This is a genomic window from Delftia sp. JD2, from assembly GCF_001682645.1.
Taxonomy (GTDB): Bacteria; Pseudomonadota; Gammaproteobacteria; order Burkholderiales; family Burkholderiaceae_C; genus Comamonas; species Comamonas acidovorans.
Genome location: NZ_LFJT01000015.1, coordinates 1 through 57,015, shown reverse-complemented (window position 1 = coordinate 57,015; position 57,015 = coordinate 1). Strand labels below are relative to the sequence as shown.

Here is a 57,015-nt window from a genome sequence, read left to right as displayed (position 1 = left end):
ACCTCCGCCCAGGTGGAGCTGGACTCGGGCAAACGGGTCAAGGTCAAGTCGGCCAACATCCTGCTCAAGTTCGACAAGCCGGCGCCTGCCGAACTGATCGCCCAGGCGCAGGCGCAGGCCGCCCAGATCGATCTGGACCTGGCCTGGGAATTCGCTCCCGAGGAGGAATTCGGCTTCGCCGACCTTGCACGCGACTATTTCTCGGACAAGGCCACGCTGGCCGAGCAGGCCGGCGCGCTGTTCCGTCTCTACGACGCACCGCACTACTTCCGCCGCTCCGGCAAAGGCCGCTTCAAGAAGGCGCCGGCCGAGATCCTGCAGCAGGCGCTGGCCGGCATAGAGAAGAAAAAGCAGATCCAGGCCCAGATCACGGCCTGGGCCGAACAGCTGGGCGCCGGCGAATGCCCCGGCCCCATCCGCGAGCAGCTCTACAAGATCCTGTTCCGCCCCGACAAGAACGCCGCCGAATACAAGGCCGTGGTCGAGGCCAGCCGCGCCACGCGCCTGGCACCGCTGGACCTGCTGCACAGGGCCGGCGCCATTGAATCGGCCTACGAGTTCCACTGGAAGCGCTTCCTGTTCGACCACTTCCCCAAGGGCACGCAGTTCCCGGCCCTGCAGGCACCCCAGCCACCGGCCGACCTGCCGCTGGCCGAGGTCCAGGCGTTTTCCATCGATGACTCGGCCACCACCGAAATCGACGATGCGCTGTCGGTGCGCGGCCTGGGCACGGGCACGGTCACCGTGGGTATCCACATTGCCGCGCCCGGTCTGGCCATCGTGCCGGGCACGCCGCTGGACCAGCTCGGCCGCTCGCGCCTGTCCACCGTCTACATGCCCGGCTACAAGATCACCATGCTGCCCGACGAGGTGGTGCAGATCTACACGCTCGACGAAGGCCGCGCCAACCCCGCCGTGTCGCTGTACGTCACCGTGGACGAGGCCACGCTGGAGACCACGGCCAGCGAGACGCGCCTGGAGCGCGTGCCCGTGCAGGTCAACTTCCGCCATGACAAGCTGGACCACATCGTCACCGAGCAGTGGCTGGCCGACCCCTCCTTCGAGGTCGAGGGCACGCCCGAAGTGCTGCAAGGCAAGCGCGCCGAACTGACGTTCCTGCAGCGCTGGGCCAAGCACCTGAAGGCAGGTCGTGAACTGGTGCGCGGCAAGCCCGAGAACTTCAACCGCCCCGACTACAACTTCCGCCTCGTGGGCAACGGCGGCGCCGAGCCCCGCGGCAACGAGCAGGTGGAGATCAGCGTGCGCAAGCGCGGCGCGCCGCTGGACCTGATCGTGGCCGAGGCCGCCATCGTGGCCAACAGCACCTGGGGCGGCTGGATGGCCGAGCTCGGCGTGCCCGGCATCTACCGCAGCCAGGCCAGCCTGGCGCCCGGCATCAAGGTGCGCATGTCCACCAAGGCGCAGCCCCATGCAGGCATCGGCGTCAAGAGCTATGCCTGGGCCACCTCGCCGCTGCGCCGCTACGTGGACCTGGTCAACCAGTGGCAGATCATTGCCTGCGCGCGCCACGGCAAGACCGCCGCCCTGGCCGCACCGTTCAAGCCCAAGGATGCCGAGCTGTTCGGCATCATCAGCAGCTTCGACGGTGCCTACAGCGCCTACAACGGCTACCAGGCCGGCATGGAACGGTTCTGGACGCTCAAGTACCTGCAGCAGCACGCCATCACCGAGCTGACGGCCACCGTCATCAAGGAAGGCATGGGCGGCGGCCTGCTGGTGCGCGCCGATGACCTGCCCCTGGTCTTCCCCGTGCTGGGCGTCACCGGCCTGCCGCGCGGTGCCCATGTGCGCGTGCGCCTGGGCGAGATCGACGAGATCGCGCTCGATGTCTCGGGCACGCTGATCGAGCGCCTGGATGGCGATGCGGCGGCAGCTGCCGATGGCGCTGAAGACAGCGCCGAGGATGACGAGGAAGCCGTGGCCGGCCCCATCGCCATCGCCGTGGACATGAACGAGACCGATGGCACACCGGCGGCCGATCCCGCCCAGCCCTGACCTGCCTCACATCCGAGCAACTGCCCCAGATCTGACGTGAAACTGCCTACCGCCCTCCGTTCCCTGAGCACGCTGCAGTTGGCACTGGGCGTTTCCATCGCCCTGCATGCCGGGTTGTTCTCGTTCCGGTTCATCGACCCGGAGCGCTTCGACCGCGTGTTCCAGGACACGCCGCTGGAAGTCATCCTGGTCAATGCCCGCGCCAACGAGCAGCCCGACAAGGCGCAGGCCATCGCGCAGACCTCGCTGGCCGGCGGCGGCGAGGCCGACAAGGGCCGGGCCTCCAGCCCCATGCCCTACTCGGCACTCACGGCCGTGGGCGACGACTTCGAGGAACGCCAGCGTCAGATCGACTCCATGCAGGAGCAGCAGACCGTCTTGCTGACGCAGTTGCGCAAGCAGGTCGCGGCCCTGCCGCCGCTGGACCCGCGCGAGGCGGCCAAGCAGACCAAGGAGCAGCAGGCCCAGCAGGAAAAGCGCCAGCAGCTGGTCAAGCTGCTGGCCGAGATCGAAAAGCGCATCAACGAGGAAAACGCCCGCCCCAAGAAGCGCTATATCAGCCCGTCCACGCGCGAGGCCGTCTACGCCATCTACTACGACGGCCTGCGCCGCAAGGTCGAGGACAAGGGCACGGAGAACTTCCCCGAGCAGGCCGGCAAGAAGCTCTACGGCGAGCTGGTCATGATCCTCACCGTCAACCACGACGGGCGGGTGCTGTCCACCGAGATCGTGCAGGGCTCGGGCAACCGCCTGCTGGACACCCGGGCCGAGGCCATTGCACGTGCGGCCGGCCCCTTCGGCCATTTCGGCCCCGCCATGCGCGCCAAGGCCGACCAGATCGCCGTGGTCTCGCGCTTCAAGTTCACCCGCGAGCAGACGCTGCAGACGACGGTGCAGTAGCGCCCTCCTCTTGTCTTCGCGCACTCTCCTTTTCCGACATGACTTCCGCCGCCGCCACCTCCTCCTCCGACCGCTACTGCGTCATGGGCAACCCCGTCGCGCACAGCCGCTCGCCCTGGATCCATGCCCGCTTTGCCGAACTGTGCGGGCAGGACCTGCACTACGAGCGCCAGCATGTGGAGCTGCAAGGCTTTGCCGAGGCCGTGCGCGGCTTCGTCGCGGCAGGCGGACGCGGCTGCAATGTCACTGTGCCCTTCAAGCTGGAAGCCGCACAGCTGGCCACCACCTCCAGCGAGCGCGTGCAACTGGCCGGCGCCGCCAACACCCTGGTGCTGGCGGCGGACGGCATCCATGCCGACAACACCGACGGCCTGGGCCTGGTGGCCGACATCGTGCGCAATGCGGGCGTGCCGCTGGCCGGGCGCGACCTGCTGCTGCTGGGCGCGGGTGGCGCCGCAGCCGGCGCACTGGGCTCGCTGCTTGCCGAGCGCCCGCGCCGCATCGCCGTGGTCAACCGCACCTTCGAGCGCGCCCAGGCCCTGGTGCAGCGCCATGCCGCCATCGCCGCGCACCATGGCGTGGAACTGGTGGCGCTGGAGCAGCAGGCCGTGGATGAGGATTTCGACGTGGTCATCAACGCCACCGCCAGCAGCCTGGCCGGTGCCGAGGTGCCCGTGCCGGCCCGCGTGCTGCGGCCTGGCAGCCTGGCCTACGACATGATGTACGGCGCCGCAGCCCAGGGCTTCCTGCAATGGGCCGAGCAGCATGGCGCCCAGGCCCGCGACGGGCTGGGCATGCTGGTGGAGCAGGCCGCCGAATCGTTCGCGCTGTGGCGCGGCGTGCGCCCCCCGTCGGCCCAGGTGCTGAACGAGCTGCGCACCCATATTGCTCAAGGCGGCTGAGCGCTTTATGAAATCCCTGGCACGCGCCCTGCTGCTGGTGCTGTGCGCCGGCCTGCTGCTGCAGCTGTTCTTTGTGCTGCGCATTGCGCTGATGGTGGTGGTCGATCCTGAATCCACGGCCTTTCAGCGCTCCGAGGCCTGGCAGATGCTGCGCAGCTCCGAAGGCCTGCACTGGAGCCAGCAATGGCTGCCCTACGACCGCATCGCGCCCACGCTCAAGCGCGCCGTCATCGCCTCCGAAGATGACAGTTTCACCGAACACCACGGGGTGCAATGGGAGGCCATCGAGAAGGCCTGGCAGCGCAACCAGCGCGCCGAAGCCCGTGCCCAGAAGGCAGACAACGGCAAGGCGCCCAAGATCTACGGCGGCTCCACCATCACCCAGCAGCTGGCCAAGAACCTGCTGCTGTCGGGCGAACGCAGCCTGCTGCGCAAGGGCCAGGAACTGGTGCTGACCCAGCTGCTGGAACTGATGCTGAGCAAGCAGCGCATCCTGGAGATCTACCTCAACAGCGTGGAATGGGGCCAGGGCGTGTTTGGCGCGGAGGCTGCAGCCCGCCACTACTTCCGCAAGAGCGCCTCACAGCTCAGCGCGGCCGAGGCCGCACGCCTGGCCGTGATGCTGCCCCAGCCCAAGCGCTTCGAGAAGCTGCCCAACTCCGGCTATCTGCTGCAGCGCACGCGCACGGTCATGCAAAGAATGCCCAGCGCCGTCATCCCCTGAACGGCTACAGTCACGCCATGCGCATTCTTGGAATAGACCCCGGGCTGCAGACCACGGGATTCGGCGTGATCGACGTCGACGGCCACCGCCTGGCCTATGTGGCCAGCGGCACCATCCGCACCACCGGCATCGCGCTCGGCGACCTGCCGGGCCGGCTCAAGCTGCTGTTCGACGGCATCTCGGAAGTCGCCAGCCGCTACCAGCCCGACACCTCGGCCGTGGAAATCGTCTTCGTCAACGTCAACCCCCAGTCCACCCTGCTGCTGGGCCAGGCGCGCGGCGCCGCGCTCACGGCCCTGGTCAATGCGGGCCTGCCGGTCGCCGAATACACGGCACTGCAGATGAAAAAGGCCATGACCGGCCACGGCCGCGCGGCCAAGAGCCAGATCCAGGAAATGGTGCGCCGCCTGCTGCAACTGCCCGGCCTGCCCGGCACCGACGCAGCCGACGCCCTGGGCCTGGCCATCACCCACGCCCATGCGGGCGCCGCCATGTCGAAGATGGCCGAGGTCACGCAGCTGCAGCGCCGCCAGCACGCCGTCTACAAGGGCGGGCGCGTCTACTAGGACACCAGTGCTTGGCCACCCTGCTCGGCCCTGAGCCTGATCCATTGCGCGATCCGGGGGAACACATCGGATTGCGCATTGCCGGCCATCAGCAACCTGCTGTGGCTGTAGTCTTCGACAAAACCGGTGGCCTTGCCACACAGCACGAACTCCACATCCGTCCCGCCGAAGGCGCTTGCCAGCGCTTCGCACCCCTGCCAGGGTGCAATCAGACGGTCTCCAGCACCCGCCAGCGCCAGAACGGGGATACGCACCTGGGAGAGTGCCTGCAGGTAGTTCATGCCGTCATGTCCCACAAATTGGCGCTGGAGATTCCACTGACACCACTGGCGCATCAGTTGGCCGCTTTCCGCCTCGGGCCCCACCATGCGGTTGGCTGCCAGCCAGTTCCGGCGGCCTATCCACGCCAGGTAACCCCGGATCCTGGCCCAGGCCAGCGGTGTGGCGGCAGCATGGGTGGCCTGGGCGGCCAACAGCACGACACCCGCCAGATGGCCCCGGGCCACATCGGGATTGCGAGCGGCCCAGATGGCTGCCGCAATGCCGCCCCCGCTGTGGCCTATCAGGGTCAAAGGCCGGCCCCGCTCCTCGCTGCGGATGGCCTCGACGGCACTGGCGATGTCATGCCTGGCCACGGCTTCCAGATCATGGCCATGGCCGCAGGCCGGGTTCCGTCCATGGCTGCGCCAGCCGAAGAGCCAAGTGCCGAATCCCTGCGCCGCCAGATACGCACCGAGCCGGTCGCAGGATGCGGGGCCGGAGAAGGTGCCGTGCGTGATGGCCACGACAGGCCCCTGGGCGCAGCCGCTGCGCACCAGCACAAGGGTGTGGCCGTCGCCGGCCCGGATCCGAATTTCCTTCATGGCGGCCCGGCAGTCTCCGCAATGGCGGCAGCGCAGCCCATTCAGGACCTCAGACGATGCGCCCAAAAAACAGCACGGCGAAAAACGTCACGCCGGCAATCACGGTCCACTTGAGGATGATGAAGCCCCAGCGCTTGTAGTGCGGCCGGCCCGTGCCCAGGTAGAACGCGAAGGAGACGGCCGAGGCCAGCAGCAGCAGGGTGGCCAGCCAGCGGAAGATCAGCATGGCGGCGCTCGCCTCACCAGGCCCGCGCGGGCTGGGCGAAGCCCTTGGGTGCCTGGCGCTCGCTGTCGAAGCTGACCAGTTCCCAGGCGTCGGGCTGGGCCAGCAGGGCACGCAGCAACTGGTTGTTCATGCCGTGGCCCGAGCGGAAGGCGCTGTAGGCGGCCAGCAGCGGCCTGCCGATCAGGTACAGGTCACCGATGGCGTCGAGGATCTTGTGCTTGGCGAACTCGTCGTCGTAGCGCAGGCCGTCGCTGTTGAGCACCTTGTAGTCGTCCATGACGATGGCGTTGTCCATGCCGCCGCCCAGCGCCAGGCCATGGCTGCGCAGCATTTCCACGTCCTTGGTGAAGCCGAAGGTGCGCGCGCGTGCGATGTCGCGCGTGTAGTTGTCCTCGCCCATGTCGAACTCCACGCACTGGCCCGTGGAGTCCACGGCCGGATGGGCGAAGTCGATCTCGAAGCGCAGCTTGAAGCCGTGGTAGGGGTCGAAGCGCGCCCACTTGAGGTTCTGGCCCTCGCCCTCGCGCACCTCGACGGGGCGGATGACGCGGATGAAGCGCTTGGGAGCCTTTTGCAGCTCGATGCCCGCGCTTTGCAGCAGGAACACGAAGGAGGCGGAGGAGCCGTCGAGGATGGGCACTTCCTCGGCGGTGATGTCTATATAGATGTTGTCGAGCCCGAGGCCGGCAATGGCCGACATCAGGTGCTCCACGGTATGCACCTTGGCGCCGCCGGTGCCGATGGTGGAGGCCATGCGCGTGTCGGTGACGGCTTCGGCCGAGATCGGGATGTCCACAGGCTCCGGCAGGTCCACGCGACGGAACACGATGCCGGTGTCGGGCTGCGCGGGTCGCAGCGTCAACTCGACGCGCTGGCCGCTGTGCAGGCCCACGCCAACGGCACGGGTGATCGTCTTGATGGTGCGTTGTTGGAGCATCCGGCTATTTTAGAACGCGGCAGCCGTGCGCAGGGCATGGCCCTGGCACGGCTTTCGCTATCACGGCTATGCAGCGACCGTATGGGCCGCTGCTCAGTCAGCCTGCTTGCGCAGGAAGGCCGGGATTTCCAGATCGTCCATGCCGCCGGAGGCCAGGGCATCGACGCGGGCAGCGGCCTGCGTGCGGTTGGTACGCCAGACGCTGGGGACCGACATGTTGTTGGCATAGTCGGCACCGCCAGCGGCACCGCCCACCAGGCCGCCGGCTGCCGTGGCGGCACCCATGGAGGCCGAGGGCAGCTGGTAGCTCATGTTGTCGGTACCGGTGCGCAGACCGCCCTGCACCACCTGCATGTTCTGGCGGCGTGCGCTGGGGCGCGACAGGCCGGTGGCGACCACGGTGACGCGGATCTCGTCGCCCAGGGTGTCGTCGTAGGCGGCGCCGTAGATCACGTGCGCATCGGGCGAGGCATAGGCATTGATGGTGCTCATGGCCAGGCGCGACTCGGACAGCTTGAGGCTGCCCTTGGCGGCCGTGACCAGCACCAGCACGCCCTTGGCGCCCGACAGGTCGATGCCTTCCAGCAGCGGGCAGGCCACGGCCTGCTCGGCGGCGATGCGCGCGCGGTCGGGGCCGGCGGCCTTGGCCGTGCCCATCATGGCCTTGCCGGGCTCGCCCATGACGGTGCGCACGTCTTCGAAGTCGACGTTCACATGGCCGTACTCGTTGATGATCTCGGCAATGCCGCCCACGGCGTTCTTGAGAACGTCGTTGGCATGGGCGAAGGCCTCGTCCTGCGAGATGTCGTCACCCAGCACGTCCAGCAGCTTCTCGTTGAGCACGACGATCAGCGAATCGACATTGGCTTCGAGCTCGTTGAGGCCGCTGTCGGCATTGGCCATGCGTCGGCCGCCTTCCCACTCGAAGGGCTTGGTGACCACGCCCACGGTGAGAATGCCCATTTCCTTGGCCACGCGCGCGATCACGGGCGCAGCGCCCGTGCCCGTGCCGCCGCCCATGCCGGCCGTGATGAACAGCATGTGCGCGCCTTCGATGGCGGTGCGGATGTCGTCCTCGGCCATTTCGGCAGCCTCGCGGCCCTTGTCGGGCTTGCTGCCCGCACCCAGGCCGCTGCCACCGAGCTGGATGGTGCGGTGGGCGCTGCTGCGCAGCAGCGCCTGCGCGTCGGTGTTGGCGCAGACGAATTCCACACCCTGCACGTTGCGCGCAATCATGTGCTCGACGGCATTGCCGCCGCCGCCGCCAACGCCGATCACCTTGATCTGCGTACCCTGGTTGAATTCTTCAACTTCAATCATGTCGATGGGCATGTTGGTTCTCCTGTAGCTCTCTGTAAGTGGTCACCACCGTCTGGGGAAAATTCTGTCTTCTGTCCGGTATTCGGAAGCCGGTGGGCGGGCCGGTAATGCGCAGTCGATGAAAGCACATATCAAAAGTTCCCCACGATGAAGTCTTTGAAACGGCCAAAAGCGGTCTTCATCGACCCACTCTTTTGTGCCACCTTGAAACCGCGCAGGCGAGCCAGGCGGGCCTCTTCGAGCAATCCCATCACGGTGGCGGCGCGGGGTTGGGCCACCATGTCTGCCAGAGCGCTCGAATACTTGGGGATGCCGCGGCGCACGGGCTTGAGGAAGATGTCCTCGCCCAGTTCCACCATGCCCGGCATGACGGCGCTGCCGCCGGTCAGCACGATGCCCGAGGACAGAACTTCCTCGTAGCCGGAATCGCGCACCACCTGCTGCACCAATGAAAAGATCTCTTCCACGCGCGGCTCGATCACGCCGGCCAGCGCCTGCTTGCTGATCATGCGCGGGCTGCGGTCGCCCAGGCCCGGCACTTCGACCTGGGCATCGGGGTCGGCCAGCAGCTGCTTGGCATAGCCGCTTTCGACCTTGATGTCCTCGGCGTCCTTGGTCGGCGTGCGCAGCGCCATGGCGATGTCGCTGGTGATCAGGTCGCCCGCGATCGGGATGACGGCCGTGTGCCGGATGGCGCCGCCCGTGAAGATGGCCACGTCGGTGGCGCCCGCGCCGATATCGACCACGGCCACGCCCAGCTCGCGCTCGTCGTCGGTGAGCACGGCCTGGCTCGATGCCAGCGGGTTGAGCAGCAGCTGCTCGACCTCCAGGCCGCAGCGGCGCACGCACTTGATGATGTTCTCGGCCGCGCTCTGCGCGCCCGTGACGATGTGGATCTTGGCTTCCAGGCGGATGCCGCTCATGCCGATGGGCTCGCGCACTTCCTGGCCGTCGATCACGAATTCCTGCGGCTCGACCAGCAGCAGCCGCTGGTCCGAGGAGATGTTGATGGCCTTGGCCGTCTCCATCACCCGCGCCACGTCGGTGGCCGTGACTTCCTTGTCCTTGATGGCCACCATGCCGCTGGAGTTCAGGCCGCGGATGTGGCTGCCGGTGATGCCGGTGCACACGCGCTGGATCTTGCAGTCGGCCATCAGCTCGGCCTCTTTCAAGGCCTGCTGGATGCTCTGCACGGTGGCGTCGATGTTCACCACCACGCCACGCTTGAGTCCGTTGCTCGGGGCCACGCCGAGGCCGGCGAGCTTGAGTTCGCCGTTGTACAGGACCTCGGCGACCACGACCATGACCTTGGCCGTGCCGATGTCCAGTCCGACGATCACATCTTTGTATTCTCTTGCCATATCAGCATCCGCCCCCGGTTGGTTCTGTCCTGTCGCTGTGTCGCTGCATGGTGTGCGTGTACATAGGTCTTTCCTCCCTCGTCTTCAGCGTCGGGGACGCACTGCAGCCGGCGCCTTGGCCGTGCCGGTGGTCACACCGCGCAGCCTCAGCGCATATCCGTCTTCGTAGCGCAGGTCGGCCGACTCGATGGCGTCGGCCTTGCGCTTGTATTGGGTCGTGATCTGGGGCAGCGTGCGCACGAAGCGCTGCACGCGCTGCAGCACGGCTTCCACGCTGCCGCCACCCAGTTCGATCTGTGCATCATTGGCCAGCCTGAGCTGCCAGCTTCCGCGCGCATTGAGCGTGAGCCCGTCGATCTCCACATCCAGCGGCCCCAGCGCCGGCACCAGCAGCCGGTACATCTGCAGCATCTGCGGGGCGCTGTCCTCGGGGCCCTGCAGGCGCGGCAGGCCGTCGCGGTCGAGCTCGCCCAGGTTGGCCTCGAAGACCTCGCCAAAGCTGTTGATCAGGCCGGTGCCCGAATCGGGGCCCCAGAAGGCCTCGGCCACATGCTCGTGCAGGATGACGCGCAGGCTGTTGGGATAGTCGCGGCGCACCTGCGCCTCGCGCACCCAGGGCACCTGCTCGAATGCCGCCTTGGCCCCCTTGAGGTCCACGGTGAAGAAGTTGCCCGTGAGCACGGGCGCCACGTTGGCGCGCAGCGTCACCGTGTTGTTGTGCACCAGCTCGCCCTCGACCACGATGCGGCCGATGTTGAAGGCCGGGTGGCGCAGCGCCCACCAGCTCACCGCTGCCAGCCCCAGCGCAGCCACGCCCACGAACAGGACCGTGGCGGTCACGTTCATGAGCTTGACGTCGAAGGGGGCCGGCAGGGAGTAGCTCATGCGTGCTCCTGCTCCGGTTGCGCGGCGTCCAGCGCGGCGCTGGCCAGGATGCCCAGGCAGAGGTTCTCGTAGCTGACACCGATGGCACGGGCCGACATGGGCACCAGCGAGTGGCCCGTCATGCCTGGCGAGGTGTTGATCTCCAGCAGGAAGGGCTTGCGATCGCTGGCGCGGATCATGATGTCGGCGCGCGACCAGCCGCGGCAGCCCAGCGTGCGGAAGGCGCGCACGACGATGCGCCGGATCTCGGCCTCTTCCTCGGCAGGCAGTCCGCTGGGGCAGTGGTACTTGGTGTCGTCGGTGAAGTACTTGTTCTGGTAGTCGTAGTTGCCTTCGGGGGCGACGATGCGGATCACGGGCAGCGCATGGGCGCCCTCGCCGGTGCCGAGCACGGGGCAGGTGGTCTCGTCGCCCTCGATGAACTCTTCGCAGAGCACTTCGGGGTCGTAGCGAGAGGCCAGCACATAGGCCTGCTCGCATTCCTCGGCCGTCCAGACCTTGGTCAGGCCGATGGTCGAGCCCTCGCGCGAGGGCTTGACGATCATGGGTGCGCCCAGCGCCCGCAGCGCGGCGCGCGTCTCGCCTGCGCTGGCGACCAGACGCCAGTCCGGCGTGGGCAGGCCCTCGAAGCGCCAGATGCGCTTGGTCATGATCTTGTCCATGGCGATGCTCGAGGCCATCACGCCGGGGCCCGTGTACGGGATGCCCAGCAGCTCCAGCGCGCCCTGCACCGTGCCGTCTTCGCCGTAGCGGCCGTGCAGCGCGATGAAGCAGCGGTCGAACCCGTCCTTCTTCAACTCGCCCAGGTCACGCTCGGCGGGGTCGAAGGCATGGGCGTCCACGCCATGCGACAGCAGGGCCTTGAGCACGCCCGTGCCCGACATCAGCGAGACTTCGCGCTCGGCCGAGCGGCCGCCCAACAGCACGGCCACCTTGCCCAGGGCCTTGACATCGATCTGGGTGCCGAAGCTGCTCATTGCGCAGCTCCCTGCTGCGCCTGCAGCTCTTGTTTCTGAAGCATTTCAACCAACTTTCCGGGCACGGCGCCAATCGAGCCTGCCCCCATGCACAACAACACGTCGCCATCGCGGGCATTGACGGCAATGGCCGCCGGCAGCTCGGCAACGTTTTCCACAAACACCGGCTCGACACGGCCGGCCACGCGCAGGGCGCGTGTCAGCGAGCGGCCGTCGGCCGCCACCACGGGCGCCTCGCCGGCCGCATAGACCTCGGTCAGCAGCACGGCGTCGGCCAGGCCGATGACCTTGACGAAATCCTCGAAGCAGTCGCGCGTGCGGCTGTAGCGGTGCGGCTGGAATGCCAGCACCAGGCGACGGCCCGGGAAGGCGCCACGAGCGGCGGCCAGCGTGGCCGCCATCTCGACGGGGTGGTGGCCATAGTCGTCGATGACGGTGAAGCTGCCGCCGTCGGCAGTCGCCAGTTCGCCATAGCGCTGGAAGCGCCGGCCCACGCCCTTGAAGCTTTCGAAGGCACGCAGCAGCGCGTCGTCGGATATCTCCAGCTCCATGGCCACGGCCACGGCCGACAGCGCGTTGAGCACGTTGTGCTCGCCCGGCAGGCTCAGCACCACGTCCAGGTCGGGATAGCTCTGGCCGTTGCTGCGGCGCACCGTGAAATGCATGCTGCCAGCTTCGGCGCGCACGTTGAGGGCGCGCACCTGTGCGTCCTCGGCAAAGCCGTAGGTGGTCACGGGGCGGGCCACCTGGGGCAGGATCTCGCGCACGGCCGGACTGTCCACGCAGACGATGGCGCGGCCGTAGAACGGCATGCGATGCAGGAAATCGACGAAGGCGCCCTTGAGCCGGCCGAAGTCATGGCCGTAGGTTTCCATGTGGTCGGCGTCGATGTTGGTGACGACGGCCATCACGGGCAGCAGGTTCAGGAAGGAGGCATCGGACTCGTCGGCCTCGACCACGATGTAGTCGCCCTGGCCCAGCTTGGCGTTGGCGCCCGCGCTGTTGAGCTTGCCGCCGATGACGAAGGTCGGGTCCAGCCCGGCCTCGGCCAGCACGCTGGTCACCAGGCTGGTGGTCGTGGTCTTGCCATGGGCACCCGCGATGGCGATGCCCTGCTTGAAGCGCATGAGCTCGGCCAGCATGAGCGCACGCGGCACGACGGGGATCTTGTGCGTGCGCGCCGCGACCACCTCGGGATTGTCGGACTGCACGGCGGTGGAGGTGACGACGGCGTCAGCCCCTTCGATGTGCGCGGCCGCATGGCCGACGTGGGTGGCGATGCCCAGGCCGGCGAGCCGGCGCAGCGTGGCGCTATCGGACAGGTCCGAGCCCGAGATGGCGTAACCCAGGTTGTGCAGCACCTCGGCGATGCCGCTCATTCCGGCGCCGCCGATGCCGACGAAATGGATGTGATGAATGGCGTGCTTCATGCGGCCAGTTCCTCACAGGCGGCGACCACCTCGGCGGTGGCATCGGTCTTTTGCATTTTCTTGGCTTTTCCAGCGCGCTCCAGCAGCGTCGCACGCTGCATATTTTGTAGCATTTCGGCCAGACTTTGGGCAGTCAGTGCGCTTTGTTGCATCAACCATCCACCACCGGCATCGACCAGGAAACGCGCGTTCGTGGTCTGGTGGTCGTCCACGGCGGACGGGAAGGGCACATAGATGGCTGCGGCGCCCACGGCCGCGATCTCGGTGACCGTGCTGGCACCGGCGCGGCAGACGATGACATCAGCCTCGGCAAAGGCGCGCGCCGTGTCGTCGATGAAGGGCGTGAGCTCGGCCGCGACGCCTGCGGCGGCATAGTTGGCGCGCAGCGCATCGATCTGCGCGGCGCCGCTTTGGTGCAGCACGACGGGCCGCACATCGGCAGGAATCAGGGCCAGCGCCTGGGGCACGATCTCGTTGAGCGCCTTGGCGCCCAGGCTTCCGCCCACCACCAGCAGGCGCAGCGGACCGCTGCGGCCCGCAAAGCGCTGCTCGGGTGCAGGCTGCTCGGTGAAGGCCTGGCGCAAGGGGTTGCCGACCCAGCGGCCCTTGGGGAACACGTTGGGGAAGGCGGTGAAGATGCGGTGGGAGACGCTCGCCAGCACCTTGTTGGCCATGCCGGCCACGGAGTTCTGCTCATGCAGCACCAGGGGCTTGCCGGCCAGCACGGCCATCATTCCACCGGGGAAGCTGATGTAGCCACCCAGACCGACCACCACGTCGGGCTTGACGCGGCGCACCACGGCCAGCGCCTGCCAGAAGGCACGCAGCAGGCGCATGGGCAAAAAGGCCAGGGTCATGATGCCCTTGCCGCGCACGCCCGAGAACTCGATGGTCTCCAGCGGGAAGCCCTGGGCCGGCACGATGCGCGACTCCATGGAGCCGGGCGCGCCCAGCCAGCGCACGTTCCAGCCGCGCTCGCGCAGGGCCTGGGCCACGGCCAGGCCCGGGAAGATATGTCCGCCCGTGCCGCCGGCCATGATCAGGGCCGTGCGCTGGCGTTGCGTGCCTTGGGAGATGGGCTGCTGTGTCATGCATGCCCTCCCTTCATCAGCAACTTGTTCTCGTAGTCCACCCTTAACACCACCGCTATCGCTATCAGATTCATCAGAATGGCCGAGCCGCCGAAACTCATCAGGGGCAGCGTCAGCCCCTTGGTCGGCAGCGCGCCCAGGTTCACGCCCATGTTGATGAAGGCCTGGAAACCCATCCAGATCGCAATGCCCTCGGCCACCAGGCCGGAGAACACCCGGTCCAGCGCAATGGCCTGCCGCCCTATGAGCATGATGCGGCGCGTCAGCCACAGGAAGGTGACGGCGATCAAGAGCACGCCGACCAGGCCGAATTCCTCGCCGATCACGGCCAGCAGAAAGTCGGTGTGCGCCTCGGGCAGCCAGTGCAGCTTCTCGACGCTGCGGCCCAGGCCCACGCCGAAGATCTCGCCGCGACCGATGGCGATCAGCGCATGCGACAGCTGGTAGCCCTTGCCCAGGGCGTGCTTTTCATCCCAGGGATTGAGGTAGGCAAAGATGCGCTCGCGCCGCCATTCGGAGGTGGCGATGATCAGCACGAAGGCCAGCACCACCAGGGCCGCGATCAGGAAGAACATGCGCGCATTCACGCCGCCCAGGAACAGGATGCCCATGGCGATCACCACGATCACCATGAAGGCGCCCATGTCGGGCTCGGCCAGCAGCAGCACGCCGACCAGCACCACGGCCAGCCCCATGGGCAGCACGGCGCGGAAGAAGCGCTCCTTGACCTCCATCTTGCGCACCATGTAGTCGGCCGCATAGATGAGCACGGCGAACTTGGCCAGTTCGGACGGCTGGAAATTCATGATGCCCAGCGACAGCCAGCGCCGCGCGCCGTTGACCACGGTGCCCACGTGCGGGATCAGCACGGCCACCAGCAGGACCAGGGACACCAGGAAGAGCTTGCGCGCCATGCGCTCCCAGGTGGCCATGGACACCTGGAAGGCCAGCAGCGCGCCGACGAAGGCCATGCCGATGGACATGGCATGGCGCATCAGGAAATGGGTGGGCGCGATCTTGCCGAAGCGCGGATTGTCCGGCATGGCGATCGACGCCGAATACACCATGATCAGGCTCCAGGCCAGCAGGCCTATGACCACCCAGATCAGGGCCTGGTCCAGGCCGAGCACGCTAGCCGGCGTCTGCGTGGGTCGGTGGTACTGGGGTCCCCCCAGGCGCACGGGCAGCACGTCGATGGCCTTCTCCTGCGCACCTCCGAACCAGGAGCGCATGCGGCCCAGGACCTGCGATACGGCGGTCATGCAGCACCTCCGAGTTCATGCCCGGCATCCAGCGCCAGCGCGCGCACGGCATCGACGAACTGGTGGGCCCGGTCCTCGTAGTTGCGGAACATGTCCAGGCTGGCACAGGCGGGCGACAGCAGCACGGCATCGCCCTCATGGGCGCGCGAAGCGGCCAGCTCCACGGCGTCGGCCATGGTGGTGGCATCGACCAGGGGCACGCCGCAGTCCTGCAGGGCGGCGCGGATGCGGCCGGCGTCGCGGCCGATCAGCACGGCCGTGCGCACATGACGCGACACGGGCGCGACCAGCGGAGAGAAATCCTGGCCCTTGCCGTCGCCACCCAGGATGACCACGATGCGGTGGTCAGGTCCCAGGCCGGACAGCGCGGCCACGGTGGCGCCCACGTTCGTGCCCTTGCTGTCGTCGTAGTACTCCACGCCGTTGACGCGGCCAATGGGCTGGACGCGGTGCGGCTCGCCCCGGTATTCACGCAGTCCATAGAGCAGCGGCGCCAGCGTGCAGCCGCCCGCGCTGGCCAGGGCCAGGGCAGACAGGGCGTTGATGGCGTTGTGCCGGCCGCGGATGCGCAGTGCGTCGGCAGGCATGAGGCGCTGGATGTACAGGTCTTCGGCGTTCTTGCCCTTGGCGGTTTCGTCGGCCTCATGGGCGCGCACCAGCCACGTCATGCCGCTGACCACTTCCAGGCCGAAGTCGCCGGGGCGGCGCGGCATGTCGCCGCCGAAGGTGATGTGGGCGCGCTGCTGGGGCTTTTGGCGCTTGCCCGGCGGCACCACGGGCGCCGGCAGCATGCGCATGACCTCGGGGTCTTCGCGGTTGAGCACCATGGTGCCGCTGCTGCCGAAGATGCAGGCCTTGGCATCGGCATAGGCGCGCAGGCTGCCGTGCCAGTCCAGATGGTCCTGGGTGATGTTGAGCACGGCGGCGGCCGTGGGCTCGAACATCTGCACGCCATCGAGCTGGAAGCTGGACAGCTCCAGCACCCAGGCCTGGGGCAGCGTTTCGGCATCGATGGCCTGGGTCAGCGTGTCCAGCAGCGTGGGGCCGATATTGCCGGCCACGGCCACGCGCAAGCCCGCATGCTCCAGCAGTTGGCCGGTCAGCGAGGTGACCGTGGTCTTGCCATTGGTCCCGGTGATGCCCAGCACCGTGGGACGGTAGCCATGGGCTGCGGCCAGGGCCTTGAGCGCCATGGCGAAGAGATCGAGCTCGCCGCCCACGGGCAGGCCCTGGGCGCGCGCGGTATCGACCACGGGCGCCACGGCGGCCGGGCTCAGGCCGGGCGAGCGGTAGACCAGGCCCAGGCTCTGGCCGTCCACCAGCTGCGCCGTGAACTCGCCGGGCACGAAGCGCACCTGAGGCAATTCGGTGGACAGCTGCTGCAGCTGCGGCGGTGCCTGGCGCGTATCGGCCACGATGACTTCGGCGCCGCAGCGCACGCACCAGCGTGCCATGGCCAGGCCCGAAGCGCCCAGACCCAACACGAGCACGCACTGGCCCTGCAGGTGCTGGACCTGCTCGCCGGGCCAGCCGGCAGCCACGGGCGGCAGCACCTGTTCGGATTCAACAGCCTCTTCGGCGGCAAGGGGCGTGACCTCGGCGTCCGACGAGTCGGAGATGCTGGGGTCCGCAAAGATCTGGGCCACGAAGGCGGCAGCATCCTTGGCCGCCGTCAGCGTGGCGATGTCGGGCACGGGCTCGGTAAGGGCCACAGGCACCGGCGGCACCTGCGGCACCTCGGCGGCCGGAAGCTCCGCCTCGCCGTCGCCGGCTGGCACGGGAGCCGGTGAATCGTCCAGGACCGGATCCGCAACCACCTGCCCCTCGGGAGCGAGGCCGGGCATTCCGGCCGGCTCCGCCAGCTCGACAAGCTCGGCAGGGGACGCCGGCACGGCGGGCTCGGTGGCCGGCAGTGCGTGGAGGTCGGTCTTGAAGTCTTCGGTGTTCATGCACTCACCTCAGCTTCAGCGTGGACAGGCCCAGCAGGCACAGCAGCATGGTGATGATCCAGAAGCGGATCACGACCTGGGTCTCCTTCCAGCCACTCTTTTCGAAGTGGTGGTGCAGCGGCGCCATCTTGAGCAGGCGGCGGCCCTGGCCATAGCGCTTCTTGGTGAACTTGAACCAGGTGACCTGCAGCATCACCGACAGCGCCTCCACAACGAAGATGCCCCCCATGATGGCCAGCACGATTTCCTGGCGCACGATGACGGCAATGGTGCCCAGCGAGGCGCCCAGCGCCAGCGCACCCACGTCGCCCATGAACACCTGGGCCGGGTGGGCGTTGAACCAGAGGAAGGCCAGGCCCGCGCCGGCCATGGCCGCGCAGTACACCAGCAGCTCGCCCGAACCCGGGATGTGCGGGAACAGCAGGTACTTGGCGTAGCCGGCATTGCCGGTGACGTAGGCGAAGATGCCCAGGGCCGAGCCCACCATGATCACGGGCATGATCGCCAGGCCGTCCAGCCCGTCGGTCAGGTTCACGGCATTGCTGGCGCCCACGATGACCAGGTAGGTCATGATCACGAAGCCCAGCACGCCCAGCGGGTAGCTGACTTCCTTGAAGAAAGGCACGAGCAGGCCCGCCTTGGGCGGCAGGTCCAGCGCAAAGCCGGACTGCACCCAGGTGACGAACAGCTCGAAGACCTGGGCATTGGAGTTCTCGGAAATGCAGAACACCAGGTACAGCGCGGCCAGCAGGCCGATGACGGACTGCCAGAAATACTTCTCGCCCGAGCGCATGCCTTCGGGGTCCTTGTTGACCACCTTGCGCCAGTCGTCCACCCAGCCGATGGTGCCAAAGCCCAGCGTGACCAGCAGCACGATCCAGACGAAGCGGTTGGACAGGTCGAACCACAGCAGCGTGGAAACGGCAATGGACAGCAGGATCAGCGCCCCGCCCATGGTGGGCGTGCCGCTCTTGGCCAGATGGGTCTCCATGCCGTAGCCGCGCACGGGCTGGCCGATCTTGAGCGAGGTCAGCATGCGGATCAGGCGCGGCCCGGCCAGCAGCCCGATGACCAGGGCCGTGAGCGCGGCCATCACGGCGCGCATCGTGAGGTACTGGAAGACGCGCAGAAAGCCGAACTCGGGGGACAGGCCCTGCAGCCATTGGGACAGCATCAGCAGCATGCGGCCTCCTTCTTGCAACCGTCATCCTTGCCGGCCGCCTCGACCGCCTGAACCACCTGCTCCATCTTCATGAACCTCGAACCCTTGACCAGAATGCTGCCCACCTCGGGCAGCGCGGCACAGGCTGCCTGCTGCAGCGAGGCCATGTCTTCGAAATGCCGCGCACCTGCACCGAATGCGGTGGCGGCGGATGTGCTTTGCGCGCCCAGCGTGAACAGCCGGGCAATGCCCAGGCTGCGCGCCAGCGCGCCCGCCTCGGCATGGAATTGCGGCCCCTGGTCGCCGACCTCGCCCATGTCGCCCAGCACCAGCAGCTGGGGAGCGGGCAGTTCGCGCAGCACCTCGATGGCCGCGGCCACCGAGTCGGGGTTGGCGTTGTAGCTGTCGTCGATCACGGTAACCGTGCGGCCCTGCACCGAAACGCCCAGTGCGCGCGAGCGGCCCTGCACGGGCTCGAACACGCTCAGGCCGCGTGCAATGTCGGCCAGCGGCACACCGGCTGCCTGGGCGCAGGCCGCAGCGGCCAGCGCATTGCGCACGTTGTGGCGGCCGGCAATGTGCAGGCGCACCGGGGCTTCGCCCTCGGGCGTGACCAGGGTGAACTGCCAGGCATTGCCCAGCCACAGCGCATCGCGCGCATGGACCTGGGCGCCATCGGCAGACTCGCCGAACAGCAGGCACTGGCGCGCAGCGGCCAGCTCGCGCCACAGCGGCGTGTAGGTGTCGCCGGCCGGGAACACGGCCACGCCGTCGGCGGGCAGGGACAGCAGCACGCTGCCGTTCTCGCGCGCCACGGCCTCGACCGTGTGCATGAATTCCTGGTGCTCGCGCTGCGCGTTGTTGACCAGGGCCACCGTGGGCTGGCCGATGGCGGCCAGCTCGGCAATCTCGCCGGGATGGTTCATGCCCATCTCCAGCACGGCCACGCGGTGCTGGGCGGTCATGCGCATCAGGCTCAGCGGCAGGCCGATGGAGTTGTTGAAGTTGCCGCGCGTGGCCAGGGCCGCCTCGCCCGCATGGGCGCGCAGGATGGAGGCCACCATCTGCGTGACCGTGGTCTTGCCGTTGCTGCCGGTGACGGCAATCAGCGGCAGCGCAAAGCGCGCGCGCCAGGCCGTGGCCAGCGCGCCCAGGGCGGCCAGCGAATCGGGCACCTCGATGCCGGACAGGCCTGCGGCCTCCAGGCCGCCATGGGCCAGGGCTGCGGCAGCGCCGGCCTCGCGGGCCTGGGCCAGGAACTGGTTGGCATCGAAACGCTCGCCCTTCAAGGCGACGAACAGATCCCCGGCCTGCAGCGTGCGGGTGTCGGTGTGCACCCGCGTGAGCACGGCCTGGCCGTTGCCGACCAGCCGTGCCTGGGGGATATGCGACTGGATCAGCTCCAGCGCTTGTTGCAAGGTCATCATGACCGCTTCTTTCCTTCGCGGGCCGCCAGCGCCTTGTGCGCCTCGGCCATGTCGGAGAACGGATGGCGCTGGCCCGCCGTCTCCTGGTAGTCTTCATGTCCCTTGCCGGCGATCAGCACCACGTCGCGTTCACTGGCGTGCGCAATCGCCTGGGCGATGGCCGCTGCGCGATCGGCCTGGGACTGCAGGTTCTCGCCAGGCTGCATGCCGGCCAGGATCTGGTCGATGATGCGGTCGGGCACTTCGCTGCGCGGGTTGTCGCTGGTGACCAGCACACAGTCGGCATTCTTCTGGGCGGCCTGCCCCATGAGCGGCCGCTTGGTGGCATCGCGGTCGCCGCCGCAGCCGAACACGCACCACAGCCGGCCACGGCGCTGCTCGGCGGCCGGGCGCAGGGCACGCAGGGCCTTGTCCAGCGCATCGGGCGTGTGGGCGTAGTCCACGGCCACCAGCGGCTGGCCGGGCTGGACGATCTGCTGCATGCGGCCGGGCACGGGCTCCAGGTGGGCGCAGGCCGCAACGGCCTGGTTCAGGGTCAGGCCCAGGCAGCGCAGCGCGGCCAGCACGCCCAGCAGGTTGGATACGTTGTACTGGCCCACCATGCGCGTGTGCATGCGCAGGCTGTGGCCGGCCTCGATCACGGTGAAGCTCAGGCCCTCGGCACCCAGCGCAATGTCCTTGGCCTGCAGGCGCGCCGCGCCTTCGATGGAAATGCTCCAGACGTCGAGCGCGGCAGGCTGATTGCGCGACTGCAGCGTGGCCCACAGGCGTGCGCCATGCGCGTCGTCCACATTGACGACGGCGGCCTGCAGGCCGGGCCAGTCGAACAGCGCGGCCTTGGCATCCCAGTAGGCCTGCATGCTGCCGTGGTAGTCGAGGTGGTCCTGCGTGAAATTGGTGAACAGCGCCACGCGGATGCGCGTGCCGTCCAGCCGGTGCTCGACGATGCCGATGGACGAGGCCTCGATGGCGCAGGCCGCCAGGCCCGCATCGGCGTACTCGCGGAACGCGCGCTGCAGCCGCACCGGATCGGGTGTGGTCATGCCCGTGGATTCCATGGCGGGCGGAATGCCCACGCCCAGCGTGCCCACCAGGGCGCAGCCGCTGCGTTCCTGCAGCTTCACCTGGGCCAGCGCGTGCGCCAGCCACCAGGCGGTGGTGGTCTTGCCATTGGTGCCGGTCACGGCCAGCACATCGATCTGGGCGCTGGGATGCTGGAACCACTGGTCGGCGATCAGGCCCGTGGCGGCCTTGAGGCCGGGCAGCGCCGCGATGTGCTCGCCGGAAAAACCGAAGGCTTCGACGCCCTGCGCTTCGACCAGGCAGGCCATGGCACCGCGCTCCAGGGCCGAGGCCACATGGGCGCGGCCATCAGTGGCCGCGCCGGGCCAGGCGATGAAGGCGTCGCCGGGCCGGACCTTGCGGCTGTCGGTCTGCAGCGTGCCGCTGCCTTGCAGGCGGGCGGCCAGCCATTGGACAGCCTCGGTGGCCGTGGACAGCACCCGCAGGGCTTGGGAGGAACTCATAGCGAGGGCTCCTCCACGGGGTTGGCGACGATCAAGGGCTTGACTTCCATATCGGGCTGCACGCCCATCAGGCGCAGCGTCTGCTGCACCACTTCGCTGAACACGGGTGCCGCCACGGTGCCGCCGTAGATGGTGCCGGCACTGGGCTCGTCCACCATCACGGCGACGATGATGCGCGGGTTCTCGATGGGCGCCATGCCCGTGAACCAGGCGCGGTACTTGCCGGCGGCATAGCCCTTGCCCTGCTGCTTGCGGGCCGTGCCCGACTTGCCGCCCACCGAGTAGCCGATGGTCTGGGCGCGCTGGCCCGTGCCGCCGGGGCCGGCCGCCAGGGCCAGCATCTTGCGCACTTCATTGGCCGTGCGCGGAGAGAACACGGGCACGCCCACGGGCGGCTCGTCGGTCTTGACCATGGTGGCCGGGATCACGCGCCCGCCGTTGGCAAAGACGGTGTAGCTGCGCGTCATCTGCAGCAGGCTGGCGGACAGGCCGTAGCCATAGCCCATGGTGGCCTGCTCCACCGGCCTCCAGGTCTTGTAGGGACGCAGGCGACCGCTGGCGGCGCCGGGGAAGGAGATCTGCGGCTTCTGGCCGAAGCCCACGGCCGAGAAGGTTTCCCACATTTCCTTGGCCGGCATCTGCAGCGCGATCTTGGTCGTGCCCACGTTGCTGGACTTCTGGATCACGCCGGCCACGGTGAGCAGGCCGTAGTTGTGGGTGTCGGAAATCGTCGAGCCCGTGACGTTGACGCGGCCCGGCGTGGTGTCGATGGGCGTTTCCGGCTTGAAGCGGCCCGACTCCAGCGCCAGGCCGATGGTGATGGGCTTCATGGTCGAGCCGGGCTCGAAGGTGTCGGTGATGGCGCGGTTGCGCAGCTGCTCGCCCGTCAGGTTCTTGCGCTTGTCGGGCACGTAGCTGGGGTAGTTGGCCAGGGCCAGCAATTCGCCGGTGTGCGCATCCATGACCACCACGCTGCCCGCCTTGGCCTTGTGCGCGATGACCTGCTCCTTGAGCTTCTGGTAGGCGAAGTACTGGACCTTGCTGTCCACGGACAGCTGGATGTCGCGGCCGTCCTGAGGCGGCACTTCCTCGCCCACGCCCTCGACCACGCGGCCCAGGCGGTCCTTGATCACGCGGCGCGAGCCGGGCTTGCCGCCGAGCTCCTTGTCGAAGGCCAGCTCCATGCCTTCCTGGCCATGGTCTTCCACATTGGTGAAGCCCACGATGTGGGCGGCCGATTCGCCTTCCGGGTACTGGCGCTTGTATTCCTTGCGCTGGTAGATGCCCTTGATGTTGAGGGCATGGATCTGCTGGCCAACGTCCCAGTCGAGCTGGCGCTTGATCCAGACGAAGGTCTTGTCCTCGTCGGCCAGCTTTTCCATCAGCGCGGGCAGCGGCATCTCCATGAGCGCGGCCAGCTGCTTGAGCTTGGCCTTGACCTCGGGGTCGTCCTGCTCGACATCTTCGGGAATGGCCCAGATGCTGGCGGCCGGCACGCTGGAGGCCAGGATCAGTCCATTGCGGTCCAGCAGGCGGCCACGGTTGGCCGGCAGCTCCAGCGTGCGCGCAAAGCGCACCTGGCCCTGGCGCTGGAAGAAGTCGTTGCCGAACACCTGCACGTAGGCTGCGCGCGCGCCCAGGCCGACAAAGCCCAGGCCCAGCATGGCCACGATCATCTTGCTGCGCCACAGGGGTGTCTTGGACGCCAGCAGCGGGCTGGAGGTGTAGAGCACGCTGCGCGTCATGGAGCCACTCCGGTGCGCGCATCGTCATTGACGTACTGGGCGATGGCCGGCGTGGCCGGCTTCATCTGCAGGCGCTCGCGCGCCATGACCTCGATGCGCTGTGGCGTGGCCTGGGCGCGCTTTTCCACCTGCAGGCGCTGCTGCTCGGTGGCCAGGCGGCGCGACTCGGCCACGGCACGGTCCAGTTCGGTGAACAGGCGGCGCGATTCGTACTGGTTGTGCACCAGGAAGATGGCGCTGGCCATCACCGCCAGCAGCAGCACGAGGTTCAGGCGCAGCATGCCACGCCCTCCTCTTGCGCCAGACGGTGCGTGCGCTTCATGCAGGCACCCCGGTGCGGCGGGCCACGCGCATCACGGCCGAGCGCGAGCGTGCATTGGCGGCGACCTCGGCCTCGCTGGGCTTGATGCGGCCCAGCGCTTCAAGACGCATGGGCGTGGGCACGGCAAAGGGTGCGCGCCGGTCATAGACTTCCTTGGAGTGCTTGGCGATGAACTGCTTGACGATGCGGTCCTCCAGCGAGTGGAAGCTGATCACCACCAGGCGTCCGCCCGGCGCCAGCACGCGCAGGCTGGCCTCTAGCGCCTGTTCGAGCTCTTCAAGCTCGGCATTGATGAAAATCCGAAGAGCCTGGAATGTGCGTGTCGCTGGGTTCTGCCCAGCCTCGCGGGTCCGGACCGCGCCAGCCACGAGCTCGGCAAGCTCCGCGGTGTTGCGAAGGGGCCCCTGGCTTTCGCGCCGAGCAACAATCGCCTTTGCAATGGGGCCAGCAAACCGTTCTTCGCCGTAGTCACGTATCACCTCCGCAATCTGCTGGGCATCGGCTTCCGCCAGCCAGTCCGCCACGCTCTGGCCGCGCGTGGTGTCCATGCGCATGTCCAGCGGACCCTCGAAGCGGAAGCTGAAGCCACGCTCGGGGTTGTCGATCTGGGGAGAGCTCACGCCCAGGTCCATCAGCACGCCCTGCACGCTGCCGGCCGGCAGCTCGCTGAGGTGGCGAAACCCTTCGTGCCGAATCGAAAAACGCGCATCGGTGATGCGCGCTGCCTCTTCGATCGCGTCCGGGTCCTTGTCGAACGCCAGCAAGGCCCCATCCGGCCCCAGCCGCTGCAGGATGCGCCGGGAATGCCCGCCTCGCCCGAAGGTCGCGTCCACCCATTGCCCGGCAACGGGCTGTGCGGCGCCGTCCAGCAGCGCATCGACGGCCTCGTCGAGCAAAACGGTGATGTGTTGCAACGGCTGATTCAAGAAAACGCCTCTTTCCTAGAAAGCAAAATCCTGGAAGGCCGCAGGCATTTCTTCCTGCATGGCCTTCGCTTCATGTGCCTCATAAGTGGCCTTGTCCCACAGCTCGAAATGGTTGCCCATGCCCAGCAGCACGACCTCCTTGGTCAGACCCACGGCTTCACGCAGCTCGGGCGACACCAGCACGCGGCCGGTGGCATCCATGTCCACGTCCATGGCGTTACCCAGGAAGATGCGCTTCCACCACTGCGCCGACATGGGCAGCTGCGCGATCCGCTCGCGAAACTGCAGCCACTCCGTGCGCGGGAACAGCATCAGGCAACCGTGGGGATGTTTGGTGAGGGTGACCTGGCCCTGGGCCATGGCCACAAGGGCGTCGCGATGCCGGGTCGGCACAGACAGCCGCCCCTTTCCATCGAGATTCAGCGAGGACGCCCCTTGAAACACGGTCAGTCACCCCGGTCGGTTGGAGCCATCGCGTCCCGGAAATCGGGGCACAAAGGCAACTTTCACCACTTAATTGCACTTTTTTGCACTGTAGCAGCAATTTGGTGTTTCACAACCCGGGAATGGACAATTATTTGCAATGAAATCAACAACTTAGAAGCCGAATGCAATGTGAGTGGTGACAAAAATCCCTGGCTTTACAAGTACTTAGAGGACTGACTGCAAGTGATCTCTCAAAGCCTGCACGCAATTGCAACGATTCAATTCGCTGGCGACCGGTTGCAACTCGGGCAACCCTCCTACAAAAAGTGACTGCCCGGCAATGCGGGCAGTCACTTCGGTGGCGGCTGCGCGGCAGCCGGCCCGTTTCAGAGGATGAAGCGCGAGAGGTCTTCGTCCTGGCTCAGGGACTGCAGACGCTGGTCCACGTAGGCCGCGTCGATGGAGATGGTCTGGCCGGACAGATTGGCCGCGTCGAAGCTGACCTCGTCCAGCAGGCGCTCGAGCACGGTGGACAGGCGGCGCGCGCCGATGTTCTCGGTGCGCTCGTTGACATCGAAGGCGATGCCGGCGAGCCGGGTGATGCCTTCGGGCGTGAATTCCAGCGTGACGCCTTCGGTGGCCAGCAGCGCCTGGTACTGCTTGACCAGGGAGGCATGGGTCTGGGTGAGGATGGCCTCGAAGTCCTGGACCGACAGCGAGTCCAGCTCCACGCGGATCGGGAAGCGCCCCTGCAGTTCGGGGATGAGGTCGCTGGGCTTGGACAGGTGGAAGGCGCCCGAGGCGATGAACAGGATGTGGTCGGTCTTGACCACGCCGTACTTGGTGGAGACGCTGGTGCCTTCGACCAGGGGCAGCAGGTCGCGCTGCACGCCCTGGCGCGAGATGTCGGAGCCGCTGGTTTCCTGGCGCGTGGCCACCTTGTCGATCTCGTCGATGAAGACGATGCCGTTCTGCTCGGCATTGGCGATGGCGCGGGTGCGCACGTCTTCCTCGTTGACCAGTTTTGCCGCTTCCTCGTCGGTCAGCAGCTTCATGGCCTCGGCAATGCGCAGTTTGCGCGTCTTGCGCTTTTCCTGGCCCATGTGGCTGAACATGCCGCGCAGCTGCTCGGCCATCTCTTCCATGCCCTGGGGACCCATGATCTGCACCTGGGGCGGCGCGTCGGCGACATCGATCTCTATTTCCTTGTCGTCGAGCTGGCCCTCGCGCAGCTTCTTGCGGAAAACCTGGCGTGCCGTGTTGTCGGCGGCCACCTCGCCGCTGCGGGCCTGGGGCACGAGCACGTCGAGGATGCGGTCCTCGGCCGCGTCTTCGGCGCGCAGGCGCAGCTTCTTCATGTCGGCCTCGCGCGTCTGCTTGACGGCCACCTCGGCCAGGTCGCGGATGATGGCATCCACGTCCTTGCCCACGTAGCCCACTTCGGTGAACTTGGTGGCCTCGACCTTGATGAAGGGGGCATCGGCCAGCCGCGCCAGGCGGCGCGCGATCTCGGTCTTGCCCACGCCTGTGGGGCCGATCATGAGGATGTTCTTGGGCGTGATCTCCTGGCGCAGGCCGTCGGCCACGTTCTGGCGGCGCCAGCGGTTGCGCAGCGCGATGGCCACGGCGCGCTTGGCGCCAGCCTGGCCGACGATGTGGCGGTCCAGTTCGGAGACGATCTCCTGGGGGGTCATGGCAGAGGACATGGTGTGTATTCGATGCATTGCGCCGCCAGCCCCGTTGCCTGGCCGCTGGCGACTGTGAGTTTCAATGCCGTGCGTTTCGATCGCCGGCCTGCTGGGCAAGCCGGCGCCGCGCGGGTGTCAGAGCGTCTCGACCGTGTGGTGCATGTTGGTGTAGATGCACAGCTCGCCGGCGATGGCCAGCGACTTGCGCACGATCTCCTCGGCCGACAGCTCGGTATTGGTCAGCAGCGCCTTGGCCGCCGAGTGCGCATAGGCGCCGCCCGAGCCGATGGACACGATGCCCTGCTCGGGCTCCAGCACGTCGCCGTTGCCGGTGATGATCAGCGAGGCCGATGCGTCGGCCACGGCCAGCATGGCCTCCAGACGGCGCAGCACGCGGTCGGTGCGCCAGTCCTTGGTCAGCTCGATGGCTGCGCGCGTCAGGTGGCCCTGGTGCTTTTCCAGCTTGGCCTCGAAGCGCTCGAACAGCGTGAAGGCGTCTGCCGTGGCGCCGGCAAAGCCGGCAAGCACCTTGCCGTGGTAGAGCTTGCGCACCTTGCGCGCCGTGCCCTTGACGACGATGTTGCCCAATGTGACCTGGCCATCGCCACCGATGGCGACCTGCACGCCTTCGGGGGTCTGCCGGCGCACGCTGATGATGGTGGTGCCGTGATACTGTTCCATAGCGGTGCCAGATGAGGGCGAAGGCGGCCTTCTCAAGGGCCTGCTCAAAGAATGCCCACGCGCTCTTCGCGGCGGGTGCGCCGTCCTGCCGGAAGAGGTGTGGCGCAGCCGCTGCGCGGCAGGATCAGTCCCGCCGTGGAGTGACCTGCGCGTGCTCCTGGATGCCGATCACATTGAAGAACACCGCCACCAGCTGGTGCAGCTGGCCGAACTGCAGCACATGGCCCAGCGACTGCATGTGGGCAGCCCAGTTGAGCACGGAGCCGGCTGCCGCAAAGTCCATGCGCACCAGTTGGGTGCAGTCGATGAACACGGGCTCGCCCAGGCTGGCCCCCTCCTGCACCGGGTCCAGCCAGGTGGAGGCATCGCCTTCAATGGTGCCGGCCAGCGCAAATCGCACGGCGTCCGCCGTGGCAGCAATGCCTGCCTGCAGGGGCGCATCCGCGCCCTCGGTTTCGACGGCTTGCGTCAGGCACTGGCAGACCGGGTCCACCCACGAGGGAGGCGAGACCTCATAGGTGACGCAGTAGTCCAGCGCCACCAGCTCGAAATCATCCTGCCGGTTCATCAAACGCAGCACCGCCATGCGCAACCGCCACCACAGCGTATCCACGCTGGAATCGCCCGAGGGAGCCAGCGTGCCCAGCAGCGCCAGCAGCCGGTCCGCATTGAGCAGCACGAACACGCCCTGTGAGCCCGCCCATTGCTGCAGCAGCGCCTCCAGGGGCGTGGCCGCCGCATCGTCGATGCCGGCCACGGCAGCCCAGTCCAGGCTCCAGGGGCTGGAAGCCTTGGCCTGGGAGGCCTTCAGCGCCGTCACGGCACTCGGCGTGATCTGTGCAGGTGCGCTCCAGCGCCAGCCACGCCCTGCCGCTGCGCCCGGCATGGACACCACGGGGGCGGTGCGCTGTTGCGGCATCGCAAACCATTGGGGAGCGGAGCGGCCGAAGCGCGCCGCGAATTCGATGCCCGCCTTGTCGAACTGCAGCGGGCGGTCGGCCGCACGGTACAGGTCCAGCAAGGCCAGCCAGACCGGCAGCTGCGCGGGAACATCGCGCCGGTCGATCAGCTCCAGCATGCCCTGCTCGGCACCATCCACCTCGCCATTGGCAAAGAGGATGGCCGGCTCTTCCAGGTCGGGATCGTGCTCGAACACCACGAAGCAGGGCGGCACCATGTCCATGGGCTGCGGCGGAGAGACCTCGGTGGCCGCGAAGGCGGGCAGGAAATCGGTTGCCCCCTCCAATGGCCGCAGGGGGCGGGCCATGGGCATGGGGTCAATGATGGGAGCCGTCGAGACGGAGGGCACCTGCGGCGCAGGTGCCAGGCTCATGGGCAAGGTGGTGGCAAAGGCCGCCACGTCGCCGGCCGAGGCAATGGCCGGCGGCACCACGTCGCTGAGCATGGGAATCTGCCCAGACGGCGGCGGCTGCTTGCGAAACGAGGCCGGAGCGGGGTTGCCGCCCGCAGGCAGCGCCATGGGAATGGTGGTTGCATCGGCCGCCTGCTTGCCCCGCCACCATTGCTGGGACATCTGGGCCTCGATCTCGTCGATCTTCTTGAGCGTGACGGCGCGTTCACCGGAGGATTTGGAGCTCAGCAGGCTGCTGAGAAATTGCGAGCCCTGCGCGGCGGGGCCGGGCACACCGACCGGTGCGCTGCCCGGCCTGGAGGCCTGTTGCAGCTCGGCCTGGCGCAGGCGGCGCAGCTGGTCGAACTCGCGCTTGCGCACGAAATCGTTGCGGCGCTTGCGCTCGATCATTTCCTTGAGCGCCTGCTTGCTGTACTGGCTTTCCTGCTCCCCGTCCAGGCCGTCGAGGTCGGACCAATTGACCGTAGGGTGGCGCACAAAGCGCACCACCTTGGACAACAACCCCCCCGATTTGCTGCTCTCTTCTTTTGCCATGGCGAGTCAGATTAGCACCGACGGCCTGCAGGCCGTTGCTGCAACTCAATCCCCATACATCTTCTGCTTGAGCTCACGGCGCTGCTGGGCTTCCAGCGACAGCGTGGCCGTGGGGCGGGCCAGCAGGCGGCCCACGCCGATGGGCTCGCCGGTCTCGTCGCAGTAGCCGTAGTCGCCTGCGTCGATGCGTGCAATGGATTGCTCGATCTTCTTGAGCAGCTTGCGTTCGCGGTCGCGCGTGCGCAGTTCCAGCGCATGCTCTTCCTCGATGGTGGCGCGGTCGGCCGGATCGGGAACCACCACGGTGTCCTCGCGCAGGTTTTCTGCCGTCTCACCCGCGTTGGTGTGCATGTCGTGCTTGAGAGTGAGCAGCTTGAGGCGGAAGAACGCCATCTGCTTCTCATTCATGTATTCGTCATCCGACATGGCCAGCACTTCGGCATCCGTCAGTTCTTCCACCGACTTGGTCTTCCAGGCATTGGCCAGCTTGGGGTCTCGTTTCGTCGATCCCGACGAAGGCGTTTGCGTAGTGGTAGGCATAGTGTTGGTTTCGCTAACTTAGTCCGCGCCGAGGGCTTCGGACGGGGCCATGGATGGTACTGTCAATCGGGGCGCCCGGGTCGAATGCCGTGTAGGACAGCCGATCGCCGCAGTTGCGGAACCTGCCGGCTTCCCCGTGCGGCGGGGTGCGGCAATCCAGGCCGTGCGGCGGCCGTGCGTGCAAAGAGCCCTTTTGCGGTCAGCAAGGGACACCAGGTCGGCAACGCCGACCGCAGTGCGGACCGCGGCCTTCTGGCTTGCAGCCGGGGCCGGTGCGGCCACTGACGGCTTCTTGCTGGATTCGGCGCTCACTTGCTGTCTCCTCACGGTATGGGCGACCCCTGCGGGGCAGTCCATTGGGCTTGGGGGCTCTCTTCAGGGGCGCGATTGTATCGATGCTCTACAGGAGCGCAAGCCGTTGCACATACCCCACAGGAATGCACAGGGGCCGCCCACGCATGCGGGCGGCCCCTGTGTCATTCAGATGTCAGCAAAAAGCCATCCGATTGCCCACAAAGGTTCACAAAAAACTCAGACCAGGCACTGCTCCAGGCCCTGCAGGAAGATGTCCTGGGGCAGGTCGATGCCAATGAAGACCATCTTGCTCTGGCGCTTTTCGCCCTCGGCCCACTGCGGTCCCAGGTCGCTGCCCATGAGCTGGTGCACGCCCTGGAAAATGACCTTGCGCTCCGTGCCCTGCATGTTCAGCACGCCCTTGTAGCGCAGCATGCGCGGGCCGTAGATGTTGACGATGGCGCCCAGGAAGTCCTCCAGGCGGGCAGGGTCAAAGGCACGGTCGGCACGGTAGACGAAGCTCTTGACGTCGTCATCGTGGTGATGGTGGTGCGGATGCTTGCAGTGCTCGCCGTGCTCGTGGTCATGGGCGTGGGCGTGGTCGTGCCCGCAGTTCTCGTCGTGCTCATGGCCATGGTCGTGGCCGCAGTGCTCGTCATGCTCATGCTTGTGGCCATGGTCATGTCCGTGGTCGTGGTCGTGGTCGTCTTCCTTGAGGAAGTCGGGATCGATGTCCAGCTTGGCATTGAGGTTGAAGCCGCGCAGGTCGAAGACTTCGTTCAGGGGCACTTCGCCGAAATGCACGGCGCGGATGGGCGCGCGCGGGTTCATGTGCTTGAGGCGGTGGATGAGCGCGTTCTTCTCGTCCTCGCTGACCAGGTCGGTCTTGGACAGGAACAGCTGGTCGGCAAAGCCGACCTGGCGGCGCGCCTCCTGGCGATCATCCAGCTGCTGGTTGGCGTGCTTGGCATCGACCAGGGTGAGAATGGAATCGATCAGATAGGTCTCGGCGATCTCGTCGTCCATGAAGAAGGTCTGGGCGACGGGGCCGGGATCGGCCAGGCCCGTGGTCTCGATCACGATGCGGTCGAACTCCACCAGGCCCTTGCGGCGCTTGGCGGCCAGCAGCTGCAGGGTTTCGCGCAGGTCTTCGCGGATGGTGCAGCAGATGCAGCCGTTGCTCATCTGCAGGATCTGCTCCTTGGACTCCGTCCTGAGGATGTCGGTGTCGATGTTCTCTTCGCCGAACTCGTTCTCGATCACGGCGATCTTCATGCCGTGGGACTCGCTGAGCACGCGCTTGAGCAGCGTGGTCTTGCCCGAGCCCAGGAAGCCGGTGAGGATGGTGACGGGAATCAGTGCCATGGGATTGCTTTCAGAAAATTCAGCAAAGGGAAGCGGCAAGGCCCGTCCACCATGGACGGGCCTTGTCGAAAAGACGTTCCGAATAAGTTTAGCGAGCCTGTCAAGTGCCGTTTTGCCAGAGGGCTTGGCCTTTTTTATCGGAGGCCGCCCTTTTCATCGCTATCGCCATTGCCATCGCCACTGTCGCTGCCGTCCCCACTGTGGCGCCGCGCGCGCGGATGGGCGCTCTCGTAGGCCTGGGCCAGATGCTGGAAATCCAGGCGCGTGTAGATCTGCGTGGTCGAGATGCTGGCGTGGCCCAGCAATTCCTGCACGGCGCGCAGGTCGCCGCTGGACTGCAGCATGTGGCTGGCAAACGAATGCCGCAGCACATGGGGATGGACACCGGCCGACAGGCCGGCCTGCTGGCCGCGCTGGCGCAGCCGCGCCCAGACCGACTGCGCACCCAGGCGTTCGCCGCGCCGGCCAATGAACAGCGCCGGCTCCTGCCGCGCCGCCTGGGCCGCCGCGCCAGCCAGGCCCGTCTCCCGCAAGGCCAGCCAGCGCTGCAGCGCCTGCAGCGCGGCGGCGCCCACGGGCACGGTGCGCCGCTTGCCGCCCTTGCCCTGCACGTGGGCGTCGGCGGCCTGCAAATCTATCCAGCCACGGCCCTGGCGTTGCGTGTTCTGGCCGGGCGCCACGTCCAGGCCCACCAGCTCGCCCACGCGCAGGCCGCAGCTGTAGAGGAGTTCGGTGATGGCGGCGTCACGTGCCTCGATCCAGGGGTCGGCGTCGGCGTTGCTGAAGGCGGCCAGCTGCACCGCGTCATCCACGCCCAATGCCTTGGGCAGGGGTTTGGGGGCCTTGGGACCGCGCACGCCCTCGACGGGATTGAAGGGCACCAGCGATTGCTGGGCTGCCCAGCGGAAGAAGCTGCGCCAGCCCGACAGGATGAGCGCAATGCCGCGCGGACTGCGGCCCCGGGAATGCATCTGGGCCACGAAGCGGCGGATATGGGCGGGCTGCAGCGCCAGCAGCTCCTGGCCGGCGTCGCGGGCCATGGTGCAAAGCCGGGCCATGTCCAGCGCATAGAGTGCGCAGGTGCGGTCGGCCAGGCGCTTTTGCACGCGCACATGCTCCAGATAGGCATGGACGGCGGCGGGGAGCGTCGCCAGGTTTTCCGCCGCCAGGTTCTCTGCCGCCAGATCCTCTGCCGGAATGTCGCCTTCCGGGAGCCCGTCCCTGTCCGATGCTCCCGGCATGGGCTTTCAGCCGGTCAGCCGCGCGCCAGGGTCAGCGGCACGGGCCGCATGCGCGACAGGGCCGCGCTGGCCAGGGCCGAGATGCGCGAGAGGAATTCCGTGCCCATGGTGGCCTCGAAGCGCAGCGGATCGGGAGACCCCAGGACCAGCATGCCGAAGGCATTGGCCGGGTTGATGCTGTCGCCGTCATGCAGCGTGAGCAGGGCCAGGGACTGGGCCGCATCGGGATCGACCAGCCAGCCGCCGGGCTCGAAGCCCATGTTGGGGCCGCAAAACGGCATGGTCAGCGATGCCGCGAAGGACTTGGCGTCCTCGCTGACGCCCATGGTGTAGATGCTGCTGGTCTGGGCGCCGGAGACGTTCCACAGGCGCAGGGCCACCTGGGGCACCTCGAAGACATGCTGCAGACTGGCCGTGAGCGCGTGGGGCAGCTCGCGCAGGTCCTGGACCTTGGCCAGTGCGCAGCTCCAGGCATGCAGCTTGTCGCCGATGGAGGCGTTCTCGCTGCTGTGGCGCATCATGTCCATGATGCGGTGCTCCAGGCCCTTGATCTTCTCGCGCAGCATCTCGGCCTGGCGTTCCTGCAGGCTGACGGTACGCGGGCTGTGGCTGCTGACCAGCTGCACACGCGCGAGCATCTCGGCGTGGCGCTCGAAGAATTCCGGATGGTTCAGCAGGTAGTCGGCAATCGTCTCTTCGGTGACGGCGATATCGGTAGTGCTGTTCATGGCTGGTCGGGAACCTCGATCTGTCCTTCAAAAACAAACTCTGCGGGGCCGGTCATGCGCACTGCGCCGCCGTCCCACTCGATGGTCAGCCGGCCGCCGCGGGTGTGCACATCGACGCGCGCGTCGAGCAGCCCCCAGCGAATGCCGGCCACCACGGCCGCGCAGGCGCCCGTGCCGCAGGCCAGCGTCTCGCCGGCACCGCGCTCGTAAACACGCAGCCGGATCTGGCCGCGATCGACGATCTGCATGAATCCCGCATTGACGCGCTGGGGAAAGCGCGCATGGCGCTCGATCAGCGGGCCCCAGGTGGCCACGGGGGCGTGGTCCACATCGTCCACCAGTTGCACCGCATGCGGGTTGCCCATGGAAACGGGGGCGATCCAGACCGTGGCCTCGTCGCCCAGCTGCAGAGGCCATTGCTGCGCCGCACCCAGCGGGCGGGGCACAAGGTCTGCACTATTGAAGGGCACCAGGGAGGGCTCCAGCACGGGCTGGCCCATGTCCACGGTGACGCGGCCATCGGCATGCAGCTCGGGAGCGATGAGGCCGGCCAGCGTCTGCACGCGGATGACGGACTTGCCGGTCAGGCCCTTGTCGTGCACATAGCGCGCAAAGCAGCGCGCGCCATTGCCGCACTGCTCGACCTCGCCGCCGTCGGCGTTGTGGATCACATATTCGAAATCGATGCCTTCGGCGGGCGAGGGCCGCACCGTGAGGATCTGGTCGGCGCCCACGCCGAATTGGCGATGGGCGAGGAAGCGGTACTGGGCTGCGCTCAGGCCCAGCGGGCCGGCGGTTTCGTCGAGGACCACGAAATCGTTGCCAGCGCCCTGCATCTTGGTAAAGCGGATCTGCATCCGGCGATTATCCCCTGCACGGCAGCCTCATGGCGCAATCCGGGGCCATGCCCCGCAGCAGTACTTGCGTCTCTTGCGCAACAGCGGCGGGCGGGCCAATCCGCATAATGCCCCCATGACCCGCCCCAGCCAGCTCCTGCACCCCCAGCGCCAGCCTGTAGACACGCTCAAGGCCTCCACCGTCCTGCTGCTGCGCGACCGCGCCGATGGCCAGGGGCTGGAGGTGCTGATGACGCGGCGCTCGCCCAAGGCCAGCTTCGTGCCCAGCGCCTATGTCTTCCCGGGCGGCGGCATCGAGGCCCAGGACGCGGCCGAGGCCGCCCATGCCCGCGCCAGCACCCGCCCGGCCCAGGCTGGCGACGGACTGCGCATCACCCAGGCCATCGCCGGCCTGCGCGAGACCTTCGAGGAGCTCGGCATTTTGCTGGCCCATGACGCCCAGGGCCGGCCGGTATCTGCCGCCGAACTGGCCACGCTGGACCGCAAGGCGCCGCTGGTGCCCCAGTGCGAGGCACGCGGCCTGCGCCTGGCCGTGGATGCGCTGTGGTACCTGGCCCACTGGACGGCCGACCGCGACCAGCCCCGGCGCTTCGATGTGCCCTTCTTCGTGGCGCGCATGCCCGAGGATCAGGAACCCGACGCCGACGGGTCGGAACAGTTCGAGCCCATCTGGGTGCGCCCGCAGGAAGCGCTGGAGCGCCACCGCGCGGGCAGCTTCCCCATGATCTTCCCCACCATCCGCACGCTGGACCGGCTCAGCCGCTTCACGGGCACCGCAGCCGTGTTCGCCGCCCTGCAAGGCGAGCAGCCGCTGTGGCAGTGCTGCCCGCGCACCGGCTTTCTCAATGGCAAGGAAGCCCGCCACATGGAGGACGAGGCCCCCTTCGGCGAGCTGGAAATGGTCTGCCCGGACGGCCAGATCCTGCACACGCTGGACTGGCAGAGCGAGCGCGCCGTGCCACTGCGCAAGAACCTGCTGCGCCTGACGGCACCCAACCCCGGCGTGATGACCGGCCCCGGCACCAACAGCTATCTGGTGGGCGATGCCGCCACGGGCTACGCCGCCATCGACCCCGGCCCGGCCGATGCCGCCCATGTGCAGCGCCTGTTCGATGCGGCGGGCGGCGACATACGCCACATCCTGTGCACGCATTCCCATGCCGACCACTCGCCGGGCGCCGCGCTGCTGCAGGCGCTGGCCGTGCAGGCCGGCAGGCCCAGGCCCGCCATTGGCGGCCTGCCCTCGGCGCCCACGGCCCGGCCGGCCAGCCGCTTCACCCCCGACTACGCACTGACCGACGGCCAGCGCATCGTGCTGCAGGATGCGCAAACTGGCACCACCCACACCCTGCAGGCCGTGTTCACGCCCGGCCATGCGGCCAACCATGTGTGCTTTGTGCTGGAGGAAGACGCCCTGCTGTTCAGCGGCGACCACATCCTCAATGGCAGCACCACCATCATCGATCCGCCTGACGGCAACATGCGCGACTACATCGATTCGCTGGACAGGCTCGACGCGCTGTGCGCCGCGCACGATGTGCGCTTCATCCTGCCGGCCCATGGCTATGTGCTGGGCTTTGCGCGCCAGGCGATCGCCAAACTCAAGGCCCACCGGCTGGCGCGCGAGGCCAAGGTGCTGGCCGCCATGCAAAAACAGCCCGACGGCAGCGTGCAGGACTGGGTGCGGCTGGCCTATGACGACGCCCCGCCGCAGCTGTGGCCGATTGCCGAGCGCTCGCTGCTGGCGCATGTGGAGCGCATCCGTGCGCTGTGCGGGCGGCAATGACCGGCAATGACCGACGACGCGCGCGGGGCCTGGTATCTGGTTAAGCTGCGCGCATGTCTGAATCTGAAAGCGTTCGCCTGGCCAAGCGCCTGGCCGAACAGGAACAATGCTCGCGCCGCGAGGCCGAACTGCATATCACCGCCGGCAACGTCCAGGTGGACGGCAAGGTCGTGCAACTGCCCGAGACGCGCGTGCGCCCCGAGCAGCAGGTCACGCTGCGCAGCGGCGCCCAGCCCGAGGCCGTGCCGCCCGTCACCCTGCTGATGAACAAGCCTGCGGGCTACACCCAGGGCCGGCCCTATGGCCGGGTGCGCAGCGCCCACTCCCTGCTGGGCGAAGCCAGCATGGCCCAGGTGGACACGCCCATGCCGCTGCTGGTGCTGGCCCAGCACTTCAAGAACCTGGAATCCTTCCTGCCCCTGCCGCTGCCGGCCAGCGGCCTCATCGTCTACACCCAGGACAAGCGCGTGGCGCGCAAGCTGGGCGAGGAAGGCATGTGGCTGGAGCAGGAATGCATCGTCGGCGTCGAGGGCCAGATCCACGAGGACGGACTGGAGCTGATGAAGGCCGGCCTGCCGATCGGCAAGCGCCAGCTGCCGCCCTGCCGCGTGAGCTGGCAGAACGAGAACCACCTGCGCTTTGCGCTCAAGGGCATCGCCCCCGACGAGATCGACGCCATGTGCACCGAAGTGGGCCTGCGCGTGGTCAGCCTGCGCCGCCTGCGCATTGGCCGCCTCTCTCTGGCCAAGGTGCCCGAGGGCCAGTGGCGCTACCTGATGCCCTGGGAGCGGTTCTAGGCCGGCATTGCCGGGTGCGCGGCGGGCAGCACATTCGGCAAATGAGAATCATTTCATAGAATGCAGGATTCCTGTGCTGCCTTCGGGCCTCCCGCATGCCTGCGCCCGCCTCTTCCTCTTCTTCCCTGCTGAGCACCTTCCAGGACAGCTACCACGAGCTGGTGCGCTTCGTTGCGCGCCGCGCCGGCCCGCAGGCCGCGCGTGACCTGGTGCATGACGCCTGGATACGCCTGGCCGAACGCCAGCGCGGCGAAAGCGATGCGCCCGCCGCGCCGGACAGTCCGCCAGGCGCCAGCCGCGCCTATCTCTACGCGGTGATGGAGAACATCGCCATCGACCACCTGCGCCATGGCCAGCGCACGGCCGAGCGCTTTGACACCAGCGCGAGGGAAGGCGAGCCGCCCTCCCCCCTCAGCCCCGATGTGGCCGACACCCATTCCTACCGCCAGGCCCTGGCCGGGGTCGAAGGCGCCCTGGCGCAGCTGCCGGCGCGCTGCCGCGACATCTTCCTGGCCGACCGCATCGAGGGCGCCTCGCATGCCGAGCTGGCCGAGCGCCACGGCGTCTCGGTCAAAACCGTGGAACGCGAGGTCATGCGCGCCATGGACAGCGTGGAAGCCTCGCTGCGCCGCTGGCGCGGAGACACCGCCGCACCCGCACCACGCACGGGCCGCCGCCGCGCCCTGTCCACCCTGCTGGGGATGGCGGGCCTGGGTGTCGGCAGCCCGGCGATCTGGCTGGCCTGGCGCCAGTGGATGCCGCAGTACCAGGTGCGACTGGCCACGGCCACCGGCCGCCTGCTGAACCAGCCCCTGCCCGACGGCAGCAGCTTGACGCTGGACGCCGCCAGCCGTGCCGAGGTGGACTTCTACGCCACGCGCCGCCAGGTGCAGCTGCTGGCCGGCAGCGCCTTCTTCGACGTGGCGCGCGACACGGAACGGCCCTTCGTGGTCCAGGCGGCGGACGTACAGGTCACCGTGCTGGGCACGCGCTTCGAGGTGGCGCTGGAGGACGATGCGGTGCTGGTCGCCGTCGATGCGGGCCGCGTGCAGGTGCGCGACGGCAGCGGCGCCCGGCATGAACTGGGCGCAGGCCAGATGCTGCGCCTGGCGCCAGGTCAGACGGCCGCCGTGCAAACCGTTGCGGCAGTGGCCGCCTGGCGCGAAGGCTGGCTGGACTTCCAGAACACGCCGCTGGCCGAGGTCGCCCGGCGCCTGGAGCGCTACAGCCTGCAGCCACTGCGCGTGGAGCCCGACGCCGCCGCCCTGCCCGTGCTCGGGCGCGTGCGCATTGCGGCGGCCCAGGGCTGGCTGCGCATGCTCCCGCGCACCCTGCCGGTCAGCGTGCAGGAAGAGGTGCAGGAAAAGGAACAGGGCCCGGGAACCGGGCGCACCCTGGTCATCCGCCGCCGCAGCTGATGCGCTGATGCGCCCATAGCCCCGGAATGCACGGCGCATGCGCACCAGGCGTGAGGGAATGTCTGCGCCCGTTCGTATAGGCATGAGGACCCGGGAACGCGACGCATTCGCAGCCCGGGAATCGCCATTGCCCAGATCCGCCACGGGACCTTCCATGTCTTCCTTCCCCTCCAAGCCTTCCCGCCTTGTCTGCAGCCTTGCCCGCCACCATGCCGTTGCCGCGGGCATCGCGCTGCTGGCCCTGCAGCTGTCTCCAGCCGCGCTGGCCCAGGCGGCACCGGCCCCGGCCACGGCCGCCAGCACCGACTTCCACATTCCCGCCCAGCCGCTGGACCAGGCGCTGGCCCAACTGGCCCGCCAGGCTGGCCTGCAGCTGCTGGCCGCGCCCGAACTGGTGCAGGGCCGCCGTGCGCCCGCCGTGGAAGGGCGCCTGAGCACCGCCGCCGCCGTGGCCCGGCTGCTGCGCGGCAGCGGGCTGGAAGGCCATGTGAGCCAGGGCACGCTGGTGGTGGAAAAGCCCGCCGGCACCGTGGCCCTGCCCGAAGTCACGGTCTCCGCCGTGGGCGAGACCACGACCACCGAGGGCTCGGGCTCCTACACCACGGGGCTGATGAGCACATCGACCAAGCTGCCGCTGTCCATCCGCGAGACGCCCCAGTCCCTCACCGTGGTCACGCGCCAGAAGATGGACGACCAGGGCATGCTGTCCATCGACGACGTGGCCAACAGCGCCACCGGCATCACCATCAACCGCTGGAGCGACGACCGGGCGCGCTATTTCTCGCGCGGGTTCGTGATCGGTTCCTTCCTGCAGGACGGCGTACCCGTCTCGTATGAAACCGACACCTCCACCTACGACACCATGGCCATGTACGACCACGTGGAAGTGGTGCGCGGCCCCACGGGGCTGATGACGGGCGTGGGCGACCCTTCGGGCACCATCAACTTCGTGCGCAAGCGCGCGCCGCGCACCACCCAGCGCTCGGTCACCCTGCGCGGCGGCAGCTGGAACCAGGCCGTGGGCGAGGTCGATGTGGGCGGCGCCCTCAACGAGGACGGCTCGGCGCGCGGGCGTGTGGTGGCCTCGGCCCAGTCGCGCGACCACTTCATCGATGGCTATAGCAGCCGCCGCCAGCTGCTGTACGGCACCGCCGAGTTCGACCTGGGGCGCGACACCACGCTGAGCGTGGGCGGCTCCTATGTGAACGAGGACAACCCCGGCTCGCAATGGATGGGCGTGCCCATGGGCTTCGATGGCTCCTTCCTCGACATTGCGCGATCCAGGCGTTTCTCGCCCTCCTGGAGCAAATGGGACAAGAAGGAGGTCAGCCTGTTCGCCGACCTGGAGCACCGCTTCGACAACGGCTGGAAGGCCAGGCTGGCCGCGCGCGCCCTGCAGGCCCAGTCCGCGCTGGACGGCGCCTACCTGGTCTCGGGCGGCCTGGACGACCAGGGCCGCACGCGCTACGACGTGGCCGGCGGCCTCTACGACTACGACAAGCGCCAGCTCAGCCTCGATGCCTCGGCCCAGGGCCCCGTGCGCCTGTTCGGCCGCGAGCATGACCTGGCCTTCGGCGTCAGCCGACGCACCATCCGCTGGAGCGACCAGGGCTACAGCTACCTGTCGCCCACGGGGGAATGGCTGATCGCCAATGGCGTCGATCCCTATACCTGGAACCCCGACTCGCTGGACCGCTCCGGCCTGCTGGCCGAAGACCTGTGGACGCGCCGCCAGAAGACCACGCTGACCTCGGCCTACGCCACGGGCCGCTTCCTGCTGGCCGAGCCACTGAACCTGATCGCCGGCGCGCGCCTGGACTGGTACGACTTCACCAACGTCCAGCGCCAGGGCAGCTGGAGCCGGGAGCGCCAATTCAGCGAGAAAGCCCATGCCACGCCCTATGCGGCGCTGACCTATGACATCAGCAAGACCTACTCGGCCTATGCCAGCTACACCAGCATCTTCCGGCCGCAGGATTTTCTGGATGTCTCGGGCAGCATGCTGGCGCCGGTGGAGGGCCGCAACTTCGAGCTGGGCCTCAAGGGCAGCTACCTGGACGAGCGCGTGAACCTGGCCGTTGCCGTGTTCAACACCACGCAGGACAACCTGCCCCAGGCCATCGCGGACATCAACTCCTGCACGGTGAAGACCAATTGCTACCGCTCGGTGGGCAAGGTCAGGAGCAAGGGGCTGGACGTGGACATCAGCGGCGAGATCCTGCCGCGCCTGAACGCCGGTCTCGGCTATACCTTCACCCAGGCCGAGATCGCCAGCGACAGCACCGACGGCGCCAAGGGCGCGCCCTATGCCAGCTACACGCCGCGCCACCAGCTCAAGCTGTCGGCCATGTACCACCTGGGCGGCGAGCTGGGCGCATGGCGCGTGGGCGGCGGCCTGCGCTACCAGAGCCGCACCACGTCCCAGTCGCTGACCAGCGCCGAAGGCTATGCAATCCGCCAGTCCGCCTATGCCGTGGCCGACCTGGTCATCGGCTATCGGGTGAACCGGCAGCTGGACCTGCAGATGAACATCAGCAACCTGTTCGACCGCCGCTATTTCGAGACCCTGGGCACGAACAACGGCGGCAACTATTTCGGCGTGCCGCGCAGGCTGCTGCTGACGGCCAAATACCAGTTCTGAACCGCCCATGAAAATGCCCCGCCGGTGGCGGGGCATGAAAGAAAGTGTGAAGCGCGCCGATAAGCCGGATTCTGTGCACGCGGTTGCCCGCATGTGACCGCCATTAATCTGGGCCGGGCGTCGCCGCCCGGCTCGGTGCTACCTACCCGCACACTCCGGGGGCCCCGTCAACGTGTGCCTACTTGGTATTGCTGCGCGTAGAGATTGCCCGTTTCACCCGGGGACGCGTTCCGCGTCCCCGGGTGGCTATGGGGCCCAGGCTTTCGCCTGGGCGTCTGGCTTGCGCCATCCGTCGCCAGCTTGCGCTGGCACCCCATAGAACACCAAGTTGGCGGCACATGTCCCCGACTCGTCTCTGTTGCTCTGATCCTCACCTCACGGTGGACAGCCGTTAGCTGCTACGCTGCCCTGTGCAGTCCGGACGTTCCTCCAGTGCCGTGTTTCCACGATTGCACCAGCGGCGGTCTGGCGTGCTTCACGGGCGGCATTATCTCGCGGCTTGGGCCGGGCTGCAGGCAGATGGCGCAACAGCCTCACGGCGGCATGCAGAACTCGCGGCGGAATTGTTCGGGTGAGGTGCCGGCCTCGCGCTGGAACATGGCAATGAAGGCCGAGGGCGTGCTGTAGCCCAGGTCATAGGCGATCTGCTGCACGCTCAGGCCGGCCTCCAGCGCGTCGATGGCCAGCAGGTAGCGCATGCGCTGGCGCCATTCGCCCAGGCCCATGCCCAGCTCGCGCTGGCAGTGGCGCGCCAGGGTGCGCTCGGTCATGTGCACGCTGGCGGCCCATTGGGCCAGGCTGCGGTGTTCCTCGGGCGCAGCGCGCATGCGGGTCAGCACTTCGACCAGGGCCGGGTGTTCGGCGGCCGGCAGATAGCCGGGCTCCACGGGGACGGCCCGCAACTGGTCGTAGAGCACACGGGCCAGGCGCAGGTCGGCATCCGTGGCGGGAATGTGCACGTCGCGCACGGCAAAGTCGGCCAGGATGGCCTTGACGATGGCGCCGATGCGCATGGAGCACGGCTGCGCCGGCAGCTCCCTGCACAGCGCAGGCGCCAGGTAGACCGAGCGGTAGACCACGGCGTGCGCCACGTGGCAGCTGTGCACCACGCCGGGCGGCACCCAGACGCCGTACTGCGGCGGCGAGACCCAGCGCTGGCCTGCCGTGTCCATGCACATGCTGCCGTGGGGCGTGTAGTTCAGGTGTCCCCAGCTGTGGCTGTGCGGCGGCACCTCGGTGTCGGCGCCGAATTCGTCGTAGCGGAAGTAGTACTCGCCCGGCACATCCTCGACGTTCTGGATGTGCATGGGCTTGCTGGGACGGGGCATGGCGGATGGTCCGGGTTGCGCTATCGATTGTCCTAAACCAGGGATGCACTCCAAGTCGGACAGAACGATCATAGGATCAGTCTTAGGAGTCTTCCAATGGGGTCTTACCTTTTCCCTTTGATCGCCGTGCTCATCTGGTCGGTCAATACCGTGGTCAGCAAGATGGCGGCCGACAGCATCGGCGCGGCCGAAATCGGTTTCTACCGCTGGCTGGTGGCGGCCGTGCTGTTCACGCCGTTCCTGCTGCCGTCCATCTGGCGCCAGCGCGCCGACATCCGGCCGCTGCTGCCGCGCCTCATCGTGCTGGGGATGCTGGGCATGGTGATCTACCAGAGCCTGGCCTATTACGCGGCCCATATGACATCGGCCACGCACATGGGCCTGATCGGCTCGCTCACGCCCATGATGGTGCTGGGCCTGTCCACCGCCATGCTGGGCCAGGCGTTGAGCCGGGGCGCCGTGCTGGGCTGCGTGCTGGCGATTGCGGGCGTGGCCCTGGTGGTGTCTTCGGGGCAGCCTGCCACCTTGCTCACCCAGGGCCTCAATGGCGGCGATGCGCTGATGTTCGTGGCCATGCTGGCCTATGCGGTCTACAACATCCTGCTCAAGCGCTGGCCCATGCCGCGCCTGGCCACGGTGCAACTGCTGTACCTGCAGATCCTGGTGGCCGTGATCGCGCAGCTGCCGCTGTTCCTGATGGCGCCGCGCACGGGGCTGAACGCGACCAACCTGCCGCTGGTGGGCTTTGCGGGCATCATGGCTTCCATCGCCGCGCCGCTGCTGTGGATGATGTCGGTGGCGCGCATCGGCCCGGGCCGCTCCAGCATGTTCTTCAACTTGGTACCCATCTTCACGGCCGTGATCGCCTTCATGGCATTGGGTGAGCCCCTGGCGGCCTACCACGCCGTGGGCGGCGTGCTGACCATTGGCGGCCTGCTGCTGGCCGAGCTGTGGAAGCAGCCTTTGCGCGCACCGCGTGCCGCCGCCACCGCCTGAAAAAATCAGGGTTTTCCCGAGCGCAAATGGTGCACGCATGCTGCATGCCGGTGCGGCGCCCGCACCAGCTCTGCCCATAAGAATTTGCATTCAGGCCTGCTCATAATTTCTTGTTGGACAGCCCTGTCCCGCCTTTCGATACTGCCGCCACAGGAACAGCTCCAGACGCCCGGCCGGTCTCTCTGCAGACCCGCCAGCGCCTGAAGCCCCTGAGACACACAGGCCCCGCCCCGGTCCGTGTGCCCGCTGCACCGTCGAAGACAGGAGACACCCCATGAGCAGTCCGGCATCCGCCGCACATTCCCCCGCCCACGGCGCCGGCCAGGCATCGCCGCCCGACATGGACGCCACCTACCGCAAGATCGCCTGGCGCCTGATTCCCTTTCTGGTGCTGCTCTTCATCCTGGCGTGGATAGACCGCGTCAACGTCGGCTTCGCCAAGCTGCAGATGCTGGACGACCTGCAGTTCAGCGAGGCCCTCTACGGCCTGGGTGCCGGCATCTTCTTCATCGGCTACTTTCTGTTCGAAGTGCCCAGCAACCTGCTGCTGGAGAAGATCGGCGCACGCAAGACGCTGGCGCGCATCACCATCCTGTGGGGCGCGGCCTCCATGGCCATGGCCTATGTGACCACGCCCACCATGTTCTACGTGCTGCGCTTCATCTTGGGCGTGGTGGAGGCCGGCTTCTTCCCCGGCGTGGTGCTGTACCTGACCTACTGGTTCCCGGCCCGCCACCGGGCGCGCGTCAACGGCCTGTTCATGACCTCGTTCGCCATTGCGGGCGCCGTGGGCGGCCCCATTGCGGGCGCCATCATGAACGGCATGCAGGGCGTGGGCCATCTGTCCAACTGGCAGTGGCTGTTCATCCTGGAAGGCATTCCTTCGGTGATCGCCGGCTTCTTCGTGCTGCTGTACCTGCCCGAGAAGCCCGCCAACGCCAAGTGGCTGAGCGCGTCCGAGCAGCGCGCCGTGACCGCCGCCGTGGAGGCAGAGAACCAGGGCGGCCACAAGCATGTGTCCTTCCTGGACGCCTGCCGCAACTACCGCGTCTGGCTGTGCGCTGCCGTGTATTTCTGCATCGTCAGCGGCAACGCCACCATTGCCTTCTGGTCGCCGTCCATCATCAAGGAGATCGGCATCCAGAACACGCTGCAGATCGGCCTGATCTCGGCCATTCCTTTCCTGGCCGGCACCCTGGCCATGGTCTGGAACGGCATGCATTCGGACAAGACCGGCGAGCGCCGCATGCACTGCGCCCTGTCCGCGCTGATCGCGGCGGCGGGCCTGATCCTCACGGGCCTGTTCCTGCACAACGCCGTGCTCGCCCTGTGCGCGCTGACGCTGGCCTCCATCGGCATCCTCGCGGCCTTTCCCGTGTTCTGGTCGATTCCTGCCGCCTTCCTGGCCGGCACGGCAGCGGCCGGCGGCATTGCGCTGATCAACTCCATCGGCAACCTGGCCGGCTTCGTGGCGCCCTACATGATCGGCGCGCTCAAGACCAGCACGGGGTCGCTGTCCTCGGGCCTGTACTTCGTGGCCGCGCTGGAATTCATGGCCGCCTTCCTGGTCGTGCTCTTCGTCAAGAAGCAGTGATGCCTGCGCGCCGCACCGCGCGCGCCACTGCCCCCTCCTCTTTCCCACCGGGGCCTGCGGCCCCGCCTTTTCCCTGGATCGCCTGCCATGCAACTGCAGTTCACCACCCCCGAGGGCCAGACCTTCGCCCCTGAATTCGACACCCTGATCGTCGCTGGCTGGGCCGGCCGCGACCGCGAGGCCATCGAGCACCACATCGAGGAGCTGGCCGCCATCGGCATCCCGCGCCCCAGCGCCGTGCCGCTGTACTACCGCATCTCCAGCAACCAGCTGAGCCAGCGCAGCGCGCTGCAGGTGCTGGGCCCGGACTCCTCGGGCGAGGTCGAGGTCTTCGTGTTCACGCACGAAGGCGAGATGTTCGTGAGCCTGGCCTCCGACCACACGGACCGCAAGTTGGAAGCCTACAGCGTGGCCTTTTCCAAGCAGGCTTGCGTCAAGCCCGTGGCCACCCAGGCCTGGCGCTTTGCCGACGTGGCCGGCCACTGGGATGAGCTGGTCGTGCGCTCGTGGATCGTGGAAGACAGCCGCGAGGTGCTCTACCAGGAAGGCACGCTGGCCAGCCTGCGCACGCCCCAGGACCTGATCGCAGGCTTCACGGGCGGCAAGGATCTGCTTCCCGCAGGCTGCGGCATGACCTGCGGCACGGTGGGCGCCATCGGTGGCATCCGCCCCTCGACGCAGTTCTCCATGGAGCTGTACGATCCCCGCAGCCAGCGTTCCATCCGCCACAGCTACCGCAGCGAACTGCTGGACGTCGTGGCCTGAGCCCCGACTCCGATCCGCCCACGCCCGCCTTCACCCACAGGACTTCCCACATGACCCAAGCCCTCCCCCTGCCCAGCCTGGAACTGGCATCACAGCGCCTGCATGGCGGCGAAACCACCTCGGTGCAGCTGACCGAGCAGGCCCTGGCCCGCACCATGTCGGGGGAAGGCCCCAAGGTGTTCACGCGCGTGTTCCAGGGCGCGGCCCTGGCCGAGGCCCGTGCCAGCGACGTGCTGCGTGCGGCCGGCCTGGCGCGCTCGCCCATCGAGGGCCTGCCGGTCTCGGTCAAGGACCTGTTCGACATCGCCGGCTTTCCCACGCTGGGCGGCTCGCGCCTGCTGGCCGACGCACCGCCCGCGCAGCGCACGGCCGAAGTGGTGCAGCGCCTGCGCCAGGCCGGCGCCGTCATCGTGGGCACGACCAACATGACCGAGTTTGCCTACTCGGGCCTGGGCATCAATCCGCACTACGGCACGCCGCGCAATCCCTGGCAGCGTGACGAGGACGGCGGCCGCATCCCGGGTGGCTCGTCCTCGGGCGCGGCCATCTCGGTCACCGACGGCATGGCCATGGCGGCCATCGGCTCGGACACGGGCGGCTCGGTGCGCATTCCTTCGGCGCTGTGCGGGCTCACGGGCTTCAAGCCCACGGCACGCCGCGTGAGCATGGAGGGCGTGCTGCCGCTGTCGGCCAACCTGGACTCCATCGGCCCGCTGGCCCCCAGCGTGCGCTGCTGCGCCACGCTGGACGCCATCCTCTCCGGCGAGCCGCTGGGCGAGCTGCATGCCGCGCCGCTGCAGGGCCTGCGCCTGCTGGCACCCACCAACGTGGTGCTGGACGGCATGGGCGCCACCGTGGCCGCCGCCTGGGAGCGCACGCTGACCCTGCTGTCGCAGGCGGGCGCCCACATCACCCATGCCGTGGTCGCGCCCTTCGGCGAGCTGGCCGACATCAACTCCAAGGGCGGCTTCACGGCCGCCGAGGCCTGGGCCTGGCACCGCCACCACATCGCCACGCGCCTGTCCGAGTACGACCCGCGCGTGGGCACGCGCATCCTGCGCGGCAAGGACATCAGCGCGGCCGACTACATCGACCTGCTGGCACGCCGCAGGCAGTGGATTGCCGCCGTGAGCGCCCAGATGGCCGACCATGACCTGATCGTCATGCCCACCGTGCCCGTGGTCGCCCCGAAGATCGCCGACCTCACGCAGAGCGACGAGGCCTACTTCGGCGCCAACGGCCTGATCCTGCGCAACCCCACGCTGATCAACTTCCTCGACGGCTGCGCCATCTCCCTGCCCTGCCAGCGCGCGGGCGAGGCGCCCGTGGGCCTGAGCCTGGCCGGCCTCGGCGGGCAGGACCGGCGACTGCTGTCCGTGGCCCTGGCCGTGGAGCAGCTGCTGGCTTCGGCGCAGGGCTGATCGACCAGGCGGCCTCGGGCCTAGCCGCCCAGGCCGCTGCCCGGCAGCCGCGCCACGGCCTGGCCGTGGTTCAGCGCAAAGGCGGCGGCGGTCTCCTCGGCCGCGCGCGCCACCACTTCGGTCAGCGGGTTCTGGTGGTCATTGCGAAAGCAGGCCACCAGCGGCAGCGAAGGGAACTCCCGGTCCACGCGCAGCAGGCGCAGGCGCTGCTCGGCCAGCTCGCGCTGGATGATGGCCGGCGGCACGGCGGCCACGCCCAGGCCGTCGCAGACCACGCGGATCATGGTCGCCACCGAGGCAATGCAGTTCAGGTGCACCGAGGCGCTGCTTTCGGTGGAGAACAGCTGCTCGATCACCGCATACGGCTCGGAGCCGCGCGCAAAGCACATGATGGGAAAGGCCGCCAGCTCGGCCAGGCTCAGGGTCTCGTCGCCAATGCCCAGCTTGGGGCTGCCCACCCAGGCCATGGGAAATTCACCCAGCGACAGATGGCCCACGCCGGCCGCCGTCACGGGCTTGGCCTGCAGCGACAGGTCCAGCTGGCCCTTCACCAATTGCTCGGACATGTGCAGCGTGGTGTCGCAGGCGATCTCCACCTGCAGGCGCGGATAGCGCTGCTGCAGCAGCGCCAGGAAATCGGGAAACCAGCTGTGCACGATGGACTCGATGGCGCCGATGCGGATCACGCCGGCATAGGCCTGCTTGTCCAGCATGTCCTCGCGCATCTCGCGCATGAGGCGCAGCATGCGCTCGGCATGGACCAGGGCCTTGGCGCCGTCGGCCGTCAGCGTGACCTCGCGCACGCCACGGTCGAACAGGCGCACGCCGAACTCCTGCTCCAGCGTGGCGATGCGGCTGGAGACGGCGGCCTGCGTGGTGTACAGCCGCTCGGCCGTCATGCGGAAATTGCGCAGCTCGGCCAGCAAGACAAAGGTTTCCAGGAACCGTAGATTCATGCGGCGATGTTAGCCGTCCAGGCCATATCGATATAGCCCATGCATAGAACAGCTGCGTGCACAATGAATGCTTGGTTTTCGCGCAGCGTCTGCGCACCACCCCCGACTGTCCAACCACCACCCCAAAATCGCGGAGGTCCGATGAGAGCTGACAACATCCTGCAAACGATTGGCAACACGCCCCATGTGCGCATCAACCGCCTGTTCGGCGCCGGTGCCAATGTGTGGATCAAGTCCGAGCGCGGCAACCCCGGCGGCTCCATCAAGGACCGCATCGCGCTGGCCATGGTCGAGGACGCCGAGAAGTCCGGCGCCCTGCAGCCCGGCGGCACCATCATCGAGCCCACCAGCGGCAACACCGGCGTGGGCCTGGCCCTGGTGGCCGCCGTCAAGGGCTACAAGCTGGTGCTGGTCATGCCCGAGAGCATGAGCATCGAGCGCCGCCGCCTGATGCTGGCCTACGGCGCCAGCTTCGACCTCACGCCCAAGGAAAAGGGCATGAAGGGCGCCATCGCCCGCGCCCAGGAACTGGCCAGCCAGACGCCCGGCGCCTGGATTCCCCAGCAGTTCGAGAACCCCGCCAACATCGACGTGCATGTGCGCACCACGGCCCAGGAAATCCTGGCCGACTTCCCCGAAGGCCTGGATGTGCTGATCACCGGCGTGGGCACGGGCGGCCACCTGACCGGCGTGGCCAAGGTGCTCAAGGCCAGGTTCCCCCAGCTCAAGGTCTTTGCCGTGGAGCCTGCCGCCTCGCCCGTGATCTCGGGCGGCCAGCCCTCGCCCCACCCCATCCAGGGCATTGGCGCAGGCTTCGTGCCCAAGAACCTGGACACCAGCCTGCTGGACGGCGTGATCCAGGTCGAGGCCGAACCCGCGCGCGAGTACGCACGCCGCTCAGCCCGCGAGGAAGGCATCCTGGTCGGCATCTCCTCGGGCGCCACCCTGGCCGCCATTGCGCAAAAGCTGCCCGAGCTGCCCGCAGGCGCCAAGGTGCTGGGCTTCAACTACGACACGGGCGAGCGCTACCTGTCGGTGGAAGGCTTTCTGCCGGCCTGACCGGCGGCAAGCCCCGTCCGCTGCAGTGCACTGCAGCATGAAACACAAGGCCTCGCAAGAGGCCTTTTTTGTTGCCGCCAGCGGCATGCTGCATTCCCCATTCGCGCACAACGAAGCGGCCCCGGACGCGGACAATCTTCCCCACGGCGCCGTGTTCCCCCTGCACTGAAATCCGGGCGCGAACCCACGCGTAGGACAGTTGTGTGGAGATCTCTTACAAAACATGTTGCGCCCAAAGGTCATGCTGAACGCGCATCGGGCAAACCCGACTCTGGCCTACGATGGTCTGACCAAGGAGTAAAAAAATCTTGTTCGGTTTCTTTGAAAAACGCGTTCCGCCCTATCCCAGCGTCGAGCCCACGGTCCCTCCCAAGGGCTTTTTTGCCTTCATCTGGGCCTGCACGCAAGGCATGCGCGGCTGGATCGCGCTGCTGACCTGCACCTCGGCGCTGCTGGCCGTCTACGAGGCGGCGCTGTTCGCCCTCATGGGCCATGTGGTGGACTGGTTGTCCACGGTGTCGCCGGCCGGTTTCTGGGCAGAGCAGCGCGGCACGGTGTGGGGCATTGCCGCCGTCCTGCTGTCCAGCGTGCTGTTGCTGGCCTTTCACACGGCGGTGATGCACCAGGTGCTGGCCATCAACTTCCCGATGCGGCTGCGCTGGGTGTTCCACCGGCTGATGCTGGGCCAGAGCATGTCGTTCTATGCCGACGAGTTCGCGGGCCGCATCACCACCAAGATCATGCAGACCGCGCTTTCCGTGCGCGAAGTGGTGTTCATGGTGGTCGATGTGCTGGTGGGCGTGAGCGTCTACATGATCGGCATCCTGATCCTGGCGGCCAGCTTCGAGTGGCGGCTGATGATTCCGTTTGCGCTGTGGCTGGCCGCCTATATCGGCGCCTGCTGCTACTTCGTTCCGCGCCTGGGCAAGATCGGCAAGGAGCAGGCCGATGCACGCTCCATGATGACGGGCCGCGTGACCGATGCCTACACCAACATCGCCACCGTCAAGCTGTTCGCCCACACGCGCCGCGAGGCCGAGTACGCGCGCAACGCCATGGAGGCCTTCAAGTCCACGGGCTATGCGCAGATGCGGCTGGTCAGCCAGTTCGAGATCGTCAACCATCTGATGATCACGATGCTGCTGGTGGGCTCGGCGGGCACGGCGCTGTACCTGTGGTCGGCCGGACAGGCCAGCGCAGGCGTGGTGGCGGCCATCATCGCCATGGCGCTGCGCCTGATGGGCTATTCGCACTGGGTGATGTGGCAGATGACGGGCCTGTTCGAGAACGTGGGCACCATCCAGGATGGCATCCTCACGCTGACCAAGCCGCGCACCATCGTGGATGCGCCCGACGCCAGGCCGCTGCAGGTCACGCACGGCGCCATCGCCTTCGAGGACCTGAGCTTTGCCTACAAGGACGGCGGCAAGCAGGTGATCGACCACCTGAACCTGCACATCCGCGCCGGCGAGCGCATCGGCCTGATCGGCCGCTCGGGCGCGGGCAAGTCCACGCTGGTGAACCTGCTGCTGCGCTTCCATGAAGCCCAGGGCGGGCGCATCACCATCGACGGCCAGGACATACGCACCGTCACGCAGGACAGCCTGCGCGGCGCGGTGGGCATGGTCACGCAGGACACCTCGCTGCTGCACCGCTCCATGCGCGACAACATCCTCTACGGCCGCCCCGACGCGACCGAGCAGGAGATGCTGGCCGCCGCGCAGAAGGCCGAGGCCTCGGACTTCATCGCCACGCTGACCGACCTCAAGGGCCGTGGCGGCTACGACGCCCAGGTGGGCGAGCGCGGCGTCAAGCTGTCGGGCGGCCAGCGCCAGCGCGTGGCGATTGCGCGCGTCATGCTCAAGGACGCGCCCATCCTGCTGCTGGACGAGGCCACCAGCGCGCTGGACAGCGAGGTCGAGGCGGCCATCCAGCAAAGCCTGGACAGCCTCATGCACGGCAAGACCGTGATCGCCATCGCCCACCGGCTCTCGACCATCGCGGCCATGGACCGCCTGATCGTGATGGACCAGGGCCACATCGTCGAGCAGGGCACGCACCAGCAACTGCTGGAGCTGGGCGGCATCTACGCCAAGCTGTGGTCGCACCAGAGCGGCGGCTTCCTCGCAGAGCAGGGCTCGGAAGCTGCCAACGCCAACGGCTAGACGCTCGCCAGATCCCGGTCCAGCTGCGTATGCAAGGTGTAGCGGCTGGCCGGGTGCAAGGTCACGCTGAGGTCCATCAACTCCCCATCGGTATCCAGATAGCGGCGCACGATCTTCAGCGCCGCTGACCCGGCCGGGGCCTGCAATTCCTCCGACAGCGCATCCGGAATGAGCGCTCCCACCACGGCCTGCCGCACCCGCGCGATGCGCAGGCCGTATTGCTGCTCCAGCAGGCTGCTGACCAGCAACTCGGGCGCGGCGCGCACGCGCTGGGCCAGTTCCTGCGTGTCAAAGCGCTGCGCATCCACATAGACCACGGTCCAGGCAATGGGCAGGTGCGGCGCGGCGCCGTCGCGGCGCAGGCTGCAGATGGCCAGCCAGCGGCTGCCGGCCGGGCAGTCCAGCTCGGCGGCCAGGTCCTGGTCCAGCACCACCTCCTCGATGCGCCGCACCTCGCGCACATGGGTGGCGCCGAACTGCACCAGGTCCTCCAGCGAGGTCAGCGCCTGGCGGTAGTGCGCATGGGGCTGCGCCGCCTCCACGCGCGTGCCCACCTTCTTGCGCCGCGATACCAGCCCCGACTGCTGCAACTCGGCAATCGCCGCGCGCACGGTGTGGCGGCTCACGCCATAGCGGTCGCACAGCTCCAGCTCGGTGGGCAGCAGGGCGCCCACGGCGTATTCACCCGAGGCAATGCGCTCGGACAGGTCGCGCGCCACCTGGGCATAGCGTGTCTCAGCCATGGGCGCAGGCCCTCACCCCAGGCAAACCCGGATGTTCGTAATGTACGTACATAAATAAAAATATCGATATGTCCGAACTTAATCGCAATTGCGCACCATGACCCCTCCGTCCTTCACCTCCAGCACCGCCATCGATTCGCTGCTGTTCCGCGACGCCTTCGGCACCCCGGCCATGCGCGCCATCTTCGCCGACAGCGCGCTGGTGTCGCGCTACATCGAGGTCGAGGTCGCGCTGGCGCGCGCCCAGGGCCGCTGCGGCGTGATTCCGGCCGAGGCCGCACACGAGATCGCGCAGCGCTGCAGCCTCGAAGCGCTGGACTTCGAGCTGCTGCGCAAGGAAACCGACATTGTCGGCTACCCCATCCTGCCGCTGGTGCACCAGTTGGTGAAACAGTGCGGCGACGCAGGCCGCTACATCCACTGGGGCGCCACCACCCAGGACATCATGGACACGGCCACCGTGCTGCAGGTGCGCGATGCGCTGGACCTGGTCGATGCCGACATCGCCGCGCTGCGCACCATCCTGGCCGACCTGGCAGAACGCCACCGCGACACGCCCATGGCCGGCCGCACGCACCTGCAGCACGCTTTGCCCATCACCTTCGGCTACAAGGCCGCCATCTGGCTGGCCATGTTCGACCGCCATGCCCAGCGCCTGAAGGAACTGCGCCCGCGCGTGCTGGTGGGCCAGTTCGCGGGGGCGGCAGGCACGCTGGCCTCGCTGAGCGGCCGGGGCCTGGAAGTGCAGCAATTGCTGATGGAAGAACTGGGCCTGGGCGTGCCCGCCACCACCTGGCATGTGGCGCGCGACGGCCTGGCCGAAGCCGTGAATTTCCTGGCCCTGGTCACCGCCTCGCTGGGCAAGATCGCCTACGACGTGATGCTGCTGTCCTCCACCGAGTTCGGCGAGGTGTTCGAGCCCTTCGTCACGGGGCGCGGCGCCAGCAGCACCATGCCGCAAAAGCGCAACGCCATCTCCAGCGAGCTGATGCTGGCCGCCTCCAAGGCCGTGCGCCAGCATGCGGGCCTGATGCTGGACGCCATGGTCCAGGACCTGGAGCGCGCCACCGGCCCCTGGCACGCCGAATGGGTGGCCCTGCCCGAGAGCTTCGTGCTCTCGGCTGGCGCCCTGCACCAGGCGCGCTTCATGCTGGGCGGCCTCATCGTCGATCCCGAACGCATGGCCCGCAACCTGGACATGACCGACGGCCTGATCGTGGCCGAGGCCGTGATGATGGGCCTGGCCCCGCACACGGGCCGCCAGCAGGCGCACGACATCGTCTATGCCGCCTGCCGCAGCGTCAACGCCGAGGGCGGCACGCTGGCCGATGCGCTGGCCCGCCTGCCCGAAGTCACGGCCCATTTCGACCGCGCGGCGCTGCAGCGCCTCACCGACCCGCGCAACTACCTGGGCGAGGCCCCGCAGATGGTGGACCGCGCCCTTGCGCTGTCGCGCGCCCATACAGCCAGCGGCCGCTGACACCCCGGCCCAGGACAGAACACAGCACTACAGGAGACAACACCATGCCTTTCCATCTTCCCCGCCTGCCACGCCTGGCCCTTGCCCTGGCCGCCACCACCTTCGCCCTGGCCGCGCACGCCCAGGGCGGCTACCCCGCCAAGCCGCTGACCTGGATCGTGCCCTTCGCGGCCGGCGGCCCCACGGACGCCATGGCGCGCGACATCGCCCAGCGCACCAGCACGCAACTTGGCCAGCAGATCATCATCGAGAACGTTCCAGGCGCGGGCGGCACCATCGGCGCGGCCAAGGCGGCGCGCTCGGCGCCCGACGGCTACAGCTTCCTGGTCGGCCACATGGGCTACATGGGCGCGGCGCCGTCGCTGTACAAGAAGCTGGCCTACGACCCGGTCAAGGACTTCGAGGCGGTGTTCCGCTTCCCCGACACGCCGCTGGTGCTGCTGGTGGGCAAGAACTCCCCGTACAAGACGGCAGAGGAGCTGGTGGCCTTCGGCAAGCAGAACCCGGGCCGGCTGAACTTCGGCAACGCGGGCGTGGGATCGACCTCGCACCTGGTGGCAGCGCTGTTCGCCAGCCGCGCGCAGATGGAGATCACCCAGGTGGCCTACAAGGGCGCGGCACCGGCCATGACCGATGTAATCTCGGGCCAGGTCGATGCCATGTTCGACCAGACCAACACCGCCCTGCCCCAGCTGGCCGGCGAGCGCATCCGCGCCATCGCGCTCACCTCGGACAAGCCCATGCCCCAGTTCCCGGGCGCGGCAGCGCTGGGCCAGAAGCTGCTGCCCGGCTTCGAGACCGCCACCTGGTACGGCATCTACGCGCCCAAGGGCACGCCGCGCGACGTGGTGCAAAAGGTCTACCAGGCCTACACCAAGGCGCTGGCCGACAAGGCCTGGACCGACAGGATGGCCGCCCAGGGCATACGCCTGCTGCCCGCAGATCAATACGCCCCCGAAGCCCTGGCCCGCCACACAGCCGCCGAGGTGGAGCGCTGGCGCAAGGTGGCGGCCGACGCGAAGATCTCGCTGGACTGAGCCCATGGACCAGACACGCACCCAGGCCCAGGCACAGACCCAAGCTCACACCCGCATCGAGCACGATGCCTTCGGCCCCGTCCACATCCCTGCCGACCGACTCTGGGGCGCGCAGACCCAGCGCGCGCTGGAGCTGTTCACCATTGGCGAGGAGCGCTTTCCGCAGGGCCTGTACCACGCATTCGGGCTGCAGAAGCTGGCGGCAGCGCGCGCCAACCGGCGCCTGGGCGTGCTGGACGACGAGCGCGGCGCGGCCATCGAGGCCGCGGCCACCGAACTGCGCGACGGCCTGCTGGACGCACATTTCCCGCTGACCATCTGGCAGACGGGCTCGGGCACGCAGACCAACATGAATGCCAACGAGGTCATCGCCAACCGCGCCAACCAGATGCTGGGCCAGCCCCCGGGCACGCGCAGCCCGGTCCATCCCAACGACCATGCCAATGCCTCGCAGTCGTCCAACGACAGCTTTCCCACGGTGATGCACCTGGCCACGGCGCTGGAGCTGCGCGACCACCTGCTGCCCGCCCTGGAACAGCTGCAGCAGCGCCTGCAGGAACGCGCCCTGGCCTTTGCCGGCGTGCTCAAGGTGGCGCGCACGCACCTGATGGACGCCGTGCCCATGACGCTGGGCCAGAGCTTCGAGACCTTCGCCCACCAGGTGGGCCACGGCATCCACCGGCTGCAGGCCACCCAGCCCCGGCTGTGGAGCCTGGCCCAGGGCGGCACGGCGGCCGGCACGGGGCTCAACGCGCCGGCCGGATTCGACCGGGTCTTCTGCGAGGAGATACAGGCGCTCACGGGCCTGGCGGTCACGCCCAACCCCTGCAAGTTCGAAGGCATGGCCGCGCACGATGCGCTCATCGAGGTCTCGGGCGCACTCAACGTGGTGGCCGGTTCGCTGGCCAAGATGGCCAATGACATCCGCCTGCTGGGCTCAGGCCCGCGCTGCGGCCTGGGGGAGCTGGTGTTTCCCGACGATGGGCTGAGCTCCTCCATCATGCCGGGCAAGCGCAACCCGACCGTGGCCGAGGTCGTGGTCCAGGCCGCCTACCAGGCCATGGGCCACCACCTCACCGTCACGCTGGCGGGCTCGGCCGGGCACTTCGAGCTCAACGTGGCCAAGCCCGTGCTGATCCACCACCTGCTGCGCGCCATGCGCGCGCTGGGCGACGCCAGCCGCGTGTTTGCCGAGAAGCTGGTGGCCGGCCTGCAGGCACACACCGAGCGGCTGGAGCAGCAGGTCAGCCACTCGCTGCTGCAGGCCACCGCGCTCAACCCGGTGCTGGGCTATGACGCCGTGGCACGCATCACGCGCGAGGCCATGGCGCGCGGCATTGCGCCGCGCGAGGCGGCCGTGGCGCTGGGGCTGATCACGGCGGCCGAGTACGACCGGCTGGTGGACCCGCGGGCCATGGCCGGGCTGCCGCCCGCGTAGCGGCCTCAATCCTCCAGGCCTATGTTCTGCACGATCTTCTTCTCGTCCTCGAACGCCTTCCTGGCGAACGCCGTGTACTCCTGGCTGCCGCGGAACTGCGTGCGCACGCCGTAGTTGCCGACGACCTGGCGGAAGGCCGGGTCGTCCATGGCGGCCTTGATGGCGGCTTCGAGCTTGCGCACGATCTCGGGCGGCAGGCCGCGCGGCCCGGCGATGCCCAGGGGCGAGGGCACATCGAAGGCATAACCGGCTTCGCGGAACGTGGGCACGTTGGCAAAGGCCTCGGGCCGCACCTCGGAGGCCGAGGCCAGGGCGCGCAGCTTGCCCGAGCTCAGGTACGGCAGCACCGTGTTGGCGTACACGCCGGACTTGATGTGGCCGGCCATCAGCGAGTTCAGCGCCTCGGCATCGCCCTTGAAGGGCGCATGCGTGAAGCGTGCGCCCGTGGCCTGCTCCAGCAGCGCCATCACCACGTGGTTGGCCGTGAACTTGCCCGGTGTGCCGTAATCCACGGCGCCCGGATTCTTCTTGGCGAACTCGACCAGATCCTGCACCGTCTTGAACGGCGAGTCCTGGGGCACGGCCAGCACGAAGTCATAGGTCATGTAGGTGGCGATGTAGCTGAGATCGCGCACCGGGTCGTACTGCACCTTCTGGATGTGGGGCTGGCGGAAGATGCTCACGGGCGCCAGCGTCAGGCGGTAGCCATCGGGCTTGGCCGTGCGCATCTCCATCACGCCCATGGACGCGCCTGCGCCGGGCTTGTTCTCGATCACCACGGTCTGCCCCAGCTGCTTGCCCATGCCCTGGGCCAGCGCACGCGCCACCACGTCGGTCACGCCGCCCGCGCCGTAGGGCACGACCAGGCTGATGGGGCGGCTGGGATAGCTGTCCTGCGCCCATGCTGCGCCCGTCATCAGGACCGATGCGCACATCCATGCGCCAAACACTCGTCTTTGCATTTCCATCTTCCTCAGAGGCTCACGACCATCGAACTTGCTGCTGTTCAATTTAGATGGATGCATGCCAACCATGGATTCGGGCAAGCCCGTAGCGTTGGGGATTGTGGGGAAAACGCGCAGCGTGGGTGCGGGACTGATGGCTCTATAGCAGGGGGTGGCGTGGTTGCTTGGTTTGCGGGGGGTGGT

General features: G+C 67.9%; 49 protein-coding genes and 1 other RNA gene (1 of these 50 only partly in view). 19 read left to right on the top strand and 31 right to left on the bottom strand.

Annotated features, from left to right (window positions below; all coding sequences use genetic code 11):
• The 5 genes in view from ACM14_RS10605 to ruvC are tightly spaced (at most 38 nt apart) and all read left to right on the top strand, a layout consistent with a single transcriptional unit that may run on beyond the window.
• Positions 1-2,016: the 3' portion of a ribonuclease catalytic domain-containing protein gene (locus ACM14_RS10605; RefSeq protein WP_012203414.1), read on the top strand. It extends 63 nt beyond the left edge of the window; 2,016 of the gene's 2,079 nt are visible here — the last part of the coding sequence; the start codon falls outside the window, past its left edge; it ends in the stop codon at positions 2,014-2,016.
• Between the two features lie 36 nt (positions 2,017-2,052).
• Positions 2,053-2,916 (top strand): energy transducer TonB, encoded by an 864-nt coding sequence (locus ACM14_RS10600; RefSeq protein ID WP_012203413.1) that lies wholly within the window; start codon positions 2,053-2,055, stop codon positions 2,914-2,916.
• 38 nt (positions 2,917-2,954) lie between these two features.
• Positions 2,955-3,818, top strand: coding sequence for a shikimate dehydrogenase (gene aroE, locus ACM14_RS10595; RefSeq protein WP_065346121.1), 864 nt, complete (start codon positions 2,955-2,957; stop codon positions 3,816-3,818).
• 7 nt (positions 3,819-3,825) lie between these two features.
• Positions 3,826-4,542 carry a monofunctional biosynthetic peptidoglycan transglycosylase gene (mtgA, locus tag ACM14_RS10590; RefSeq protein ID WP_012203411.1) on the top strand — a complete coding sequence of 239 codons (717 nt, stop codon included), beginning with the start codon at positions 3,826-3,828 and terminating at the stop codon, positions 4,540-4,542.
• Positions 4,543-4,559: 17 nt separating this feature from the next.
• Positions 4,560-5,108 (top strand): crossover junction endodeoxyribonuclease RuvC, encoded by a 549-nt coding sequence (gene ruvC / locus ACM14_RS10585; RefSeq protein WP_012203410.1) that lies wholly within the window; start codon positions 4,560-4,562, stop codon positions 5,106-5,108.
• Here ruvC and ACM14_RS10580 read toward each other — a convergent pair.
• The 26 genes from ACM14_RS10580 to dapF all read right to left on the bottom strand — a co-directional run bounded on the left by ACM14_RS10580 (position 5,105) and on the right by dapF (position 34,243).
• Entirely contained in the window at positions 5,105-5,893 is a 789-nt protein-coding gene (locus ACM14_RS10580; protein ID WP_254662030.1) for an alpha/beta fold hydrolase, read from the bottom strand. The genes ruvC and ACM14_RS10580 overlap by 4 nt on opposite strands.
• A gap of 127 nt (positions 5,894-6,020) precedes the next feature.
• On the bottom strand, positions 6,021-6,197 hold the full coding sequence (locus ACM14_RS32035) for a hypothetical protein (protein ID WP_012203407.1): 177 nt from the start codon (positions 6,195-6,197) through the stop codon (positions 6,021-6,023).
• 13 nt (positions 6,198-6,210) lie between these two features.
• Complete coding sequence (gene lpxC, locus ACM14_RS10575; RefSeq protein ID WP_012203406.1) at positions 6,211-7,134, bottom strand: UDP-3-O-acyl-N-acetylglucosamine deacetylase; 924 nt, start codon at positions 7,132-7,134, stop codon at positions 6,211-6,213.
• Positions 7,135-7,227: 93 nt separating this feature from the next.
• Positions 7,228-8,466 carry a cell division protein FtsZ gene (gene ftsZ / locus ACM14_RS10570; RefSeq protein WP_012203405.1) on the bottom strand — a complete coding sequence of 413 codons (1,239 nt, stop codon included), beginning with the start codon at positions 8,464-8,466 and terminating at the stop codon, positions 7,228-7,230.
• 119 nt (positions 8,467-8,585) lie between these two features.
• On the bottom strand, positions 8,586-9,815 hold the full coding sequence (gene ftsA, locus ACM14_RS10565; protein ID WP_012203404.1) for a cell division protein FtsA: 1,230 nt from the start codon (positions 9,813-9,815) through the stop codon (positions 8,586-8,588).
• Between the two features lie 84 nt (positions 9,816-9,899).
• Complete coding sequence (locus ACM14_RS10560; protein ID WP_013804104.1) at positions 9,900-10,700, bottom strand: cell division protein FtsQ/DivIB; 801 nt, start codon at positions 10,698-10,700, stop codon at positions 9,900-9,902.
• Positions 10,697-11,677 (bottom strand): D-alanine--D-alanine ligase, encoded by a 981-nt coding sequence (locus ACM14_RS10555; protein ID WP_065346119.1) that lies wholly within the window; start codon positions 11,675-11,677, stop codon positions 10,697-10,699. Before ACM14_RS10555 ends, ACM14_RS10560 begins: the two co-directional genes overlap by 4 nt.
• Entirely contained in the window at positions 11,674-13,107 is a 1,434-nt protein-coding gene (gene murC / locus ACM14_RS10550; protein ID WP_065346118.1) for a UDP-N-acetylmuramate--L-alanine ligase, read from the bottom strand. Before murC ends, ACM14_RS10555 begins: the two co-directional genes overlap by 4 nt.
• A complete protein-coding gene (gene murG, locus ACM14_RS10545; RefSeq protein ID WP_012203400.1) occupies positions 13,104-14,198 on the bottom strand; it encodes an undecaprenyldiphospho-muramoylpentapeptide beta-N-acetylglucosaminyltransferase in 1,095 nt (364 codons plus the stop codon). The genes murC and murG overlap by 4 nt, the downstream gene beginning before the upstream one ends.
• Positions 14,195-15,460 (bottom strand): putative lipid II flippase FtsW, encoded by a 1,266-nt coding sequence (gene ftsW / locus ACM14_RS10540; RefSeq protein WP_012203399.1) that lies wholly within the window; start codon positions 15,458-15,460, stop codon positions 14,195-14,197. The genes murG and ftsW overlap by 4 nt, the downstream gene beginning before the upstream one ends.
• Positions 15,457-17,409 (bottom strand): UDP-N-acetylmuramoyl-L-alanine--D-glutamate ligase, encoded by a 1,953-nt coding sequence (gene murD, locus ACM14_RS10535; RefSeq protein WP_065346117.1) that lies wholly within the window; start codon positions 17,407-17,409, stop codon positions 15,457-15,459. Before murD ends, ftsW begins: the two co-directional genes overlap by 4 nt.
• 4 nt (positions 17,410-17,413) lie before the next feature.
• Complete coding sequence (gene mraY / locus ACM14_RS10530; protein ID WP_012203397.1) at positions 17,414-18,592, bottom strand: phospho-N-acetylmuramoyl-pentapeptide-transferase; 1,179 nt, start codon at positions 18,590-18,592, stop codon at positions 17,414-17,416.
• On the bottom strand, positions 18,583-19,998 hold the full coding sequence (gene murF / locus ACM14_RS10525; protein ID WP_065346116.1) for a UDP-N-acetylmuramoyl-tripeptide--D-alanyl-D-alanine ligase: 1,416 nt from the start codon (positions 19,996-19,998) through the stop codon (positions 18,583-18,585). Before murF ends, mraY begins: the two co-directional genes overlap by 10 nt.
• A complete protein-coding gene (locus tag ACM14_RS10520; RefSeq protein ID WP_065346115.1) occupies positions 19,995-21,524 on the bottom strand; it encodes a UDP-N-acetylmuramoyl-L-alanyl-D-glutamate--2,6-diaminopimelate ligase in 1,530 nt (509 codons plus the stop codon). Before ACM14_RS10520 ends, murF begins: the two co-directional genes overlap by 4 nt.
• Positions 21,521-23,269, bottom strand: a complete 1,749-nt coding sequence (locus tag ACM14_RS10515) for a penicillin-binding protein 2 (RefSeq protein WP_013804112.1) — start codon at positions 23,267-23,269, stop codon at positions 21,521-21,523. The genes ACM14_RS10520 and ACM14_RS10515 overlap by 4 nt, the downstream gene beginning before the upstream one ends.
• Positions 23,266-23,550: a cell division protein FtsL gene (gene ftsL, locus ACM14_RS10510; protein ID WP_012203393.1), complete on the bottom strand. Its 285-nt coding sequence runs from the start codon at positions 23,548-23,550 to the stop codon at positions 23,266-23,268. Before ftsL ends, ACM14_RS10515 begins: the two co-directional genes overlap by 4 nt.
• A 37-nt stretch (positions 23,551-23,587) precedes the next feature.
• A complete protein-coding gene (rsmH, locus tag ACM14_RS10505) occupies positions 23,588-24,517 on the bottom strand; it encodes a 16S rRNA (cytosine(1402)-N(4))-methyltransferase RsmH (protein ID WP_012203392.1) in 930 nt (309 codons plus the stop codon).
• Between the two features lie 15 nt (positions 24,518-24,532).
• Complete coding sequence (gene mraZ / locus ACM14_RS10500; protein WP_012203391.1) at positions 24,533-24,961, bottom strand: division/cell wall cluster transcriptional repressor MraZ; 429 nt, start codon at positions 24,959-24,961, stop codon at positions 24,533-24,535.
• Between the two features lie 368 nt (positions 24,962-25,329).
• Positions 25,330-26,649 (bottom strand): ATP-dependent protease ATPase subunit HslU, encoded by a 1,320-nt coding sequence (gene hslU / locus ACM14_RS10495; protein ID WP_170962086.1) that lies wholly within the window; start codon positions 26,647-26,649, stop codon positions 25,330-25,332.
• Between the two features lie 117 nt (positions 26,650-26,766).
• Entirely contained in the window at positions 26,767-27,312 is a 546-nt protein-coding gene (hslV, locus tag ACM14_RS10490; RefSeq protein WP_012203389.1) for an ATP-dependent protease subunit HslV, read from the bottom strand.
• A gap of 124 nt (positions 27,313-27,436) precedes the next feature.
• Positions 27,437-29,218 (bottom strand): STAS domain-containing protein, encoded by a 1,782-nt coding sequence (locus ACM14_RS10485; protein WP_065346114.1) that lies wholly within the window; start codon positions 29,216-29,218, stop codon positions 27,437-27,439.
• Between the two features lie 45 nt (positions 29,219-29,263).
• Entirely contained in the window at positions 29,264-29,758 is a 495-nt protein-coding gene (gene dksA, locus ACM14_RS10480) for an RNA polymerase-binding protein DksA (RefSeq protein WP_012203387.1), read from the bottom strand.
• A gap of 531 nt (positions 29,759-30,289) precedes the next feature.
• Positions 30,290-31,417 carry a GTP-binding protein gene (locus ACM14_RS10475; RefSeq protein ID WP_065346113.1) on the bottom strand — a complete coding sequence of 376 codons (1,128 nt, stop codon included), beginning with the start codon at positions 31,415-31,417 and terminating at the stop codon, positions 30,290-30,292.
• 134 nt (positions 31,418-31,551) lie between these two features.
• Complete coding sequence (locus ACM14_RS10470) at positions 31,552-32,658, bottom strand: tyrosine recombinase XerC (protein ID WP_084027346.1); 1,107 nt, start codon at positions 32,656-32,658, stop codon at positions 31,552-31,554.
• 14 nt (positions 32,659-32,672) lie between these two features.
• Positions 32,673-33,386, bottom strand: coding sequence for a DUF484 family protein (locus ACM14_RS10465; protein WP_012203384.1), 714 nt, complete (start codon positions 33,384-33,386; stop codon positions 32,673-32,675).
• Positions 33,383-34,243 (bottom strand): diaminopimelate epimerase, encoded by an 861-nt coding sequence (dapF, locus tag ACM14_RS10460; RefSeq protein ID WP_013804117.1) that lies wholly within the window; start codon positions 34,241-34,243, stop codon positions 33,383-33,385. Before dapF ends, ACM14_RS10465 begins: the two co-directional genes overlap by 4 nt.
• A 115-nt stretch (positions 34,244-34,358) precedes the next feature.
• Here dapF and ACM14_RS10455 point away from each other — a divergent pair, with 115 nt between their 5' ends.
• The 4 genes from ACM14_RS10455 (at position 34,359) to ACM14_RS10440 (ending at position 40,885) form a co-directional block, all read left to right on the top strand.
• Complete coding sequence (locus ACM14_RS10455) at positions 34,359-36,029, top strand: MBL fold metallo-hydrolase (RefSeq protein WP_065346112.1); 1,671 nt, start codon at positions 34,359-34,361, stop codon at positions 36,027-36,029.
• Positions 36,030-36,082: 53 nt separating this feature from the next.
• Positions 36,083-36,826, top strand: a complete 744-nt coding sequence (locus ACM14_RS10450) for a pseudouridine synthase (RefSeq protein WP_012203381.1) — start codon at positions 36,083-36,085, stop codon at positions 36,824-36,826.
• 95 nt (positions 36,827-36,921) lie between these two features.
• Positions 36,922-38,244 (top strand): sigma-70 family RNA polymerase sigma factor, encoded by a 1,323-nt coding sequence (locus ACM14_RS10445; RefSeq protein ID WP_065346111.1) that lies wholly within the window; start codon positions 36,922-36,924, stop codon positions 38,242-38,244.
• A 154-nt stretch (positions 38,245-38,398) separates the two neighbouring features.
• Positions 38,399-40,885 carry a TonB-dependent siderophore receptor gene (locus ACM14_RS10440; protein ID WP_065346110.1) on the top strand — a complete coding sequence of 829 codons (2,487 nt, stop codon included), beginning with the start codon at positions 38,399-38,401 and terminating at the stop codon, positions 40,883-40,885.
• Between the two features lie 44 nt (positions 40,886-40,929).
• Here the strand turns inward: ACM14_RS10440 and rnpB are convergent.
• Together rnpB and ACM14_RS10430 are read right to left on the bottom strand one after the other, a co-directional pair.
• Positions 40,930-41,362: RNase P RNA component class A (gene rnpB / locus ACM14_RS10435), an RNA gene on the bottom strand.
• A gap of 56 nt (positions 41,363-41,418) precedes the next feature.
• On the bottom strand, positions 41,419-42,213 hold the full coding sequence (locus tag ACM14_RS10430) for a helix-turn-helix domain-containing protein (protein WP_065346109.1): 795 nt from the start codon (positions 42,211-42,213) through the stop codon (positions 41,419-41,421).
• A gap of 96 nt (positions 42,214-42,309) precedes the next feature.
• Between ACM14_RS10430 and ACM14_RS10425 the strand changes: the two genes are divergently transcribed.
• From ACM14_RS10425 to ACM14_RS10410, 4 genes are all read left to right on the top strand, one after another.
• The gene (locus tag ACM14_RS10425; RefSeq protein WP_012203377.1) at positions 42,310-43,209 is read left to right on the top strand and encodes a DMT family transporter; all 900 of its coding nucleotides are present in this window, start codon (positions 42,310-42,312) and stop codon (positions 43,207-43,209) included.
• 274 nt (positions 43,210-43,483) lie between these two features.
• Complete coding sequence (locus tag ACM14_RS10420; protein WP_065346108.1) at positions 43,484-44,803, top strand: MFS transporter; 1,320 nt, start codon at positions 43,484-43,486, stop codon at positions 44,801-44,803.
• Positions 44,804-44,890: 87 nt separating this feature from the next.
• Complete coding sequence (locus ACM14_RS10415) at positions 44,891-45,568, top strand: DUF2848 domain-containing protein (RefSeq protein WP_065346107.1); 678 nt, start codon at positions 44,891-44,893, stop codon at positions 45,566-45,568.
• Between the two features lie 50 nt (positions 45,569-45,618).
• A complete protein-coding gene (locus ACM14_RS10410; protein ID WP_065346106.1) occupies positions 45,619-46,989 on the top strand; it encodes an amidase in 1,371 nt (456 codons plus the stop codon).
• Positions 46,990-47,009: 20 nt separating this feature from the next.
• Here the strand turns inward: ACM14_RS10410 and ACM14_RS10405 are convergent, their stop codons facing one another.
• Positions 47,010-47,945 (bottom strand): LysR family transcriptional regulator, encoded by a 936-nt coding sequence (locus ACM14_RS10405; RefSeq protein ID WP_043822010.1) that lies wholly within the window; start codon positions 47,943-47,945, stop codon positions 47,010-47,012.
• 141 nt (positions 47,946-48,086) lie between these two features.
• Here ACM14_RS10405 and cysK point away from each other — a divergent pair, with 141 nt between their 5' ends.
• From cysK to ACM14_RS10395, 3 genes are all read left to right on the top strand, one after another.
• Positions 48,087-49,004: a cysteine synthase A gene (gene cysK / locus ACM14_RS10400; protein ID WP_013804126.1), complete on the top strand. Its 918-nt coding sequence runs from the start codon at positions 48,087-48,089 to the stop codon at positions 49,002-49,004.
• Positions 49,005-49,041: 37 nt separating this feature from the next.
• Complete coding sequence (locus tag ACM14_RS32625; RefSeq protein ID WP_013804127.1) at positions 49,042-49,173, top strand: hypothetical protein; 132 nt, start codon at positions 49,042-49,044, stop codon at positions 49,171-49,173.
• Positions 49,174-49,312: 139 nt separating this feature from the next.
• Entirely contained in the window at positions 49,313-51,169 is a 1,857-nt protein-coding gene (locus ACM14_RS10395) for an ABC transporter ATP-binding protein (RefSeq protein WP_013804128.1), read from the top strand.
• Here the strand turns inward: ACM14_RS10395 and ACM14_RS10390 are convergent.
• Positions 51,166-51,912 carry a GntR family transcriptional regulator gene (locus tag ACM14_RS10390; protein ID WP_034390462.1) on the bottom strand — a complete coding sequence of 249 codons (747 nt, stop codon included), beginning with the start codon at positions 51,910-51,912 and terminating at the stop codon, positions 51,166-51,168. The genes ACM14_RS10395 and ACM14_RS10390 overlap by 4 nt on opposite strands.
• 97 nt (positions 51,913-52,009) lie before the next feature.
• Between ACM14_RS10390 and pcaB the strand changes: the two genes are divergently transcribed.
• The 3 genes from pcaB to ACM14_RS10375 are packed head-to-tail and all read left to right on the top strand — an operon-like array spanning position 52,010 to position 55,867.
• Complete coding sequence (gene pcaB, locus ACM14_RS10385; RefSeq protein ID WP_065346139.1) at positions 52,010-53,392, top strand: 3-carboxy-cis,cis-muconate cycloisomerase; 1,383 nt, start codon at positions 52,010-52,012, stop codon at positions 53,390-53,392.
• Between the two features lie 44 nt (positions 53,393-53,436).
• Positions 53,437-54,429, top strand: coding sequence for a tripartite tricarboxylate transporter substrate-binding protein (locus tag ACM14_RS10380; RefSeq protein ID WP_012203368.1), 993 nt, complete (start codon positions 53,437-53,439; stop codon positions 54,427-54,429).
• 4 nt (positions 54,430-54,433) lie between these two features.
• The gene (locus ACM14_RS10375) at positions 54,434-55,867 is read left to right on the top strand and encodes a lyase family protein (protein ID WP_065346105.1); all 1,434 of its coding nucleotides are present in this window, start codon (positions 54,434-54,436) and stop codon (positions 55,865-55,867) included.
• Positions 55,868-55,872: 5 nt separating this feature from the next.
• On the opposite strand, the gene ACM14_RS10370 is transcribed toward ACM14_RS10375, so the two are convergent.
• Entirely contained in the window at positions 55,873-56,829 is a 957-nt protein-coding gene (locus ACM14_RS10370; protein WP_012203366.1) for a tripartite tricarboxylate transporter substrate binding protein, read from the bottom strand.
• Positions 56,830-57,015 lie beyond the last annotated feature (186 nt).

What these genes read in the sequence shown, in the direction of transcription:
- murF (WP_065346116.1), bottom strand. Translation starts at nt 19,998, where the DNA reads ATGATGACCTTGCAACAAGCGCTGGAGCTGATCCAGTCGCATATCCCC.
- ftsA (WP_012203404.1), bottom strand. Translation starts at nt 9,815, where the DNA reads ATGGCAAGAGAATACAAAGATGTGATCGTCGGACTGGACATCGGCACG.
- lpxC (WP_012203406.1), bottom strand. Translation starts at nt 7,134, where the DNA reads ATGCTCCAACAACGCACCATCAAGACGATCACCCGTGCCGTTGGCGTG.
- ACM14_RS10370 (WP_012203366.1), bottom strand. Translation starts at nt 56,829, where the DNA reads ATGCAAAGACGAGTGTTTGGCGCATGGATGTGCGCATCGGTCCTGATG.
- ACM14_RS10475 (WP_065346113.1), bottom strand. Translation starts at nt 31,417, where the DNA reads ATGGCACTGATTCCCGTCACCATCCTCACCGGCTTCCTGGGCTCGGGC.
- ACM14_RS32625 (WP_013804127.1), top strand. Translation starts at nt 49,042, where the DNA reads ATGAAACACAAGGCCTCGCAAGAGGCCTTTTTTGTTGCCGCCAGCGGC.
- ACM14_RS10455 (WP_065346112.1), top strand. Translation starts at nt 34,359, where the DNA reads ATGACCCGCCCCAGCCAGCTCCTGCACCCCCAGCGCCAGCCTGTAGAC.
- mtgA (WP_012203411.1), top strand. Translation starts at nt 3,826, where the DNA reads ATGAAATCCCTGGCACGCGCCCTGCTGCTGGTGCTGTGCGCCGGCCTG.
- ACM14_RS10425 (WP_012203377.1), top strand. Translation starts at nt 42,310, where the DNA reads ATGGGGTCTTACCTTTTCCCTTTGATCGCCGTGCTCATCTGGTCGGTC.
- ACM14_RS10375 (WP_065346105.1), top strand. Translation starts at nt 54,434, where the DNA reads ATGGACCAGACACGCACCCAGGCCCAGGCACAGACCCAAGCTCACACC.
- ACM14_RS10470 (WP_084027346.1), bottom strand. Translation starts at nt 32,658, where the DNA reads ATGCCGGGAGCATCGGACAGGGACGGGCTCCCGGAAGGCGACATTCCG.
- ACM14_RS10560 (WP_013804104.1), bottom strand. Translation starts at nt 10,700, where the DNA reads ATGAGCTACTCCCTGCCGGCCCCCTTCGACGTCAAGCTCATGAACGTG.
- ftsZ (WP_012203405.1), bottom strand. Translation starts at nt 8,466, where the DNA reads ATGCCCATCGACATGATTGAAGTTGAAGAATTCAACCAGGGTACGCAG.
- ACM14_RS10520 (WP_065346115.1), bottom strand. Translation starts at nt 21,524, where the DNA reads ATGAGTTCCTCCCAAGCCCTGCGGGTGCTGTCCACGGCCACCGAGGCT.
- ftsW (WP_012203399.1), bottom strand. Translation starts at nt 15,460, where the DNA reads ATGACCGCCGTATCGCAGGTCCTGGGCCGCATGCGCTCCTGGTTCGGA.
- ACM14_RS32035 (WP_012203407.1), bottom strand. Translation starts at nt 6,197, where the DNA reads ATGCTGATCTTCCGCTGGCTGGCCACCCTGCTGCTGCTGGCCTCGGCC.
- ACM14_RS10555 (WP_065346119.1), bottom strand. Translation starts at nt 11,677, where the DNA reads ATGAGCAGCTTCGGCACCCAGATCGATGTCAAGGCCCTGGGCAAGGTG.
- ACM14_RS10440 (WP_065346110.1), top strand. Translation starts at nt 38,399, where the DNA reads ATGTCTTCCTTCCCCTCCAAGCCTTCCCGCCTTGTCTGCAGCCTTGCC.
- murD (WP_065346117.1), bottom strand. Translation starts at nt 17,409, where the DNA reads ATGAACACCGAAGACTTCAAGACCGACCTCCACGCACTGCCGGCCACC.
- ACM14_RS10420 (WP_065346108.1), top strand. Translation starts at nt 43,484, where the DNA reads ATGAGCAGTCCGGCATCCGCCGCACATTCCCCCGCCCACGGCGCCGGC.
- ACM14_RS10465 (WP_012203384.1), bottom strand. Translation starts at nt 33,386, where the DNA reads ATGAACAGCACTACCGATATCGCCGTCACCGAAGAGACGATTGCCGAC.
- hslV (WP_012203389.1), bottom strand. Translation starts at nt 27,312, where the DNA reads ATGGAACAGTATCACGGCACCACCATCATCAGCGTGCGCCGGCAGACC.
- hslU (WP_170962086.1), bottom strand. Translation starts at nt 26,649, where the DNA reads ATGTCCTCTGCCATGACCCCCCAGGAGATCGTCTCCGAACTGGACCGC.
- ACM14_RS10430 (WP_065346109.1), bottom strand. Translation starts at nt 42,213, where the DNA reads ATGCCCCGTCCCAGCAAGCCCATGCACATCCAGAACGTCGAGGATGTG.
- murC (WP_065346118.1), bottom strand. Translation starts at nt 13,107, where the DNA reads ATGAAGCACGCCATTCATCACATCCATTTCGTCGGCATCGGCGGCGCC.
- dksA (WP_012203387.1), bottom strand. Translation starts at nt 29,758, where the DNA reads ATGCCTACCACTACGCAAACGCCTTCGTCGGGATCGACGAAACGAGAC.
- ACM14_RS10450 (WP_012203381.1), top strand. Translation starts at nt 36,083, where the DNA reads ATGTCTGAATCTGAAAGCGTTCGCCTGGCCAAGCGCCTGGCCGAACAG.
- ACM14_RS10485 (WP_065346114.1), bottom strand. Translation starts at nt 29,218, where the DNA reads ATGGCAAAAGAAGAGAGCAGCAAATCGGGGGGGTTGTTGTCCAAGGTG.
- pcaB (WP_065346139.1), top strand. Translation starts at nt 52,010, where the DNA reads ATGACCCCTCCGTCCTTCACCTCCAGCACCGCCATCGATTCGCTGCTG.
- aroE (WP_065346121.1), top strand. Translation starts at nt 2,955, where the DNA reads ATGACTTCCGCCGCCGCCACCTCCTCCTCCGACCGCTACTGCGTCATG.
- ACM14_RS10390 (WP_034390462.1), bottom strand. Translation starts at nt 51,912, where the DNA reads ATGGCTGAGACACGCTATGCCCAGGTGGCGCGCGACCTGTCCGAGCGC.
- ACM14_RS10415 (WP_065346107.1), top strand. Translation starts at nt 44,891, where the DNA reads ATGCAACTGCAGTTCACCACCCCCGAGGGCCAGACCTTCGCCCCTGAA.
- ACM14_RS10405 (WP_043822010.1), bottom strand. Translation starts at nt 47,945, where the DNA reads ATGAATCTACGGTTCCTGGAAACCTTTGTCTTGCTGGCCGAGCTGCGC.
- dapF (WP_013804117.1), bottom strand. Translation starts at nt 34,243, where the DNA reads ATGCAGATCCGCTTTACCAAGATGCAGGGCGCTGGCAACGATTTCGTG.
- mraY (WP_012203397.1), bottom strand. Translation starts at nt 18,592, where the DNA reads ATGCTGCTGATGCTGTCCCAATGGCTGCAGGGCCTGTCCCCCGAGTTC.
- ACM14_RS10445 (WP_065346111.1), top strand. Translation starts at nt 36,922, where the DNA reads ATGCCTGCGCCCGCCTCTTCCTCTTCTTCCCTGCTGAGCACCTTCCAG.
- ACM14_RS10410 (WP_065346106.1), top strand. Translation starts at nt 45,619, where the DNA reads ATGACCCAAGCCCTCCCCCTGCCCAGCCTGGAACTGGCATCACAGCGC.
- ACM14_RS10380 (WP_012203368.1), top strand. Translation starts at nt 53,437, where the DNA reads ATGCCTTTCCATCTTCCCCGCCTGCCACGCCTGGCCCTTGCCCTGGCC.
- ruvC (WP_012203410.1), top strand. Translation starts at nt 4,560, where the DNA reads ATGCGCATTCTTGGAATAGACCCCGGGCTGCAGACCACGGGATTCGGC.
- ftsL (WP_012203393.1), bottom strand. Translation starts at nt 23,550, where the DNA reads ATGCTGCGCCTGAACCTCGTGCTGCTGCTGGCGGTGATGGCCAGCGCC.
- murG (WP_012203400.1), bottom strand. Translation starts at nt 14,198, where the DNA reads ATGACACAGCAGCCCATCTCCCAAGGCACGCAACGCCAGCGCACGGCC.
- cysK (WP_013804126.1), top strand. Translation starts at nt 48,087, where the DNA reads ATGAGAGCTGACAACATCCTGCAAACGATTGGCAACACGCCCCATGTG.
- ACM14_RS10515 (WP_013804112.1), bottom strand. Translation starts at nt 23,269, where the DNA reads ATGACGCGCAGCGTGCTCTACACCTCCAGCCCGCTGCTGGCGTCCAAG.